The organism is Photorhabdus stackebrandtii (assembly GCF_011189495.1).
Classification (GTDB): domain Bacteria; phylum Pseudomonadota; class Gammaproteobacteria; order Enterobacterales; family Enterobacteriaceae; genus Photorhabdus; species Photorhabdus khanii.
Genome location: NZ_PUJV01000025.1, coordinates 1 through 57,671, shown reverse-complemented (window position 1 = coordinate 57,671; position 57,671 = coordinate 1). Strand labels below are relative to the sequence as shown.

Here is a 57,671-nt window from a genome sequence, read left to right as displayed (position 1 = left end):
TATCGAATGGCATTCGGCTGCGCCGATACCTGCCGGATATGAACCCAATGAGGGGCGCTCATTCCGTGCGGCAGATTACCCTGAGCTGGCCAAAATTTTTCCCGATCTGAAATTACCTGATGACAGAGGCTTATTTAAGCGTGGTCTGGATAGAGGACGCGGTTTAGATTCCGGTCGTTCGTTAGGGAGTGTTCAGGGGGACGCGATCAGAAATATCACGGGATCATTAGGTAATCCCACTATTGAGAGCGGGAGCAACGCGTCTGGGGCATTCAGCTACCGGTATAAGGCAGGCGGTCGCGCAGCCGGTGCCGGTGGTGGGGTGGTTTCATGGACATTTGACGCGTCCAGAGTGGTTCCGACCGCAAATGAAAACCGACCGGTTAACAAATCAGTGATTTATATTACGAGGGTAAAGTAGTGGCTAAATACAGTGCAGATATTCAAATGGCTCGGTTTGATGATGATGGGTTAGCCATTGTTAGCGGATGGGTGGCGGTTTATCGTTGTCATCCTGAAACACGGGAATATATTGGGGCCGATATGGATCACGTGCCACGGGGTTTTTCTGTTGCCGCTAATGCGTATCTGGATGCGCCTGAATTACCTGGTACGCATGACGTTGCGATTTGTCGTAGTGGAGATGAAAAATCCTGGCGACATGTGCCTGACTATCGGAGTAAAACAGCGTATACAACCGATACAGGCCGGCCGATCAATATTACCGCCATCGGCGCGTTGCCAGATAATCTCACCCTGCAATCACCCCAAACCCCCTTTGATAAGTGGGAGAATAAGCAATGGGTCACAGATAAATCAGCCCTAAAATCTCATCAAATTGAACAGGCTGAGCAGCAAAAAATCTCTCTACAGCAGCAGGCAGATGCGGCAATTAAGCCTTTACAGGATGCCATTGATCTGGATATCGCCACTGATACCGAAAAATCAGCGCTCGTAGAATGGAAAAAATATCGTGTGCGGGTGAACCGAGTAGACCTTTCAACTGCCCCCGATATCAACTGGCCTGAGCAACCTGCGTGATGCATTGGCAACGGAAAATGATGCGCATCTCCCCGAATATGGCGGGGATGTATTGCTCGATAGTGTCCGTTCATCCGTTCGTATACGGCATCGGACATAAAGCGGACAGCGGTCACTATCTGAGTCCGGCAAACGCCATCAATTATCTGGCAAATAAAATCCGGGGAACGGGAAATATGAGCGCCGTGGTACTCATGATCTGCGCGAAGACGCATAATGAATTTATCCAGCATTTAACCCAATTTTCAGCAGTGTTGCCGTTGCCGGTATTTTCTCAGGTTACCCGTATGGCAAAGACAGCGGAATGTCTGGCGATCACCAAAATGCAATTGCCTGGGAGATCGGGGGGCGGTTTGCCTCTGCCTCAACCGTTTTCAACATCGACCAGCCGCCTGGCCGTGAATGCGCAATTGGTTGCGCAGGCGAAGGCACAGGCCAGTGTGAGCAAGAGTATTGCGGGATTGAAATCGCAATTAACACACTTCACCACGGCAAGACAGAATGCCTTACAACAAGTCACTGCCGCCCTGAATGGCGTCAGAGACAAATCGGCGGGTGTCTGGGTATTCTCAGAGAAAGGGAATGGCGCATTTCTGGCCGAAAAATTGCGTCAGGATATCCCTGAACAGGACGCCGTTTACACGCTGGCGACACTATTTACCGGGGACGATATTAGCGCATTAGAAAGGATGCTACACAATGAGCCAAATTATCACACTCGCCCTTGATGGCGAGGCCATACCATTAAAAAGTCTGACTGTAACCCCATCGGTGGTATTTCAGGACACAGACCAAAGCGGCCAGTCATCCAGTACCGCCGTGGCAGAGCAAGGCATTAAGCCTAAAGAGTTGCGCATTACGGGGATCATCCCCTTTCCCGAACAAAAAACGCTGTCACGCTTATTTGCCTTGGCAGAAGCGAAAGACGGCGGCAGCCTAAAACGCTACCGTGTCGCCAACCTTACCGCGCAGGCCATCAATTTTCGTATCGGGACATTCACCCATACTATTGATGCCAGCAAAATCGACGGTAAACAGGCCTGGCAGGTCACATTTACTTTACGTGAACACTTCTCTGTTGCTGAAAAACGGGACGCCCGCACTGCCGATAATATTCAGGCCAAAAAGCAAACAGGGCAGGGCGCAGCCGCAGCAAAAGAAGCGCCGGAAAAATTAAGCTGGTTTGAAAGAAAAGTATTGAAATCGATTAATGACAAAATAGGCCCCGCCAAATAATGACACCGATTAACCGGCTCTATCTTTCCGGTGATGAAATTCATCTGGTTGACGCCAATATTATGCTGGAACTGTCATCCTGTGGCCGGGGTTTTATCACGGCGGAAACGACAACCGATTACACTGGAAAATTGGCGCGGCTGGATGTGGGTTACACGGATTTGGTATTGCGCTGGTTCACGGGCTATGTGGCACGCTCACAGCCAGCCCAAAACGGTTACCAGCGTTTGTTTGTGCGTGAGCTGGTCGGGGTGTTTGATCGATTGTGGCCGTGTTCATTTCAGCATCCAACACTGAGCCAGATTGTGGACTGGTTGCAGGAGCACAGCGGACTCACCTTCACATTGCCGGTTGCCCCTTATACGGAGACACCTATCCCGCATTTTACCCATCATGGTACCGGCTATCAGTTGCTGGCTAATCTTGGTCAGGTCTTTTCGATTGAGGATTATATCTGGTATCAGTTACCGGATGGCTCGGTTTATGTCGGCAGTGGGGGGCATTCGATGTTTGCGGGGAAACATGTGGAAATCCCCAATGAGTTTAGCCAGCGCCAGACGGCGGGTAATGCCATGACCATTCCCATGATCCCATCGTTGCGCCCAGGTGTGGTAGTCAATCAGCACCGGCTGAACAAAGTTAATCTGAACAATGAAAGCATGGTGATTACATGGGAAGCCATCAACGAATTGACCGGTCAGTCTCAGACCAGAACGCCCATGCAGCGCCAGATTGATGCCGCCTACCCCGAATTGTCGGCAGGGTTGCACTTACCCAAATTTGCCCGCATTGAGGCACACACTGAAAGCACGGTTAGCGGTGATATTTCTGACCCATTCCGGCCACGCTATGCGGTTGATGTTCAATTGCTAGATAATGATGGTCAGGATGCCGCTGTCCCTGTTTACCACGCTGTCCCGCTGCCTTTGCCGATGGCGGGCAGTGAATCCGGTCTGTTTCAATATCCGCCAGTCGGAACGGTGGTTGAAATTGCTTTTGAGGCAGGCAGGCCGGATAAGCCCTTTATCCGGCAGACATTAAGCCAGGGCAATACCTTGCCCGATATCAAGCCAGGCGAACAATTGCAGCAGCAGCGGGCGGAAGTCTCGCAGAGGGTAACTCAGGAAGGGAACTGGATTCGTCAGACTGACCAGACCATTAATGAATCGTCCATGCACCGTGAAGTCAGGGCAGACACGGAAACTCGCACGGGAAACCACGATACAGGCCACGGATAAAACCACGGTTTTGGGCACGTCTACGCTGTTGGCGGGTGCTGTCCAGCAAATCGCAGACGGTGACTATAGTATGGCGACCTCATCAAATTTCATTGCCAGTGTGGGGAAAGAGGCCAATATCGAAATCGGGCAAAAGCTGATAGAGAAAATTGGCTTGCTTAAGCAGAGCATCGCCGGAGCCCGGCAAGAAATCGTCGCGCCAGTGGTTTGGGTGGGCAGCCAGCAAATCAATGTCATGACCTTGATGTTAGAGACGCTGGATGTGGTTAAGGAATTAGCGGAACTGACCGCCGCGCATACGCACCACAACACAGGTATGCCGGAGAACGCCAGCGCAATAAGGAATACGGCCTATAAATCGGATGGATTGAGACAGAAGTATTCTCCTGTGATTGGGTGACTTTTAATCTGTCTGTGTTGTTTGTTTTATAGTCATGTTATCGGTTGATATTTCCGGTTCTAAGCATTAAAATTCTCATGTTAGTTGAAGTGGATCGCGCTAAGCTTGGGGTTACCAACCTGTTTAAGAGCGCAAAAACAAAAAAACCAACCTCACCAGTTGGTTTTTTTGTTTTTACCTATCTATTAATCCATTGAATCGTATCCAAATAAACTTATAATCAACGGCTGTTAGTTGAGGAGCGTTTTAGCCTGTGTATCTCTTACGCAAGTTTTCGTCAGTCCTGGCTGAATACAGGTGGTGCTGATTCAGAGCCTTGGCCGGAGCGCGATCCACTTCAACTAACATTGATGAGAACCAGCCGGACAGGCAATGTAAAGGCAACGGCTGGGTAAATCGTGCTCCTCAACTGGAGCAAACGGATGAAAGCATTCAAAGCCTTTATTGATACTGCTATCATCGTTCTTAAAGCGTTAATCGCGCTTTTAGAGCTGATCCGTGCATTTCTGAAATAGATAACGGAAACGTAGCTAAGGCCATCGGGGTAACCTCCCGATGGCCTTTAACATTTACCGCTTTTGATCAAGCTACTGTGTTTTATAATCTTTACCTCTCACAAAACGCAACCAGATGCATGCAGCATCATGCACTCATCAACCTACTAAGCCACTCTTGTTTAAGTGGTCTAATATACTGATCTGGCAGCTTAAATTTGGCAATCCCGGCTGGACTTGAACCCGTGCTCAAGCGATTATTGCTCCAGTAGTATGGGAGGGTAGTCAACAGATTAGTATAATGGAGTTAATGAGTTAATCGATTGATATGGTTAAATAATTTTCAGTTTACCGCGAGTCATACACATAATAACACAGGGACGCCTTTAAACGCGGTATCAATCAGCGTGGCGGATTCATGTTTTGATGGTCTGAAATACAATTATCTCGCCCGCAACATGCGGGCTTTTTTTACACCTTCATAGAGCTTGAATACAATTCTGATATTAAAGAATGGGCAATGAGTGTAATAAAAAACTGATAATTCAGAGTACTGTATTAGTTTAATGGTTTAAACGTTGTCGTTACTTTTTCGGATATAGAAATAACTTATGTGATATCAGAATTGTTTGGTAAATCATGTCGAACGGTTCGTTTGATAGGTTGCTCATTTTCATCAAAATACCGACTGGGCCATATCTCAGCAGGGGTTACACCAATTTCCTGAGCGATCAACAATTCCCCTTTAGGCCAGGGCCGCGTTAAAGCATTGGCTAATGTTGAAGAGTTTAAACCGTGCTCTCTGGACAATGATGCCAGCGTCTTATTCTTCTTACGTATCGCAGCGATAATATCGGCGGTATGCCAGTCTTTTTTCATATTCCTGCTTACCTCTTTGGTGGTGGCGATTCAAACAGGGTTTGCAGACCGGCGTTCATTTCCGGCGAGGTGTTAACCTCCCCTGCCTGAACCGCCATAGAGGGGCGATAGCAGGCGCACTGGTAAAAACTTCTTACCAGCGTCCATGAACGCAAGGCTGCAAAACCTTGGTCACTGGATTTTGCCAATGACAACACTACTTTAACCGATTGTATTATCTGACTCAAGAATCAAATAAATACCTTAGTGACGGTTTGTCTCACTGCGCTTATGACGAAATAAATGGGCTTATGGCGAAAACGGCACTACACCGCACCCGCCTGCACGTTTTGGATCAAAAAATTTTTTCAGTTTTAAAATCCTACAAGTCAAACTGCCAAACCGCGCCAGAACTGGCGGTGTGAGAGAAATCACAAACTGAAAGGTTTGAAAAGATTTTCAGGAAATTTCAGTTTTTGGATCAAAAAAAGACAACGAGGGAAATTACAATGCAATGATATTAAAGGAAAAATTATATTTTACGTGAAAAATAAGATCATGACGGAAAGCTGTGCTTTGTCATAGAAATCAGATAAGGCACGGCTTTACAGGATATACAGAACTGAAATTGTTTTCTCCGTTTGCGTTATGACAGGGGAGAAAGTGAAAGTATTAATTAAAGTACTCTTAATTCATTAATAAGCTCAGGGTTACGTTCAAGTATCTTAAGTAGTTTCAGTGGTGAACCAGAAGGAATGCGGAGGTGCAGGTAGTGTCAATTGATGCCCATAAAAATAAAATGGGTGGACGTAAAGTGGACATAGACAAAGAAAAAGGGGCTACGCTCTCACGTAACCCCTTGATTTATTTGGTGGAGCTGGCGGGAGTTGAACCCGCGTCCGAAATTCCTACATCCTCGGTACTACATGCTTAGTCTAATCTTTACATTCGCTTGCCAGCTGCGGATAGACACGCCACTAACAAACTAGCCTGATTAGATTTAACGCTTCAACCCTAGGCAAGGCATCCACGCGATCTCTTTTGGGTTTGACCTCTCTTGATCCCCGTCCTAAGAGCGGAGGCTAGGGAGAGAGGGCTCTACGCAGGTTATTAAGCTGCTAGTGCGTATTTTTCGTCGTTTGCGACTATTTTTTTGCGGCTTTTTACGAGGCCAACCGCCCCTCGGCATGCACCTTGGGTTTCGCGAATCCCGTCGAATCCAGAATCAGCCCCAAGTGTCTTAAAAGCAAGTATATCAGAATATTAAACTATAATGCCAGAATTTATCGCCCAGCATTCTTCATAATACGTGCTTTGTCTAATTTCCATTCACGTTCTTTAATGTCCGAACGTTTGTCGTGTGCCTTTTTGCCTTTTGCTACGCCAATTTTGACTTTACACCAGGCGTTTTTCCAATAGAGAGATAAGGCAACAACGGTGTAACCTTCACGATTGACTCGGCCATATAATGAGTCAAGTTCGCGCTGGTTGAGTAAGAGTTTGCGTGAACGCATAGGATCACAGACGACATGGGAAGAAGCTACATTTAACGGAGTGATGGTGGCACCAAAAAGATAAGCGTCGCCATCTTTGAGTAAAACGTAACTGTCGCTGATATTTGCTTTACCAGCGCGCAGTGATTTGACTTCCCATCCTTGTAACGAGAGGCCAGCCTCAAATTCTTCTTCAATGAAGTATTCGTGACGGGCTCGTCTATTCATGGCAATGGTTGCCGAACCGGGTTTGTGTGCTTTTTTCTTTGTCATAGTGTATGCATTATACTGAATGCTTTGATGAAAGAAATCTTTTCCCGCAGCATATTTGCTGATTAATGAGTATTTATTGCATTATACGCTGACAGGTTTTTCTTTAATCACGTATAGGTGATATTATTTGCCACAATTGAGCCTTACAGGAAATGATATGCCACAGATTAGTCGCTCTGCGTTAGTACCGTACAGCGTGGAACAAATGTACAAATTGGTCAATGATGTGAGTTCTTATCCGGATTTTCTACCGGGATGTGTCGGCAGCCGTGTGTTGAGCATCAGCCGTCATGAAATGACTGCGTCAGTCGATGTTTCCAAAGCGGGTATAAGCAAGACTTTTGTTACCCGGAATATCCTTGCTGATAACCAAAGCATTAATATGCAACTGGTGGAGGGGCCTTTTCGTAAGTTGATGGGAGGTTGGCAGTTTATACCTCTGAGTGAAGATGCCTGTAAAGTTGAGCTTCACCTTGATTTTGAATTTACTAATAAGCTGATTGAATTAGCTTTCGGTAAGATTTTTAAGGAGTTGGCTGGAAGTATGATACAGGCTTTCACTCTGCGTGCACGTGAGGTTTATAGTGCCTGATATCAATATCGAAGTTGTTTATGCATTGCCTGAGCGCCAATATCTGCGTACTGTGAAATTGTCCCAAGGGGCGACTGTAGAGCAGGCGATAATTGCGTCAGGTCTGCTGACTTTGCGTAATGATATTGATCTGCAAAAAAATAAAGTTGGAATTTATAGCCGTCCCGCTAAGCTGACGGATATTTTGGAAGAGGGTGATAGGGTGGAAATTTATCGCCCATTGTTAGCCGATCCAAAAGAAATGCGTCGTAAGCGTGCTGAACGGGCTAAAAATAATGCTCAATAATTTATCAATAGACAGCTAGTCATCTGTTTTTATGACTAGCTGTCTATATCTATTTGATTATTGAGGATTCTCAGTAAGTGAGTTTTCGTTTTTAATGTCAGTCAGTACACCACTACTGTCAAACGTCAGTGTTAGGGTTTGCTGAGTCACTTTTTCATGCCCAGGTTGCTGACGAAACACATAAAACCATGTTTGAGTACCAAACGGGTCCTGTAACATGGGTGTTCCTAATGTATAGGCTACCTGTTGCTGGGTCATCCCCTTGTGGATTTTTGATACATTAGCAGATGTCAGATAGTTCCCCTGATTAATGTCAGGGCGATAAACAACCCGTTCCAACGTAGAGCAACCCGCGGTCAGCATAACGAATGATACAGCAGCGGTAGTCAACATTTTACAGCGCATGGTAATTACATTCCTTTAGGAGTCAGGGTGTTGATAATAATAGACCTTGACGAGATTGAAAACCTCTACAAGTTTTAGCTATGACCCCAAATATCAGTAAAAGTTGTGTCATATTATGCTGCCAACAGCTCTTTTGCGTTCGCTAGGGTATTTTTTGTGACTTCACTGCCTGCAAGAAGCCGCGCCAGTTCTTGTAATCTGGCTTTTTTGTCCAGTAATTGCATTTGCGTTTCAGTTTCTTCACCATCGGTCTGTTTACTGACATAAAAATGCTGATGACCGCAACCAGCTACCTGGGGTAGGTGAGTGACGCACATGACTTGGGTAGACTCGCCTAATTCACGTAACAGACGACCGACAATTGCGGCTGTTGGGCCACTGATACCCACGTCCACTTCGTCGAATATCAGGGCTGAGGTTTCCATTTTCTTAGCCGTTATAACCTGAATTGCCAGTGCAATACGGGAAAGCTCACCACCTGAGGCGACTTTTGCCAGTGATTGGTGTGGCTGACCAGGGTTAGTGGTGACATTAAATTCAACTTTATCTGCGCCATCAGCATTTAAGTGTTCAGGCGCAAAAGAGACATCAACGGTCAAGCGACCATGAGGCATGGAAAGCTGATGCATACTGTTAGTAATTAGCTCACTTAACTCTTTAGCGTATTGCTGGCGAACCAGATGTAGCCTTTCTGCTACTCTTAATGCTTGTTTATGGTGTCTGTTAACCTGCTCGCAGAGATGAGCACAATCATCTTCTTGTTGTGCCAGCAGTTGCTGTTCTTCCTGTAATTGTTGATGTAGTGAGGGAAGCTCTTCCGGTACAACATGGTGTTTACGGGCTACTCTGATTTGCTGCGAAATTTTCTGCTCCAGTTCAAACAGGCGATTTGGATCCATATCCAGTTGATCACCATAGTGGCGGAGTTCGTCGCTGACTTCATTAATTTGGATGGATGCTTCTTCCAGCATAGTCAGCAGGTTACCGAATTTATCATCCATTGTGATGAGTTCTGCCAGTTCGTGTTTAGCGTAATTCAACAGACTGATAATATTTTGCTCATCATTATCACTCAGTAGCTGGAGGGCATTCTGACTAACCGATAGGAGCTGACCACGGTTTGCCAGCCGTTTGTATTCATTATCTTGCTCTTGATATTCACCTGGCTGTGGGGCTAATTCATTTAGCTCTTTCAGGTGATATTCCAGTAATTGTTGACGAGATTGGCGCTCAAGAGCCTGTTGCTGGAATTGTGCCAGATCCTGACAGCTTTGGTGCCATTTCTGATAGGCCTGTTTCATCTCATTTTGCAGATTGAACTGATTAGCGTAAGTATCGAGCAGGCGTTTTTGGTGACCACTCTCCAAGAGTAATTGGTGGGCGTGCTGGCCGTGAATCTGAATAAGGTGAGCACCCAGTTCACGTAATTGCGAAAGTGGTACCGCTGTACCATTGATAAAGCCTCTTGAGCGGCCATCTAAAGTTATGGTACGGCGCAATAAGCATTCATTACTGTCATCAAGTTGATGTTCTTCCAGCCATTGACGGGCAGAAGGTGCATCAGAAAGAGAAAAATGGGCGCAAATATCAGCACGGGAAGCGCCGTTACGTACCATATTGGTCTCACCGCGATTGCCCAGACATAAGCCTAATGCATCAATTGCGATGGATTTGCCGGCGCCGGTTTCACCCGTGATGGCTGTCATACCTGACCGGAAATCAATTTCAAGCTCACGAACAATGGCAAAGTTGCTAATAGTTAACTGGGTGAGCATCATGCCTCTCCTGTGTATAAAAACACCTCTGTATTTTCATACAGTATAAACTGGTTTTTTATACAGTAAAGTAGTGAGACCTGTTTTTTTAGAACATTTTTTTAGACCAGCTTAGTTTTGTGCTTAATGTATTGAAGTAATTATAATCTTTAGGGTGAATGAGATTGAGCTTCTGTTTGCTGCGGCTAATAATAACATCCTCGCCATCCTGTATAGGCAGAACTATTTGGCTATCGCAACTGACTTCATAATCGTTGCTGTTTTGGGAAAATTTCAGTCTGATGCTGCTTTCGCTGCTGATGACCAATGGACGGGCAGATAATGTATGTGGGAACATCGGCACCAGGACGATAGCATCTAGGTTAGGTGTCAGAATTGGCCCCCCTGCGGAGAGTGAGTAAGCAGTTGAACCCGTTGGTGTTGCGATAATCAATCCGTCAGAGCGTTGGGAAAAAGCAAAACGTTCATCAATATAAACTTCGAATTCAATCATGTGAGCCACTTTCCCAGGATGGAGAACGACTTCGTTGATTGCGGTACTGATACGGGGTTTCTGGCCGTTTCTTTTGACCTGTGCTTCCAGCAAGAAACGTTGTTCATTCCGGTATTCGCCATCCAGTACTTCAGAAAGTTGTTGCAGGGCATTATCAGGATCTAAGTCTGTTAGAAAACCCAGATTACCTCTGTTAATTCCAATGACTTTAATGTCATAACGGGAAAGAACCCGGGCAGCCCCAAGCATATTGCCGTCGCCACCAACAACGACGGCTAAATCAGCTTGTTTACCAATTTCAGTCAGTCCGCCGGTCTGTGCATCTTTTAAACCAATATCTTTGGCTACCTGGCGATCAACAATGACGCAGTAACCTTTGGACTTTAACCAATGATAAAGCACCTCATGAGTAGCGAGTGCTTCTGGGTGACGAGGATGGCCAACAATACCAATGCATTTGAATTTTTTATTCATCGTTGTAATTTCCTTCAGCAAGAGGTTTTGCCCTCACAATATGACGGGTTCCCTTGAATCCCCAGTTTAGATCCCCATAATAAGCTAAGTAGCGAGATTAATGCCAAATACGCGGAGATATTCATGAGTAGTAAAGAACAAAAAATGCCTGACGAGCAAGTCTCGGAAGATATGGAAGTTGTATCTGAACAGCAAAACAGTGCGGATAAAGCAGAAGCATCAGAGACTGAAAGCGTTGTTGAGCCGCGTGTCGCAGAGCTGGAAGAACAGCTCAGGCAGGCACAACAGCGTGAACGTGATGCTATTTTGCGTGCTAAAGCTGAGGTTGAAAATATCCGTCGTCGTACTGAGCAAGATATAGAAAAAGCCCATAAATTCGCGCTGGAAAGATTTGCTAATGAACTGTTGCCGGTGATTGACAATCTTGAGCGTGCTCTGGAGGCAGCAGATCGCACCAATACCGAAATAGCGCCAATGATTGAAGGTATTGAACTGACGTTGAAATCCTTCCTGGGGGCTGTTGGTAAATTTGGTATTGAAGTTGTCGGCGACACTGATATTCCTTTTAATCCTGAAGTTCATCAGGCTATGACCATGATGGAATCCGATCAGCATGAGCCGAATCATGTCATGATGGTCATGCAGAAAGGGTATGCCTTAAATGGCCGTTTATTGCGTCCGGCAATGGTAGCCGTATCAAAGTAATTTTAGCTCAGTGTAGATAATCAATGCCGCTCCAACCGGGGCGGCATTTTTTCACTGTGGCAACTCAGGTGTCCAGTTAATTGGCACCATTCCTTGTTTTTCCAGCAATTCATTGGCTTTTGAAAAGTGTTTACAGCCAAAGAATCCTCTGTGGGCAGATAGCGGAGATGGATGAGGTGCTTTGAGAACGTGGTGTTTATTGGCATCAATAAAGTTGCCTTTTTTCTGGGCGTGAGATCCCCAAAGAAGAAAAACTACGCCTGAACGGTGCTCGTTAATCGCGGCAATGACTTTATCAGTGAAAGTTTCCCAGCCCAAATTTGCGTGAGAGTGAGCGTTACCACGTTCTACGGTTAATACGGTATTGAGCAGGAGTACCCCTTGTTTGGCCCAACTAATGAGGCAGCCATGATTTGGGTATTGGAAGCCGGGTATATCGGATACCAGCTCTTTGTACATATTGACCAGTGAAGGTGGCGCAGGAATACCAGGTTGAACTGAGAAAGAGAGGCCATGTGCCTGATTAGGGCCGTGGTAAGGGTCTTGCCCAAGTATCACAACCTTAATGTCAGCCAATTCGGTATAGCGGAATGCATTAAATACATCCTGTTGCGGCGGATAAATGGTTTTACCTGCCTGACGTTCTTTTGCGACATAAGCCAGTGTGTCGAGAAAGTAAGGTTGTTTTTTCTCGTTACCGATCACGTCGTGCCATGTGAGAGATGCGGACATAGCAAATCCTTTTTATATAATTACCAGATGGACGTTAGCTTACCGATTCCAAAATCAGAGGGAAACCTTTAATGAACACTAAAACGAAATTTTTGATAAATATTTCAATGTCGTAACGTGTTTTTGAAAATTTATTAAAATAATTTCTCTGTAATTGGCTATAAATATTTATTTAAACCATAAGGTTACAATATATTTATAGTAACTATATGAAATTAACTGGGTTGAATCAATAGGTATCCTCATTCGTGTTGGTATACAAGCATCAGAGATATTGGTTTGACCAAATAACCAGGATGATGTTCTTGATGATTTGGTTTATTGCATGAATGTGGAGATAGAAATGATGATTGGTATCCAAGTTGCTGGTAAATACTAGGTAGAAATTGCGCTGATATCAGAGATAGAAATCACAATTCATCATTTTTATTAACAAAATTTAAACATTTATTTAACCTTATGTTGTTTCCTGCCGATAGATTAATTGCACCAATTAAATAGCTAATTATTTTCAACTATCGTTAGGGAATTTTATGAGTTTATCAATTGGTATCAATCTATCAATAGGTTCAGATTTTCCTGTTTTAAATAATCTTCAGCTTGTTACATCACCTTCTGTTCCAACCGAGAATATTAAGAAAGCGGCTACTGAAGTCTCTTCTCTCTCAGAAACGACTAAAAATAACAATAGAATTTATCAATCATTAGTTAATGCACAGAGTATTAACATCAATTTAAAATCAATGACAGGAATTAAAGCGGAACAGATTAATGGTAAACAATCTCATGAAATTGATTATATGTTGGCTTTGATTTCTGATGATGTCTATATAAGAACCACTATGGGAATTGGTGATTATGTCCGTCTTTCTGATAGCGAGTTATTAAATGCAGGAATAGAACCGGCAAATTTGAGAAATGAAACAACGGGTTTTCAGGCAGGTATTTATCGTAATGGTGATCTCCATATCGTTGCTTTTGCGGGTACTAACGATTTGAAAGATATATTGACTAACTTACGGCAAGGTTTTGGGTTTGATGAAGCGCAATACCATCAGGCTGTTGATTTAGCCCGTACTGCCAGAATGGCGTTTGGGGAAAATATGTTATTTACTGGGCATTCTTTGGGGGGAGGATTAGCGGCAACAGCGGCATTATCAGTTGGAAAGCCTGCGGTGATATTTAATTCAGCCGGTGTTTCCGACAGTATGATGAAAAATCTGGGGCTTTCACCACAAGAGGGCAGAAATAGAGCTGAGAATGGATTGATACGGCATTATGTTGTGGAATATGACGTGCTTGATTCATTACAACAGAAACTGCCAGTGTCTCAGCCGATAGGACATAAAATTTTACTGAAATATAATGGTGATTGGGGCGAATCGAACAAATGGTTTCCTTCTCTGATGCGTGGATTCAATGCACATTCTCTTAAGAAGGTGTTGGAATTATTAACGATATATAAACCTTGGATATCTTTAAATAATGAACGGCAAGAAGAGTCTTTGGTGATGCTTAACGAATCAAATATAATCGTTTCTGCATGATTGCAAAGGGATATTATGAAAATCTGTGAAGTCGTTGAGCTTGAATCTGAACTGAATTTTCAGCAGGATGAAGAAAATATAAATCCGTTGCAATGGGCGATATTCAATCAGCGAATGAATGATATTAATACTTTGCTGAAAGAGGGCGCTGATCCTGCTCAACCGGGTTTACAACAAGAAAGTGCTTTACATACGGCTGTAAAAATCAGCAATCCTGATTATCTCAAATCTTTATTATCATTCTCGCCTGATGTGAATATTATTCATCCTGTCACTTTAGCAACACCTTTACATGTTGCGGTTCAGGTAGGGAGAAAGATTCAGGTTAAATTACTGCTGATAGCAGGAGCTAACCCCAACTTGGTTAATCGGGTTGGGGATACTCCGTTACATATTGCAGCTAAAATTAACTCACCGGAACTGGCGTTGATATTGTTGAAGTCAGGCGCTGATCCCACATTACAGAATAAGCAGCAGTCAACGTTCCAGATCTATTTCAATCTCACACCACTGAAAGTACGTAGCCGTGAGATGCAGGCTGAATATGATAAAGTCAATAATTGGCTGAAAGCGCAGCAAGTCAGCCGATATTATTTAAAGTAAGATAAAAACGGGCTATTTGGCCTAATGCCAGTCAGTTAAGCTGACTGGCCTCTCTTTTTACCGGGTATTTTTGCGGTTTACGCCTCACTATTCTCGGATATTTTCTGTCAGGAAGCTTCGCTGGTAATTCAAACATGCTTAATGTTTCCAATAAGTAAGCATAGCGCTTAGGTAAATTACCTGCGCTAGGATATTTTTGCTGAGAAGAGCGAATCATCATGATGAGGTTACCTTGTCAGGAACGGCATTGTTTATATTTTATTCAATTTCGAGATCAAGGGAAGTATTTAGAGGTTCTCGTAAGTTGTTTGGCGTAGAATGTTAAATTATTTATTTTTTCGAGAAAATGTTTCTTTATTTATAACTAATAGGGAAAAAATCAAATTAATTTACTGATGTAGCATGTTTTTGTGAAAAATAAATAATAGAACTCGTAATTAACATTAAATAATATTCACTTATTTAAATTATCTTTGATCTTTATCTCAAAAAACAGTTCATATTTATTTGAGTTTGACTTTAATTTAAATTAAAGGTAAAAAAATAAACTTGTGATAAGTGTTATATTTATATTGCATTCACGCATATAAATTGGCGGTAGCGTGGTTGTTTTGAAAGTAATTTTTTTCTAAATAACTGTTAGCTGTGAAGCGGAGTTTATGGTCTCTTTAAGATTGCTCATTTATTACAGATGATCAAAAATTGGCGTGATTGCCAAAATAAACTTACTAAAATTTAAGGAATTCATTATGGACAAATCTGATCTGAAATAATCTGAAAGAAATTCTAAAACTGGAAAGAGGTATGAGTGAACCTGGTGACATAAATAGCTTTCCATAATACCGATACACCTATGCCTTTTGTTTTCTTTTTAAGCAATGTTGGTTCTGTAGCCTATCTCACTGATTTTACGGACTGCTTGGATGAAAAGACTGTATGTCTTAGTACACAAGGGCTGGTTGGAGATGGAGCATAATTATGAAAACTTATTTATTCCTTTGAGGTTATTATATTAATACTTGCTGTTTTTTAAAGAAACCATGTTCATCCATAAGTGAATAAAAATTGGAGCTAAAGTAGTGAACCAAGTAGTCAGGGTGAGATCACGAACGTTATTTAATCAAAATTAATCCATTTGACCCACGAATTCAGTTGTGATCTTATACTCCTTTTTTCGGGAGTACCCTAATGGAACTCGATGCTTTTTCTCAGTATTTCGGTGAAATCAACGATCCTCGCCAGTCTGCCAAAATCAGCTATCCCCTGTTTGATGTGCTTTTTCTGACAATGTGTGCCGTCTTGACGGGCGCTGAAGGTTGGGAAGATATCGAAGACTTTGGGCATATGCGCATCAACTGGCTTCAGGAAAAGGGATTTTTTCAAACCGGCTTACCTGTACATGACACAATAGCGCGTATCATTTCCCGCCTTGACCCTGTCCAGTTTCAACACGGCTTTATTCGCTGGACTCAGGCGGTAAGCAAACGTACCGAGGGTGAAATCATCGCGATTGATGGCAAGGCCTTACGGGGAACCGGGCATTGGCATAAACGATTATCGGCTATCCATATGGTGAGCGCATTTGCTACGACCAATGGCGTTGTCATGGGTCAGTTAAAAACTGAAAAAAATATAATTAAATCAAGGCGATCCCGAAGTTAATTGATTTACTGGACATCAAAAGTTGTTTGGTCACCCTCGATGCGATGGGATGCCAGACTAAAATGGCTAAAAAAATTATCGCCCAGGGCGGTGATTATCTGCTGGGCGTATGCAGGAATTGTGAATTACCCAGAAATTGCGGAAAAACTAGCTGAGATTATTCAAAACAGAGATGGGAATATTTATTATCAACAGCAGGTGTGTTCAATTCATGAATATACCGACTACGTTGAAATACAAACCTTACATGCGAGTTATAAGGCCAAACAGATTGTGAACTGTGCTGGATTGCATAGCGATAGAATTGCTAGGTTAGCGGGGTATGAAACAAGAATGAAAATTGTACCATTCCGTGGTGAGTATTACGTTCTGGATAGTAGTAAAAATTATTTGGTCAATCATCTGATATATCCTGTTCCTAATCCTGATTTTCCATTCCTTGGTGTGCATTTCACACGAATGTTCAATGGCAAACGGGATGTTGGTCCAAACGCGGTATTAGCTTTTAAACGAGAGGGATATTGCAAAACTGATTTTTGTCTGCAAGACATGATGGAGATACTCACTTATAAAGGTTTTTGGAAGATTGCTACACGTTATTTCAGTGAAGGTATAGCAGAAATTCGACGTTCGTTTTCGCTCCAACTTTTTACCGAAAATGCTCGTCAGCTTATTCCTGATTTGCAATCAGAGGACATCTCTTTGGGGGCAGCAGGAGTTCGTGCCCAAACATTGACAATTGATGGAAAATTGGTAGATGATTTTCATTTTGTAGTTGGTCATCGTTCATTACATGTTTGCAATGCACCTTCACCAGCTGCAACGGCATCAATAGAAATTGGACGAGAGATTGTAAGAAGATATTTTCCAATTTTTTGAATATAGTAGAACGGTAAAAGTAATCATCAATCATTCCCCCAGACGTCTGTTTTTTAACCTTATACTTTGATTATCACTTTAACAGGGCGATAATCAAAACATAAAGTTGGTAGATTTTGAAAAATATCACCGGACATTCCTGAATTGGGTGCGGAATGTCGAATTTAAAAAAACATTTGCTCGGAGCCTATTTACTCACAGAATAATCTGACTATGAGAAACTGCATATTATAATTAACGGGCCAATTGGCCCGTTTAAAGATTTACGCATCGCTACTGGTTGGTACTTCTGGTTTTGAATGACCAGAAGGTTTACGGCGCTTACCGATATTTTTGCTATCTCGATGGCGTATTTTGACTTTTTGCTTCGATTCTTCCGCTTTCTTTTTCTCTTTGCGTTTAGCCAATACTTTTTTCGATGGCTTATTGCTGGTTTTCTCACTTGGTGCTTTGGTTGTTGGGCGAAGTTCATCAACAATCCGTGATTTCAGTGGTTCGTTCAGATAGCGGCTTATTTTACCCAATAAAGCATTATCATGTGCTTCTACTAAGGTAATTGCGGTACCTTTGCGACCAGCGCGAGCCGTCCGGCCGATACGATGCAGGTAAACATCGGCGGTGCGTGGTAAATCGAAGTTAAAAACATGACTGATATCATCAATATCCAATCCGCGGGAAGCCACATCAGTGGCAACCAGAACATTGACGCTGCCATCATTCAAACGCTTAACAGCTTCTGTTCTTTTAGCCTGTACCATTTCCCCTTCGAGGAGCCAGGCTTTGATACCGGCTTGACGCAGTCCATCTACAAGCTCATGTACACGTTCACGTTTGCGAACAAAAATGATGGATTTAGTGACATCAGATTGTTTCAGTAAATGGCAAAGCAGGGCTGTTTTGTGTTCCAGATTGTCTGCGCGGTAGTAGAATTGCTGAATTTTTTTGCGTTCACGACGTGACGGCTCTGCATCAATTTCAACCGGATCTTCCAGCAAGCGTTCTGCAAAATCACGGATGGCTTCCCCTTCTAAAGTCGCAGAGAACAGCATGGTCTGTTTGCGCCAACGGGTTTCGCCCGCTATGGTTTCAATATCATTGGCAAACCCCATATCCAGCATACGATCTGCTTCATCAAGGATGAGTGTTTCAACTGCCCGGCAATCAAAGTTTTCTTCTTTGATATATTGCAGCAGACGACCGGTGGTGGCGACGACAATATCCTGATTCTCGCTGAAAACTTCTGCGTGGTTCATATAGGCCACACCGCCGGTAATCGTAGCAACATCCAGATTAGTATGCGCAGCCAGTTCTTTTGTTTGGTCTGCCACTTGCATTGCCAGTTCACGGGTTGGTGTCAGGATCAAAATGCGTGGCGGGCCAGATTTTTTGCGTGGAAAATCGAGTAAGTGTTGCAGAATTGGCAGCAGGTAAGCTGCGGTTTTACCTGTTCCAGTAGGCGAGGAACCCAGAACATCACGTCCATCCATTGCTGCCGGAATAGCAGCAGCCTGAATTGCTGTTGGGCGGGAGTAACCTTTATCATTTAGAGCATCAAGCAGGCGTTCATCAAGATCGAGCTCAGAAAAATTTGTTGCAGTCATTATATACCTCTGTGTAGGCCGCCGATTATAAACAGGTTGGACGTATTGTTCATCTATTAAAGCTGTCAATAAGGCAGATAGCTTTTATCGGAACATAATAACCCTTATCCTATGGCGAAATTTTTTTATGTTGAAAGATGCAGGTTATTAATTTGAAACAGAAACAACCTCTGCGCCGGGGAGGATTCACGTTTAAGCAATTTTTTGTCGGCCATGATCGATGTGCGATGAAAGTCGGGACCGATGGTGTACTATTGGGCGCGTGGGCTCCGGTTAGTGGCAAAAAAGCAATTTTGGATATCGGTTGTGGCAGCGGGTTAATTGCTTTGATGTTGGCACAGCGTACAGATGAAAATACCAAAATTGACGCAGTGGAACTGGATATCGATGCTGCATTGCAGGCTCAAGAGAATATAGAGCAATCTCCGTGGCAGAGAAAAATGGATATTTATCAGCAGAATATCGGTGATTTCGCTGATCGGTATTCACAATGTTATGACTTGATTGTCAGTAATCCACCCTATTTTGAACCGGCTGTTGCCTGCCGGAATGAGGCTAGGGAACAGGCGCGTTATACCGGTTCTCTAACTCATCAGCGGTTATTGCAATATGTCGAGAGGTTGATTACACCTGATGGTCTGTTTTGTGTGGTATTGCCGTATGCCATTGGTGAAGTATTTGCAGCAATGGCATGTAAGATGGGGTGGTTTTCTCACCATCGGGTCAATATCCGCGACAGGCAAGGTAAGCCATTACACCGGGTGTTATTGGCATTTTCCCGTCAGGAAGAGACAGGCTTAATCAGTGAATTGACCATTCGTCAGCCAGATGGTATTTATACGCGGGAATTTCAGCAATTAGTCACGGATTTTTATCTCTATTATTGAAGGCATCTTATTATTGAAAGAACCACGCTGGAGCGTGGTTATACCGGTAAAAATCAGGGGGTTAAAATTGTTGGTTTTGATTCTGACAGTAAATCGGGATAATCCAGCGTGAAATGCAGACCCCGGCTCTCTTTCCTTTCCAGTGCACAACGTACGATTAATTCAGCGACTTGCACCAGATTGCGTAATTCCAGCAAATTGTTAGAGATTCTGAAATTGGAATAATAATCGTGAATCTCCTGTTGCAGCATATTAATACGGCGCAATGCGCGTTCCAGGCGTTTGGTTGTACGCACAATGCCAACGTAATCCCACATAAATAGACGTAATTCGTACCAGTTGTGTTGAATGACGACTTGTTCATCTGAATTGTCAACACGGCTCTCATCCCAGAAAGGGAGTTCTGGCACTTCTTCGATTTTTTCAATTTGTTGTTGGATGTTTTCCGCCGCAGACCAGCCATAAACTAAACACTCCAACAGAGAATTGGATGCCATACGGTTTGCACCATGCAAGCCAGTATAGCTGACTTCACCGATAGCATATAAGTTGTTAAGGTCAGTGCGGCCCTGATGATCGACGACTATGCCACCACAGGTGTAATGCGCGGCAGGAACGATTGGAATCGGTTCTTTTGTCAGATCAAAGCCCAGCGTCAATAGTTTTTCATAGATCATCGGAAAATGCTGGATAATGAAATCGGTTGGCTTATGGCTGATATCCAGAAACATGCAGTCAGCACCAAGGCGTTTCATTTCATGGTCAATCGCCCGTGCGACGATATCGCGGGGCGCCAGTTCAGCACGCTCATCAAAATCAGGCATAAAACGGCTGCCATCCGGTCGTTTCAGATAAGCGCCTTCACCTCGCAGAGCCTCTGTCAGCAGGAAATTACGTGCCTGTGGGTGAAAAAGACAGGTTGGGTGAAACTGGTTAAATTCCAGATTGGCGATACGGCAGCCCGCACGCCATGCCATTGCTATGCCATCACCGGATGAGATATCGGGATTTGTCGTATATTGATAGACCTTAGCTGCACCACCGGTTGCCAGTACAACAACCTTAGCGCGATAAGTTTCTACCTGTTCCTGTCGGCGGTTCCAGATATAAGCACCAACTACCCGGTTATTACCATCGAACCGGGCTTTACTTGAAGTAATTAAATCAACTGCGTTGCAACGCTCTCTCACTGTGATGTTCGGATGAGACATGGTTTTTTCAACCAGTGTGGTTTCGACTTCTTTGCCGGTTGCATCAGCATGATGCAAAATACGCCGATGGCTGTGTCCACCTTCACGGGTCAGATGATATTGTGTTTCGCCATCTTCGCGGGTTTCTGTATCAAATAAAACACCCTGATCAATCAGCCATTGCACACAATGACGAGCGTTGCTGGTGATAAACTCAACGGCGCTTCTATCGCAAAGCCCTGCTCCGGCGATAAGGGTATCTTCAACATGAGATGCGATACTGTCTGTTTTATCGAATACCGCAGCGATGCCCCCCTGTGCATAATAGGATGCGCCTTCGCTCAGAATACTCTTACTTAATATAGTGACTTTATATTGTGGGGCCAGCCGTAAAGCCAGAGACAGGCCGGCTACACCGCTGCCTATGATAAGTACATCGCTGTAATGTTGCGGGAATAATGATTGCATAATTGATGATGTATGAAGAAGATGAGTAAAATCATGTTAGCCTATCAGATAGGATAAAGGCTATGATTGCAACAAAATGATGGCAGAAATTGAACTTCGCAGAATTTTATTACTCAAAGCCATGCTTGCTTAGAAAAATGGGACATCATGGTTGGTTCAATAAATATAAATGTGGGGCTTTGCTTCGGGAGATTTAACCTCGGATGAGCGAGCAGTTAACGGATCAAATGCTGGTTGAGCGAGTGCAGAAAGGTGACCAAAAAGCGTTTAACCTACTGGTAATCAGATATCAGCATAAAGTGGCGAGCCTTGTATCCCGCTATATTCCGCAGGGTGATGTTCCTGACGTTGCGCAGGAGGCATTTATTAAAGCATATCGGGCATTGGCTTCATTTCGTGGCGAAAGTGCTTTTTACACTTGGTTGTATCGTATAGCAGTTAACACTGCTAAGAACTATTTGATTTCTCAAGGGCGGCGTCCGCCATCCAGTGATTTGGATGTCAATGACGTAGAAAATTATGAAGCTTCAAATGCACTAAAAGAAATTTCGAACCCTGAGAATTTAATGTTGTCAGAAGAATTAAGGCAGGTGGTTTTCCGAACCATTGAGTCTCTTCCCGAAGATTTGCGAATGGCAATAACGCTAAGGGAATTAGATGGGTTAAGCTATGAGGAAATAGCTGCTGTTATGGATTGCCCGGTAGGTACTGTTCGTTCCCGTATCTTTCGTGCAAGGGAAGCTATTGATGATAAAATTCAACCACTGATTTAAAATTAAAATATAGTGGAACAATACTGAAGGGTACTTTGGCATGCAAAGAGAAAAACTTTCCGCACTGATGGATGGCGAAACTCTTGATAGTGAAGTCGTTAGTATTTTATCTAAAGATTCTGCCATGCAGAAACACTGGGAAAATTACCACTTGATACGTGACGCATTGCGTGGTGATGTGACCGAAGTATTGCATATGGATATTGCGAGCCGGGTCGCATTAGCGCTTGAAAAAGAGCCTGTGCATTTTAACCTTGGGGCTGTTCTTGAATCCCAGCCTCAGCCTGAGAGCTGGCAGAAAATGCCGCTCTGGCAAAAACTTCGCCCTTGGGCGAGTCAAATTACTCAAGTGAGTGTTGCAGCTTGTGTTTCGCTGGCAGTATTGATAGGTGTACAACAGTACAATAGTCATGATGATGTGGATCTTGAATATCAATCTGATACGCCGGCATTTAACACATTGCCAATGATGGGATCTGCTTCTCCGGTGAGTTTGGGAGTACCTTCCGGTGATGATATGTTTGGCGATGATCAGCGTATTCAGGTGCAGGAGCGTAATAAACGCATTAATATTATGTTGCAACAATATGAGTTCGACCGCCGTGTGCATTTTGAACAAAATGATAGACGGAGAATTCCATTACCGGTTGCTATTCCGGTTCCCGGAACGCAATCTTTAGGAACGCAACAGCAGTAATGAAGCATATCTGGTTCTCCGTTTCTTTGCTGGCGGGCAGCCTGTTTACTCCTTTACAAGTCTCGGCGCAGTTCAGCAGCGCTGAGGCTTTGTTGCAGGAGATGGGTAATGCCACTCAGTCCCTGACTTACGAGCTTGCTTTTATTAATCTCAGTCAGCAGGCTATTGTCTCAGTTCGTTATCGTCACGCCATTATCAATGGTATTCCAATTGCTCAAATCATGCAGATGGATGGCTCCCGCAGGGAGATTGTCCAGCGTGGTAATGAGATCAGTTATTTTGAACCTGGATTGGATGCTTTCAGTCTTAATGGCGATCATATTATTGATTATTTGCCTGCCGTTATTTTTGCTGACTTCACTCAGTTGAAAAAATACTACAATTTCATCGACGTTGGCCGTACTCATATAGGCGACAGACCTTGTCGGGTTGTACGCATCACTTCCAAAGATGAAGTGCGTTATAATTATATTTTACTGATCGATGAAAAAACGCATTTGCCATTACGTATCGATTTACTTGATCGTGATAGTGAAACACTTGAGCAATTTCGGGTTGTTTCCTCCATAATAGGTGGCGATATCGATAATGCAATGCGTGTTATTACCCGCCTGAATATGCCACCAATGCTGGTAATTCCATCGTTAGAGAAGGTGGTATTCAACTGGAAAGTAGGGAAATTGCCGGATGGTTTCACCGAGGTTTCACGTAACCGGCGTAAACTCTCAAATGCTGACTCGCTTGAGTCCATCATGTTCAGCGATGGTCTATTCAGTTTTTCAGTGAATGTGACTAACGCTGATAAAACCGGTAAGTTGGAACATCCTCTCCGTCGCGGTCATCGAACAATCTATAGTGTAATACGTGGAGCGAATGAGGTGACAATTATTGGTGAATTACCACTGGCAACTGCCAAGCGTGTCGCTGCGGGTGTCGCGTTTATAGGAGCTAACTGATGGTTAAAGAATGGGCGACAGTAATCCGCTGGCAACAGGGGAGGGCATTATTACGTTATGGTTCCTCTTCTGGTTGTGGCAGTTGTCAGGCACGCGTGACGTGTGGTTCTTATTTACTGAATAAATTGGGGTCTGATGGTATACATCAGCTCGAACTTGAGATTTTACAGCCGTTGCAGCCAGGGCAGAAAGTGGAAGTCGGGATCCCAGAAGGGAGCTTATTGCGTTCGGCGTTGCTGGTTTATTTGACACCACTTATCGGGTTATTCCTGGGGGGCGTACTTTTTCAGTTATGGGTAACCAATCAATTATGGGTGTTTTGTGGTGGTGTTTTGGGAGGTGCGTTAGGGTTCTTCCTTGCCCGCAAAATTGCTACTTATTGGGATAATCAGCAGGAATATCAACCTGTCGTTTTACAAATAGGCTTGCCTCCTGATGCAATTCATATTCAGCATCAGGAATAAATCTGTTTTAATCATCCAGAACTTTTAATGCCTCATATTTAAAGCCACAGGCATGACTAGGTTTTCGTAGATTTGGCATGTAGAATACAGCCTTTCCGGCCGGTGGCCGGCCTATAAACCGTCGCTTTATGTCCCTCTGTGTGTCCATTAGGCGAATGATTCAGAAATATCAAGGCAGAAAAATATTTATAATGAAGCAAATACGAAATTTCTCCATTATTGCTCACATTGACCACGGTAAGTCGACGTTATCTGACCGTATTATTCAAATTTGTGGTGGTTTAACAGATCGTGAGATGGCAGAGCAAGTGCTGGATTCTATGGATCTTGAGCGTGAGCGTGGTATCACCATTAAAGCACAAAGTGTCACTCTGGATTACAAGGCGAATGATGGTCAACTCTATCAATTGAACTTTATCGACACTCCGGGGCACGTAGACTTCTCTTATGAAGTTTCTCGCTCGCTGGCTGCTTGTGAAGGGGCGTTGCTGGTGGTTGATGCTGGACAGGGCGTGGAAGCCCAGACGCTGGCTAATTGTTATACAGCGCTGGATATGGATCTGGAAGTTGTCCCTGTTTTGAACAAAATCGATTTACCGGCGGCTGAACCTGAGCGTGTAGCGGAAGAAATCGAAGATATCGTCGGTATTGATGCTACCGATGCAGTGCGTTGTTCTGCCAAAACGGGCGTGGGCGTACAAGACGTCATTGAACGCTTAGTTAAAGAGGTTCCGGCACCGGAAGGTGATTCTGAAGCGCCATTACAGGCGCTTATTATCGACTCATGGTTTGATAACTACCTTGGTGTTGTCTCCCTGGTTCGGATTAAAAACGGTACCCTGCGTAAGGGTGACAAAATCAAGGTAATGAGTACTGGTCAGGTGTACAACGCTGATCGTCTCGGAATTTTCACACCCAAGCGTGTTGACCGTGATGTACTGGGTTGTGGTGAAGTGGGTTGGCTAGTGTGTGCGATTAAAGACATTCTTGGTGCACCCGTGGGGGATACATTGACGCTGGCCCGGCAACCAGCGGAAAAACCACTCCCAGGCTTTAAGAAAGTCAAGCCACAGGTTTATGCCGGGCTGTTCCCTGTCAGCTCTGATGATTATGAGGGATTCCGTGACGCATTGGGTAAGCTGAGTCTGAATGACGCATCTCTATTCTATGAACCGGAAAGCTCTACTGCACTGGGTTTTGGTTTCCGTTGTGGTTTCCTTGGTCTACTGCATATGGAGATCATTCAGGAACGTCTGGAACGTGAATATGATCTTGATCTCATTACCACTGCGCCAACGGTTGTTTATGAAGTTGAAACGACCAGCCACGATATTCTCTATGTGGACAGCCCATCTAAACTGCCACCACTGAATAATATTGAAGAGTTGCGTGAGCCGATTGCTGAGTGTCATATGTTGTTACCCCAGGAATATTTGGGGAATGTCATTACGTTATGTATTGAGAAACGTGGGGTGCAAACTAACATGGTTTATCACGGTAAACAGGTTGCACTGACTTACGAAATACCGATGGCTGAAGTGGTTTTGGATTTCTTCGACCGATTGAAATCCACATCCCGCGGTTATGCTTCACTGGATTATAATTTCACTCGCTTCCAGGCATCTGATATGGTTCGTGTGGATGTGTTGATTAACAGTGAGCGGGTTGATGCATTAGCGTTGATTACTCACCGTGACAATGCGCAGTACCGCGGCCGGGAACTGGTGGAGAAGATGAAGGAACTCATTCCTCGTCAGCAGTTTGATATCGCCATTCAGGCTGCGATTGGTAATCACATTATTGCTCGTTCAACAGTGAAGCAATTGCGTAAAAACGTCTTAGCGAAGTGTTATGGTGGTGACGTCAGCCGTAAGAAAAAGCTATTGCAGAAACAGAAAGAAGGTAAGAAACGCATGAAACAAGTGGGTAACGTTGAATTGCCACAAGAAGCTTTCTTAGCCATTCTTCATGTTGGTAAAGACCATTAATAAGCTTGTAAGGAGTCTAAATGGCTAACACTTTTGCCCTGATCCTAACGCTGGCAACGTTAGTCACCGGCATTATTTGGTGTATTGATCGTTTCAAATGGGCCCCGGCGCGTAAGAAAAAACTGATCAGATTGCAGGAGCTGACTGAAGGCACAATGGATCAGGAGCATCTGGCTGAGACTATTAACAAGCCAACATGGGTAGATACTTGTTCATCTATTTTCCCTGTGCTAGTCGTGGTTCTGATTCTGCGCTCTTTTGTTTATGAGCCATTTCAGATCCCATCGGGTTCCATGATGCCAACTTTATTGATTGGTGATTTCATTTTGGTAGAGAAGTATGCATACGGATTGAAAGATCCTATTACGCAAACAACATTGATTAAGACCGGTGAACCAAGGCGTGGAGATATCGCAGTATTTAAATATCCGTTGGATCCAAGTGTTGACTACATCAAACGGGTGATTGGCTTACCGGGCGATAAAATTATTTATGATCCGGTAAAGAAAGAGCTGCATGTTTTCTCGGGTTGTGACAAAACAGAGAGTTGTAAGGAAGAATTACCGGTTTCTTACGGTTCACTGTTCCCAAGTGAGTGGACAATGCAGCAGTATGGCGTTAATTCCAATGGTGAAAGCCTGAAAAAGATAGGTGTTTTCCAGATACCGGTTGAAGAAACGTTACCACCTTACAGTCGGCGGCAAGGTGAAAGAATTGAGAATTTGGGAACGGCGACACACCATATTCTGGAGATTCCAGGTTTATTGCAGATGCCTAATTTTCGTCAACCTGGTTTGCCAGAGGGAATGTGGATTGTACCCGAAGGCCACTATTTTATGATGGGTGACAACCGTGATAATAGCGCGGATAGCCGTGAGTGGGGCTTTGTTCCTGAGAAAAATCTGGTTGGCCGCGCTTCAGCGATTTGGATGAGTTTTGAAAAACAGGAAGGGGAATGGCCTACCGGAGTTCGCTTTAGCCGCATTGGTGGAATTAATTAATATTTCTATATTAGCGAAGCATTAATTTTACTCACAGTGTAGAATATCCTTTCAAACTTAATGACTGGCTCCCTTAAGGAGCCAGTGCAAACGCAACAGTTTTGTCAGAATTTCCTGTAACAGGTCTGTTGCGTGTGCGTTTTTATTTGACGAATTCTGACCTATATTGGTAGCACATGAATCCCATCGTAATTAACAGATTGCAAAGTAAGCTGGGGTACACTTTTGATCAGCATGATCTGCTGGTACAAGCGTTAACTCATCGTAGTGCCAGCAGTAAACATAACGAGCGGCTGGAATTTCTTGGTGACTCAATTCTGAGCTTTGTCATTGCCAATGCACTGTATCATCGCTTTCCTCATGTAGATGAGGGGGATATGAGCCGGATGCGCGCCACATTGGTGCGTGGTAATACTTTGGCTGAATTGGCAAGGGAGTTTGAATTAGGTGAATGTCTGCGTTTAGGGCCGGGTGAATTGAAAAGCGGCGGTTTCCGTCGTGAATCTATACTGGCTGATACGGTTGAAGCGCTGATTGGTGCTATTTTCCTTGATAGCGATATTCAGGCCATTGAAAGAATTATTCTCAGTTGGTATGAAACCCGCTTGAATGAAATCAGCCCTGGCGACAAACAGAAAGACCCGAAAACCCGTTTACAGGAATATCTGCAAGGGCATCATCTGCCCCTGCCATCATATCTGGTTGTTATGGTTCGTGGAGAAGCCCATGACCAGGAATTTACTATTCACTGTCAAGTGAGTGGTATTGAACAGCCGGTTAAAGGAACAGGCTCCAGCCGCCGCAAAGCGGAACAGGCGGCGGCCGAGCAAGCATTAAAACAACTGGAGCTTGAATGAGCGAACAAGAAACCTATTGCGGATTTGTTGCAATAGTCGGACGGCCTAATGTGGGTAAATCCACATTGCTGAATCAGCTTTTAGGTCAGAAAGTATCTATCACTTCCCGCAAACCGCAGACTACCCGTCACCGTATTATGGGTATTCACACTGAGGGTGCTTATCAGACCATTTATGTGGATACTCCCGGATTGCATATTGAAGAGAAACGGGCGATTAACCGGTTGATGAACCGTGCGGCCAGTAGTTCTATCGGTGATGTGGAGCTGGTCATTTTTGTTGTTGAAGGGACTCACTGGACCGCCGATGACGAAATGGTTGTGAATAAACTACGTAGCTTGCATTGCCCGGTTTTACTGGCTATCAATAAAGTAGATAACGTGACGGATAAAGCCACCTTGTTGCCACATATTGGTTTCCTTAGCAAACAGATGAACTTCCTTGATGTTGTACCGATGAGCGCTGAAAAAGGTATGAACGTAGATACGATCGCAAAAATTGTGCGTGGACATATACCGAAAGCAACTCATCATTTCCCGGAAGATTATGTTACTGATCGCTCCCAGCGTTTTATGGCGTCTGAAATTATCCGTGAAAAACTCATGCGTTTTCTCGGTGATGAATTGCCCTATTCTGTCACTGTTGAAATTGAGCAGTTCGTGGTGAATGAGCGTGGTGATTACAAGATTCACGGTTTAATTCTGGTTGAGCGTGAAAGCCAGAAGAAAATGGTTATCGGTAATAAAGGCAGTAAAATTAAAACGATTGGTATTGAAGCCCGTCAGGACATGGAAAGATTGTTTGGTGTTAAAGTCCATTTGGAACTGTGGGTTAAAGTTAAAGCGGGTTGGGCTGATGACGAGCGGGCACTGCGTAGCTTGGGTTACGTCGATGATTTGAAATAAGGTCTCACCTGTGGACGGTTGGCAGCGTGTTTTTGTTCTTCATGGGCGTCCTTACAGTGAGACCAGCCTGTTGCTGGATCTGTTTACTGAAAATGAAGGGCGGATCAGCGTGTTGGCAAAAGGTGCGCGCAGCCGTCGTTCCAATCTTAAAGGTTGCTTACAGCCATTTACTCCGTTACTGGTACGTTGGAGTGGGCGGGGGGCAATCAAAACGCTGCGTGATGCAGATCCTATCTCTCTAGCTCTTCCTCTTACCGGCAATGTGTTGTACAGCGGTTTATATATCAATGAATTATTGTCGAGAGTGCTTGAACAGGGAACGGCTTATCCTGCGTTATTCTTTGATTATCTCCAGTGTTTGCAGATTCTTGCTGCCAGTGAATATACACCGGAACATGCATTACGCCGGTTTGAATTGGCGTTGCTGGCAAATCTTGGTTATGGCGTTGATTATCTTCATTGTGCAGGAAGCGGCGAACCCGTGGACGATACGATGACCTACCGTTATAGAGAAGAAAAAGGATTTATCGCCAGTCTGGTTGTTGATCATTACAGTTTTACCGGGCATGAATTAAAATCACTGGCAGCCCGTGAATTTCCTGATTCGGCGACATTAAAAGCAGCAAAGCGTTTCACCCGTATGGCTTTAAAACCTTATCTTGGTGGCAAACCTCTGAAAAGTCGTGAGTTATTTCGGCAGTTTGTATGTAAAAAGCTTGAAGAGAAAGAAAACTAATGAATTTGTTTCTCTTCATAATGGAAAGTGTAAACTTGTTACCATTCAATATGACTACAGGAGATAAATATGGCTGAGGTATTATTAGGTATTAACATCGATCACATTGCGACAGTGCGCAATGCCCGTGGCACAGTTTATCCGGACCCTATTCAGGCTGCTTTTATTGCAGAGCAGGCTGGTGCGGATGGTATTACTATTCATTTACGTGAAGATCGCCGTCATATTACTGATCGGGATGTTGAATTGCTGAATGAAACTATCCAAACCCGGATGAATCTTGAAATGGCCGTGACGGATGAAATGCTGGACATCGCCTGTCACTTTAAACCTAAATTTTGCTGTCTGGTGCCTGAAAAACGTCGGGAAATAACAACAGAAGGGGGTTTAGATGTTATTGGTCAAAAAGATAAAGTGGTTGAGGCGATTAAGCGTTTATCTGACGCGGGTATTCTTGTTTCGTTATTTATCGATGCGGATCACCAGCAGATTGATGCTGCTAGTGAGGTTGGTGCACCGTTTATTGAGATTCACACAGGTGCTTATGCTGATGCAGAAGGTGAAATAGAACAGGAAAAAGAGTTCCAGCGTATTAAAGAAGCTGCTACTTATGCTGCTGGCAAGGGACTGAAAGTTAATGCGGGTCATGGACTAACGTATCATAACGTACAACGTATTGCGGCTCTGCCGGAAATTTATGAACTGAATATTGGTCATGCAATAATCGGGCGTGCGGTATTCAGCGGCTTGGCTGCTGCTGTAGCAGATATGAAAACTGAGATACGGAAAGCTCGCCGTTAATGGCTATTATTGGGTTAGGTACAGATATTGTTGAAATCGCCCGTATTGAGGGTGTTGTCGGACGCTCAGGTGAGCGTCTGGCAAAACGCATTCTCAGTGCATCAGAATGGCAGCAATATCAGCAACATGAAAAACCGGTTCGTTTTCTGGCTAAACGTTTTGCGGTAAAAGAAGCCGCGGCAAAAGCGTTGGGAACCGGTATCCGTAATGGGCTGGCATTTAACCAGTTTGAAGTGCTTAACGATGATTTGGGAAAACCCATTTTGCGGCTCTATGGTGTAGCCGCAGAATTAGCACAGAAACTGGGGGTAACCTCTTTGCATGTCACATTGGCTGATGAGCGTCGTTACGCCTGCGCGACAGTCATTCTGGAAAGCTAATTTCAGATTTTATCGGCATGATGCAATAGCACAAATTTATCCCACAATTGTTCTTCTGTTTCCTGGCGGTCTGGATCGGTAATAATCGTATTGTTTATCGGACAGACTGATTGACAGGTTGGAGCATCATAATGACCAATGCATTCGGTGCAACGGTTAGAATCAATTTCATAAATTTCATCTCCCATTGATATAGCCTGATTGGGACATTCGGGTTCACACATATCACAATTGATACAGCTTTTTTTGATTAATAACGACATTTTAATAACTTAGTTTATTTTTCATTTTATACCAGTGTGTTATCGTCAGTTTTAATTTCTTACTATTACACACTTATTGTATTTTTATACGGTATAAATTACATTGAAAAACCAAATCTGGCAACCCAAAACCATAACACATGAGATTTTTTCTACCTTAGAAAACCTTTATGTATGAGCTTTATTATCTGGTTAGCTATATAAGGAATTTCAATAACGTGCAAGGTCACCAATATCTCATGGGTTAACAAGTCGTGGGGGAGAATAGTTCTAATTATAACAAAATATTTACTGATGTAGTATTAGCAATAATAAAATAATTAAGACCGGGCGCTATCCTAATCCCGGCCTTTTTGTTAATTACGATAATGGCAGAATTGACCAATCAAATGCCGATGCTTTATCGAGATAATTCTAAAGTCTGGGATAGATAACAACTATGAATGTTGAAAGTTAATTATCTGATATCCCTACTACAAATATGCGTACAGGCGGAAAGGTTGTATTGCGATACTGCCAATGTGATATTATTACTAGATTTTCTTTATTGATTTTTAATATATCAGCTCCTTCACCATAGTTGCCGCCACTGATATATCCACCCATACTTGAAAGTATAGCATGAGGTTCATAAGAGTATGCAATTGGGTATGTGATAGTGAATTGCCCCTCGTTAACTAAATGTGGAGCCTTTACATATACAGACTGGAATAAGAGATATTTTCTCTTTAATCCATTCAAAAATGGAATTTTAAAAGTCATGAAATTATCCCCTTGTGTAAACAGAGGAGTACCTGCGAATAATAATTCCAATAAACCGAGATTTTTCACAAACTCATTTTTATTGGGAATATCTGCACCATTTTGGTTTTTGGCCAATCTGCCGTTAGCATTATCATTTACATCGGAAACAAGCTTCTGAGTTGCTGTGAGTGTATTGCTATTGCCAATCACATCTGTAAGCTGAATAATACCTTTCTGTGTTAATGAGGCATCGGGAACTTTTATTGTAGTTTTTTGTTCCAACGCTCTATTCAATTGGGCTGTGAGTTTGTCTATATTTCCATCATCGAGAACATCATTGCCAGATTGTGTTGCGATAAAGTTAGCGACTACAGATGATATGGTTGATGACTGACGTAATGCTTTATTTAACACATGAGTAGTAATACTCTCTGGTGGAAATCCAGTATTTAAAATTTCGTTCTCTTCATATCTTTCTTGGCCCACAACATTAGCATTATCGCTAATAGAAAAAGCCTTAAAATCATTTTTTGGACTCATGTTCTTTCCTAAAATTAAATAGTGTATTCTATAATTAACATATTGAATTGTTATAAATATAACTTTCAGAAATTCATAGTCTAGTTCGGGAAAAGAATAATTAAATATTTTTATACCTTAGGCGATTAACTATTTATGTGTAGTTTATAATAATAAATTACAAAACATTTTCAATCTAAAATATATCGCAGTCATTTATAAATAACGGTTCATAATTCTGCTACACATATCCCTCTTCAACCCATGGTTATATATGAAATTATTCCTCATTATACAATATTTCAATATGCCTATTATTCTTGTTAATATTTTCATTAAGTAATCATGAATCAAACTATGGACTATGAATCCTTAGCTCTTTGTTATACTCAGATGGAAAGTTATTTCCTATATATCTAGTACTACAGCCTTAGAAGCCAGTAATTTGCATTTTTCCTGATGCTTACGAATCTGAGAAATTGCATGAATTCTTCCCCACAAATATTTCTATCAAATAGAGTCATAAATTATTTCATAAAAAAATAAAATAAAAAAATGGCTGCTATGCAGCCCATAATTCTAATCCGTCAGAAATATAAATTTCTGTAATATTGGGCCAATCCCCTTCACTTATAGATAACTTTGATCTTCCATCTGACGAATGTACAACGATCCATCTTTCATATTAATATCCTACCGCTCTATAATATGCTCTTACAGGACTTGGTAAATCTGTAATACTGCTAAAGCATTCGAATTTAGTATTATCGACTATCATTACTGAAAATATCCCGGCATGTTGAGGGGCGGTACCAAGGTGAGTTAACGTTACATTGAAACATTTATTCGGGAACGGAATTGGAAACTTGTTGAAAGTGCCTGGTAGGGAAATACCATTACCTTTAACTAATGCTGTTCCCCACATTTCAATTAGACCTGAAGGTAATTTTTGCCAGCCGGTTTCATTTAAGTCTGCGGTGAAAGATGACATATTTGGAATCTGATTAATTCTATTATTTATATCGGAGACAAGCTTCTGAGTTGCAGCAAGTGTGTTACTATTGCCAACTACATTTGTAAGCTGAACAACACCTTTCTGTATTAAGGAGGAATCGGGAACTTGTGTTGTAATTTTTTGTTCTAACGCTTTATTTAATTGGGTAGTGAGTTTAACGGTATCGCCATCATCCAGAACATCATTGCCAGATTGTGTCGCGATAAAATTAGCTACAACAGAGGCTATGGTTGATGACTGACGTAATGCTTTATTTAACAAGTGAGTGGGAACATTATTTGGTGGAAACCCAGTATACAAGCTCTGACTTTCTTCATATCTTTCTTGACTTACGACATTCGCATTATTGTTAATAGAAAAAGCTTTAAAATCATTTTTTTGTGGCATATATACTCCTTAAGTAATGTATTTTACAAGTAATATATTGAATTATTTTAAAAGCAATTTTACATCATTTATGTCAGTCATAGTCTAGCTCCCAAAAAGAGTAATGAAATATTTTTATAGCTTAGAAGATTAACTCTTTATGTGTAATTGATGAAAAATAGTTTGATTTTTCAATCAGATAACCTGATGCTGATTCTGGTAAATAGGGTAGTGAAAAATGAGTAATATATATTTAAACCATAAAAGCCAGTCAGGGTGAGCAGGAGGAGTAATAATGTGTTATTATTTGTCTGGAAAGTATGTGGCATTACTGGATTGGATTGATATTTCAATGGTTATTGATATTGAGTAGCAAGAATACCAGAATGAATAAAGTAATAAAGACCGGGCGCTATCCTGCGCCCGGTCTTTTATTAGTTACAATAATGGCGAAATTGGCCAGTCAATTTCTGGTGCTTTTGAAGTATCAACCCGATTAAGTGTCACTCGATATTTTTTCCATGCTTTAAGTAATAGTGCTTCTTCATCTGTTGCCATATCAAGTTCTACCGCATCAGAAAGCGGTGTTATTTTCTCATTTGCAACAGATATAAATTGCGCTCTTTGGATTTCCGCAATAGATATCAATTCCTCTTTCGTTGGTGATGGAATATCTTCCCAACAAGGAAGGCCATCTTCGCCAGAGGAAAGTATTTTCCCAGTGGGAGGTATTCCCGAGAACTTATTGAATATGTCATCAGTTACAGATATGGGGTCGTTAGGCCATGAACCTGCTTCAATATAATCCTGCTGTAATGATAGCGAATAAAATGCTTTATTTAATGCGCTAAATACATAGTTTTTGTTATTCATAATTCTTTTCCAATTTTCATTAAATAATCATAATAATTTTTTAATTAATGTCCTATTGCCATAAAAAATGTGAAAGTAGTGAGTTTATGGTAATTAAGATTTTTATAACACCGAAATTGATGCTGATTTTCTATCGTTGCTGAGAATATACCTGCTGCTTGAGGGTCATTACCACGGTGAGTTAACGTGATACTAAAACATGCGTTTGGGAATGGTATTGGAAATTTATTTAAATACCCAGATTGAGGATCGCTATGGTTATACACTTGTGCTAATCCCCACATTAAAATTAAACCCGAAGGCAATTTTTGCCAGCCATTCTTAACCAAGTTTGCGGTGAAAAATGACATATCTGGAACTTGATTAGTTCCATTTCCCACTTTCAGGTTTGCAGCTTTATCTAAACCTAAATTTTTCACAAACTCATTTTTATTAGGAATATCTGCGCCGTTTTGCGTTTTTTCTAGTCTGTTATTGGCATTATTGTTTATATCGGAGACAAGCTTCTGTGTTGCAGCCAGTGTATTACTATTGCCAATGACATCTGTGAGTTGAACAACACCTTTTTGTGTTAATAAGGCATCGGGAACTTTTTTTGTAATTTTTTGTTCTAGCGCTTTATTTAATTGTGCAGTGAGTTTGACTATATTGCCATCATCCAAAACATCACTGCCAGATTCTGTCGCAATAAAATCAGCTACAACAGATGATATTGTTGATGATTGACGTAATGCCTTATTTAATACATGCGTGGTAAGACCTATTGGAGGAAATCCAGTCTGCAATTCTTGAGTGCCTTCATATAAATTTTGAGCCACCACATTAGCACCATCTCTAATAGAAAACGCTTTAAAATCATTTTTGGGACTCATATATATTCTCCTAAAATTCAATAGTGGGTTCTATAGGTGATTTTTTGATTTATTGTAAGGATAATTTTCCATCTCTCATAGTTTAGAGATGAAAAATAATAATTAAACATTTTTATAGGTTATGGGGTTAATTATTTTCGTATATTTTGAGTAATAAACAATCCGATATGTTTAAATTGAAAGAACATCTGAGTAATTAATGCTTTTTTATAGAGGGTATATTAAATAATTTTCATGTTGAAAGATTTATTCTGGAAAATAAATTTCGATGACGTACAAGATCACTAATATCGTATGAACTAAAAAATCTTGGTGGAGAATAGTTTTTATGATGACGGAATATTAACCATTGTAATATTAGCAATAATAAAATAATTAAGGCCGAGATTCTACCTGAATCCCGGCATTTTTATTAATTACAATAATGGCACAATTGGCCAGTCAATTTCTGGGGCTTTTGACGTATCAACCCGGTTAAGCATGACTCGGTATTTTTTCCATTCTTTGAGTAATAGTATTTCTTCGTCTGTTGCTATATCAAGTTCCATAGCATCGGAAAGTGGGATTATTTTTTCATTTGCAATAGATATAAATTGCGTTCTTTGGCTTTCCGCTATGGATATTAATTCCTCTTTTGTTGGTGGTGGAGTGTCTTCCCAACAAGGAAGACTATCTTCGCCACAGGAAAGTATTTTTCCGGTGGGAGGTATTCCCGAGAACTTATTGAATGTGCCATCAGTTACAGATATGGGATCGTTTGGCCATGAGCCTGCTTCAATATAATCCTGCTGTAATGATAATGGATAAAATGCTTTATTTGATGCGCTAAATACATAGTTTTTATCGTTCATATTAATACCCTATTGCTCTATAAAATGCTGCTACAGGAATTTGTAAATTTGGAATACTGCTAAAACATTGGAATTGGGCATTATTGACCATCATTATTGAAAATGTGCCAGCATGTTGAGGGGCGTTACCAACGTGAGTTAACGTGATGTTGAGACATTTATTCGGGAATGGGATTGGTAAATTATTTAAAGCACCAGGTTCGGCGTAAGCATTGCCTTTAACTGATGCTATTCCCCACATTTCAATTAAGCCCGAAGGTAATTTTTGCCATCCAACCTGATTCAGGTTAGCGGTGAAAAATGACATATCAGGTACCTGATTTTCACCATTCCCTATTGTTATATTTGTTGAATCTGATAAACCAAGGTTCTTTATAAACTCAGCTTTATCAGGAATGTCTGCGCCGTTTTGGTCTTTTGCCAGTCGATTATTAGCATTATCATTTACATCAGAAACAAGCTTCTGAGTTGAAGCGAGTGTATTACTGGTGCCTATTTGGTCTGTGAGCTGAATAATTCCTTTTTCTGTTAATGAGGCATCGCGAATTTCTGTTGTGTTTTTTTGCTCTAAGGCTTTCTTGAATTGGGCAGTGAGTTTGTCTATATCCCCATTATCCAGAACATCATCGCCAGATTGTGTTGCGATAAAATTAGCGACGACAGTGGATATGGTTGACGATTGACGTAATGCCTTATTTAATAGTTCAGCGGTAATATTTCCTGTTGGAAACCCAGTTTGCAAATTTTGCTCTTTTTCATATATTTCTTGCTTCACTATATTTGCATTTTCACTAATAGAAAAAGCCTTAAAATCATTCTTTTGACTCATATATTTTTCTCCAATTAAGTACTGCACTTTACAAGCAATATAGTGAATTTTTATAAAAATAATTTCTCCCTATTCACGCCAGCTATAGTTTAGTTAGAAAAAAGAATAATGGAATATTCTTATAACTTATAGGGTTAACTATTTTTATATAATTGGCAGTAATAAGTATTTTAATATTTTGTAATCTGAAAATACATCTAAACTATTTGCATTTATTATTCGAATCTGCCTCTTGTAATTGGAAATATACTCAAGTCATTAATGTTTTCCTTTTGTAAATTATCTTCAATAGTTTCCATGCTAAAAAATCCATCCTGAAGACTGATTTTATACTCGAAATTATATTGTTGTTAATGTGGATGACTATTGCCTTAAATTATTTTATTGGGTTGAATATGTTCACTATATGAAGGTGAGTAATATTTTATTATTTCTGATGTGGGGTCGATTTATTTTATATATGACTGATTGTGTTATCATTAATAAAACCAAAATCAATGAAATGATCTGAGTATTTCCCTAAATAAAGTCATTTGTATTTATAGGTGGCAATTGATTGCATTAAACTATAATAATATTCTATTGTATTCTCTTTAATGACATCATTATTAAAATCAGTTTATTGATTGTTTATATGCTTATGTTAGCTTTGTATTTGGAAATTTTCATGTGAATAGACTTTTCGTAAATAATATCCGTTATTTTTCTGTGGGGATGATAAATGAGTAATAAGAATGATTTTAAAGCTTTTTCTACCAGTAATAATGCTAATGTCGTGAGTCAAGAAAGATATGAAGAATATCCTAATTTGCAAACTGGATTTCCACCAGGGGAGATGACCACTCATGTATTAAATAAGGCATTACGTCAGTCGTCCACAATAGCATCTGTTGTGGCTAATTTTATGTCCACACAATGTGGGAAAGATGTTCTGGATAATGGCGATCTAGAAACGCTTAATAAGACGTTTACTGATTCGTTGCAGTGTTACATGAAAGAACAATCTCCTGGTCAGCTATCACATAACGGTTATCAACAATTACCTGGGGGATTAATATTTCAATGGGGAAGACATAATTTTACTCCATTAACTATGAACAAGGTAATTTTACCAGTACCTTTTAAACGTGGTTGTCTGAAAGTTTTTATAACACCGGTTGGTGATTGGGTATTTCCGATGTCGGCAGCACCTAACGGAACATTGAATAGTTTTGTTGCTTGGGTTGCTGCGCGAACTATTAATGCTTATGGAACTGAAATCAAGTTGTCTGCTAGTGATACTTATGTATATGGAGACTATTTTGCAATCGGTTATTAATTAATATATGGAGATAAATAATAAGCCGGATTTATTCCGGCTTTGTTTTTTTATTCTTAAATATATTAATGTGAATTAAATGCTGTTTAGAAATAATATAAAATATAGCTATGGAGAATATATCAAATAGTCTCGAATATATGTTACCCGTGTAATGATAAGTAAATATATCTGGAAAATAGGTAAAATAAATCGTTATAATTGCCTCTGATATAATGAAATGAGATACCGCAGTGATTGAAATATATAGTGATGAATATTGGATGCGGAAGGCAATGGAACAGGCAATGAAAGCGTGGGAGCAGGGGGAAATACCTGTCGGTGCTGTATTGGTCACTGATAATAAAATCGTTGCTGAAGGCTGGAATCAGTCCATTATTAAGCATGATCCCACTGCTCATGCTGAAATTATTGCGTTACGAAAAGGGGGAGAGCAGTTTCAAAATTATCGTCTGCTGAATACCACGTTATATGTCACTCTTGAACCTTGCTCTATGTGTGCCGGCTCTATGGTGCATAGCCGTATACAGCGACTGGTTTATGGTGCCAACGATTTGAAAACCGGTGCAGTCGGTTCTTTGATTGATATATTGCGTCATCCTGGTATGAATCATCAGATTGAAATTACAGGCGGCGTACTTGCTAAAGAATGCTCCACGATGTTGAGTGCTTTTTTTAAACAACGTCGCGAGCAACATAAGGCATTAAAAGCCGCCAGAAAACAGCAGGAAGAAAGCTAATACGCCGTTTCTGCTTACTGTGGCTTGAGTCAGATTTAAGCCTCGTCCAGTCAGGATGGGGTGTCATTACAGCCAACTAATTGCTTACTCTGCTTTCGATTTTTCTGTTTGGGAAATTAATTTCTTCCGGTTTTCTTTGGCTTGTAAATAGCCAACTAGACTAAGCTGATAACGGCGGATATTCTCGACATAGCGATAAGCTTCATGTCCACGGGCATAGCCATAGGTGGTATTTGTATAATATTTTTTCTGGCTTAATAGTGGAATCCGTTTTTTGACATCAAGCCAACTATCGGGATTTCCTTTCTGTGATGCTGTCAGTTTGCGGGCATCTAGCATATGTCCATAACCCATATTGTAAGCTGCCAGTGCAAACCAGATGCGCTCATCTTTAGGGATATTTTCAGGTAGTCGTTTCATCAGATTTTGCAAATAGATTGCGCCTCCCTTAATACTTTCTTCTGGATCAAGACGATCAACAACACCTAATCCTTTAGCCGTTGGGCTGGTTAACATCATCAGGCCACGCACACCCGTGGGAGAGGTTGCCAGCGGGTCCCAGTGAGATTCCTGCCAGGCAATTGCAGCCAGTAGTTGCCAACTGATATCACCGGAGTATTTTTCAAATAGTGGTTGATAAATAGGCAGAACATGTTCAATGGCACTGAGAAAAGAGAGTGTATCGAAATAATCAAATGAGCCGACATGACCAAAATATTTCTCTTCCAGCCGCGGCATCACATCTTCTTCCGTCATCTGGCTGAAAAAATCCAGCATGGCGGCATAAAGGCTGTAATCATCGATACGTTTTAAGTACCACGTCAGGGGATTATCTTCACTGATATCAAAAGCGATGGCCAGATTAGGGTGAGTACGCTGTTGCAATGCGACATTGATAGAGTCGCCCAAGGTGTAGTCCAGTTTGCCCTCTGATACCAGCTCCAGTAATTCCCGGGTGTTGTATTGCTGTGTCTCATCCCATTCAAGTTCTGGATAAGACTCTTCTTTCATCTTTTTCAGTGTGCTGACATGAGCTGAACCGGAAGTGACCAGCAATTTGCCTTTTAAATCCTTAAAAGAGCGGGGACGTGGGGTCCCTTTGCGGTAAATCAGTTGTTGAGAAACAGAATAGTAAGCTGGGCCAGTGCGGGTTTGCTCCAGTCTCTCCTCATTATAGGTAAGACCGGCAGCCAAAAAATCAGCATCACCCTTTTCCAGATCATCAAATAATTGGTTGAAATTGGTTCTGAATTTAATTTCCAATTTAACGCCAAGATAATCGGCAAAGCGTTTCGCCAGTTCGTAATCAAACCCATTTGGTTCTTTTTTACTTGTAAGATGGATCAGAGGTGAGCTGATTGTGCTGATCCGTAGCTCTCCTCTGGTCATGATCCTGTTAATCTGCTCCTGCTGTTTATTCGGCCAACTGATGTTCAGACTGATAATTGCGGCAGAAAAAAGAGCGATAACAATGATAACGAAATAATTTATTTTTATATTATTCAAACGGTTATCTCTGTGTAACGCGGTATGGTGTGGTGCAAAAACGCGTTATATTATCATGGCTAAATTTCCAGTGATTGAGCATTTTGCGGAACAAAAACTTGCGGCGCAACTTAATTGATACCATTTGCATAACCTGGAAATAAGATAATTAGCATTTATAATCGTCACGCAAACGGTTTCGTCGCTGACCGCAATCCTCTATAATGTGCTCGTTTCCCCCTGAGGCATCAGTCAGGCTTTGCTTCTAAGATGAGAGAATGTATTACTATGGAAATTCTGCGTGGCTCACCCGCTTTATCGGCATTTCGTATCACCAAGCTCCTTTCTGTGTGTCAGGAACAGCAACTTCCGGTCAATGATATTTATGCGGAATATGTTCATTTCGCTGAAATTAAAGCACCTTTGAGTGATGCTGATTCAGCAAAATTACAACGATTATTAAAATATGGACCTTCTCTGGCTGAACACGAACCACAAGGTGCGTTACTGTTAATTACTCCCCGTCCGGGGACCATTTCCCCGTGGTCTTCGAAAGCAACCAATATTGCTCATAATTGTGGCCTGTCTCAGGTTGTGCGTTTGGAGCGTGGTCTGGCTTACTACGTTCAGTGTGATGAAATGAGTGATGCACAATGGCAAACGCTGTCGGCGTTGTTGCATGACCGGATGATGGAAACGGTTTTTACTCAATTGGAACAGGCGGAGAAATTATTTTCTCATCAGCACCCCGCTCCGTTAAAACGTATTGATATTCTGCAAGCGGGGCGTAGTGCGTTAGAGAAAGCCAATATTGAACTTGGATTGGCGTTGGCCCCGGATGAGATTGATTATCTGATGGGCGCTTTCCAGAAACTGGAACGTAATCCAACTGATGTTGAACTTTATATGTTTGCTCAGGCTAATTCAGAGCATTGTCGCCATAAAATATTTAATGCTGACTGGATTATTGATGGTCAGGAACAGCCAAAGTCACTGTTCAAAATGATTAAAAATACCTATGAGCAGACACCTGATTATGTTCTGTCAGCTTATAAAGATAACGCCGCTGTGATGGAGGGATCTGCTGTTGGCCGTTTCTTTGCCGGTGCGCAAGACGGTTCATATGATTATCATCAGGAGCAGGCCCATATCCTGATGAAAGTTGAAACGCATAATCATCCAACCGCAATTTCCCCGTGGCCGGGGGCATCGACAGGTTCTGGTGGAGAAATCCGCGATGAAGGCGCGACGGGTCGAGGTGCCAAGCCAAAAGCCGGGCTGGTGGGATTTTCGGTATCCAATTTGCGGATACCGGGTTTTGAACAGCCGTGGGAAGAGGATTTCGGTAAACCGGATCGGATCGTCAGCGCCTTGGATATCATGACTGAAGGTCCTCTGGGCGGTGCGGCATTTAATAACGAATTTGGTCGTCCGGCGCTGCTGGGTTATTTTCGTACCTATGAAGAAAAAGTAAACAGCCATAACGGCAGTGAATTACGTGGCTACCACAAACCCATCATGCTGGCGGGTGGGATGGGTAATATCCGTGATGAGCATGTCAAAAAGGGTGAAATTTCTGTTGGCGCCAAATTAATTGTGCTTGGCGGACCGTCTATGAACATTGGTTTGGGCGGTGGTGCGGCATCTTCTATGGCATCTGGTCAATCTGATGCTGATCTGGATTTTGCTTCTGTTCAACGTGATAACCCGGAAATGGAACGCCGTTGTCAGGAGGTGATTGATCGCTGTTGGCAATTGGGTGAAAACAACCCGATTCTGTTCATTCATGATGTCGGTGCTGGTGGGTTGTCCAATGCCATGCCCGAGCTGGTGAGTGATGGGGGGTGCGGTGGGCGGTTTGAATTACGTAAAATTCTTAATGATGAGCCGGGAATGAGTCCACTGGAAGTTTGGTGTAATGAATCTCAGGAGCGTTATGTATTGGCTGTTGCGCCGGAACAGCTTCCTCTGTTTGAAGAGATTTGCCAGCGTGAGCGGGCGCCTTATGCCGTTGTCGGTGAGGCGACAGAAGAGCGTCATTTGCTGCTGAATGATGAACACTTTGATAACCAGCCAATCGATATGCCGCTGGATGTGCTGCTGGGTAAAACGCCAAAAATGTTGCGTAATGTCAGTACATTAAAAGCCGATGGTGAAAGCCTGGAGCGCCGGGATATCAATCTGGCAGAGGCTGTTAAGCGCATTATGCACTTGCCGGCTGTGGCGGAAAAAACATTCCTGATAACGATAGGCGATCGCACTGTGACTGGCATGGTTTCCCGAGATCAGATGGTGGGGCCGTGGCAGATCCCGGTAGCAGATTGTGCTGTGACTACCGCCAGCCTTGATAGCTACTATGGTGAAGCGATGTCTATAGGTGAACGTGCGCCAGTCGCTCTGCTGGATTTTGCCGCTTCCGCCCGTATGGCTGTCGGTGAAGCTTTAACTAACATCGCTTCCGCTTATATCCAGGATTTAAAACGTATCAAGCTTTCAGCTAACTGGATGTCTGCTGCGGGTCATCCTGGGGAGGATGCCGGTTTGTATGCGGCTGTTAAAGCTGTGGGTGAAGAGTTGTGTCCTGCTCTGGGGCTGACTATTCCTGTGGGTAAAGATTCCATGTCGATGAAAACCCGTTGGAATGACCAAGGTGAAGAGCGTGAAATGATTTCACCTTTATCGCTGGTTATTACGGCCTTTGCCCGGGTGGAAGATGTGCGTCGTACAGTAACGCCTGAGCTTTCCACTGATGACGATAATGCGTTGCTGTTAATCGATTTGGGGCAAGGGAAGAACACATTGGGCGGTACCGCGTTGGCACAGGTTTACCGCCAGCTTGGCAACAAAACTGCTGATGTACGTAGTGCTGAACAATTGGCTGGGTTTTTCAATGCGATTCAGCAATTGATTGCAGAACAGAAATTGCTGGCCTATCACGACCGTTCTGACGGTGGTTTGCTGGTAACGCTGGCTGAAATGGCTTTTGCCGGTCATTGTGGCATTGAAGCTGATATCAGTGTGTTTGATGAAGACATTCTGGCTGCGCTGTTTACGGAAGAGTTGGGTGCTGTGGTTCAGATTCGTGCATCTGATAAAGCGTTTGTTGAAAAACTTCTGGCAGGACATGGGCTAGCTGATTGTGTGCATTATCTGGGTAAGGCCAAAGCAGGTGATGATTTTGTTATCTTCAGCGGCAATACCGAAGCATATCGTCAGAATCGCAGTACTCTGCGTCTATGGTGGGCCGAAACCACATGGCAAATGCAGCGTTTGCGTGATAATCCAGAGTGTGCAGATCAGGAGCATCAGGCCAAACGGGATAATCAAGATCCTGGACTGAATGTAAAACTGACTTTTGACATTTCAGAAGATATTGCAGCGCCTTACATTTTGCAGCAAGTAAGGCCGAAAGTGGCTGTCCTGCGTGAGCAGGGTGTTAACTCTCATGTAGAAATGGCCGCCGCATTCCACCGGGCAGGTTTTGAAGCTATTGATGTGCACATGAGTGATTTGTTGTCTGGACGTACTGGATTAGATCAGTTTCAGACACTGGTTGCTTGTGGTGGCTTCTCTTACGGTGACGTGCTGGGTGCAGGTGAAGGTTGGGCGAAATCAATTTTGTTCAATGAACGTGTTCGTGATGAATTTGCGGCTTTCTTTATACGGCCTGATACGCTGTCGCTCGGTGTTTGTAATGGTTGCCAGATGCTGTCTAACCTGCGGGAATTGATCCCAGGTGCGGAACATTGGCCACGTTTTGTCCGTAACCGCTCAGAACGTTTTGAAGCTCGTTTCAGTTTGGTGGAAATTACTGACAGCCCGTCACTCTTCCTGAGAGATATGATGGGTTCACGTATGCCGATTGCTGTTTCTCATGGTGAAGGGCAAGTGGAATTCCGCGATAGCCAGCATCTTAAGATGCTTGAAAGCAACCAGTTAGTGGCTCTGCGTTACGTGAACAACTATGGTCAGATCACGGAAAACTACCCGGCTAACCCCAATGGTTCAGTGAATGGTATCACCGCAGTCACCAGCCTTGATGGGCGGGCAACCGTGATGATGCCCCATCCTGAAAGGGTATCCCGCACTGTGAATAACTCTTGGCATCCAGAGGAGTGGAATGAAGATGGCCCGTGGATGCGGATTTTCCGTAATGCTCGTAAGCAGTTAGGGTAGTACTGTAACGTAAGTAAATAGGGTTTTAAGCCACAGCAGTTGAAGGATATTCTCAACTGATACGAAAAGGGTGAATAGAAATTGCTCGCCCTTTTTGTTAATGAAATTTCAGAAGGTCAGTCCCTAAGTAGGCAATATTGGATCAGTGCTTGGGGTAAGCTCTGCCGTGTATTTAGTATGATACTAGTGCTAATTATTCAAATGTAAAATCTTGTATCGGAAATTCTTGGGAATTCAGGCCCTGTTTTTCTATTGTCTCAATTACCCGACAAACACCATTATGAATGTCTCAAAAAGGAGACATTTAATTATTTGATTTATATCTATTTTTGTTTTCATGATTTTAGGTGTCTGTAATTGGCGACAGAAAACAAATTTTATTTATGCCAAAAACAAGGTATTTGGTAGCTGAAACGTTAAGTTTTTTATTTTTTATAATAAAAACAATTTATTATGATTTTAATTTTAACATTGGCACGTAACATGCATTAAGTTAGCACAGTTGCTCATTCAACTTCTTATGTCGGTCCACAGTAGGGTGGAGATATACCACATAAACTATCGAATGATGCCAGAGTAAGGTGCCTACCGTCCAACTTAGTGATATCGCTTTCAGGCCTTATCAAACATCGGGCGACACGTGGAGTGAGGCACCAACCTATGTTTGACTGTAGATAAAAACAGCAGGCATGCGTTATCCTCACTGGCGGGGTAGTAGCAAAAACTATTATCCCGCCATCATAATTCCAGGTTTCTGCCTGCGCCATTGTTGATTGTTCGCGTCCTGACTATATTTTTCAGTAACAGGTAAAATTTATCAGCCGACAGGTTTTTCTATCTGCCCTTCTGTCGGTTAGCATTAGTGTACTGACAGGCTACGAGATGATTTCCTTGAAAAAATGGCGTTTGTTTCCGCGCTCATTGCGCCAATTAGTTGTCATGGCTTTCTGGCTGGTGTTATTGCCGTTATTGGTTTTGGCTTATCAAGCTTATCAAAGTCTTGATCAGCTCAGTGAGAAAGCGGCTGATATAAACCGTACCACATTGGCTGATGCCCGCCGCAGTGAGGCGATGACGGGTATTGCGCTGGAGATGGAACGCAGTTACCGCCAATATTGTGTGTTGGGGGATAAAACGCTGGAAAACCTCTACCAAAAGCAATATCGGCAATACGCTAAAATGCTGAAAGATCAGATGGCGATACTTGATGATCAGCAGTACATCAAGACGCTTGACAACTTATTGTTGCAACTAACCAAAATCACTTGTTTCAATAGTGAACCCACCGAGCCCGCCGCTCAATTACTTGAGCAATTCTCTGATGCCAATAGTCAGATGGTACAGGCCACCCGTGATGTTATTTTCAGCCGGGGAGAACAGCTACAGAGAGATATTGCTGATAAAGGTCAATTTTTTGGCTGGCAGAGTCTTATTTTGTTTCTACTTAGCGCATTACTGGTCGCGTTATTTACCCGTATGATTATCGGGCCGGTCAAAGGTATTGAACGAATGATTAACCGATTGGGAGAAGGGCGATCATTGGGGGTTCGTATAGATTCTTTTCCGGGGCCAAGAGAACTTCGTTCCCTGGCTCAGCGGATTGTCTGGCTCAGTGAACGGTTGGCCTGGCTGGAATCACAGCGCCATGAGTTTTTGCGTCATATCTCTCATGAACTGAAAACACCGCTGGCAAGTATGCGGGAAGGGACAGAATTGTTGGCCGATGAAGTTGCTGGCCCATTAACCGCTGATCAGCAAGAAGTCGTTGCGATTCTTGATAATAGTAGTAAACATTTACAGCAATTGATCGAGCAATTATTGGATTATAACCGTAAACTGGCAGATAGTCCGACGGAACAACAGCAGGTTTCTTTACGGGAAATTGTTGATGAAGTGGCTTTATCACATAGTTTACCGGCGAGATCAAAGAATATTCAGACAGAAATTCAGCTTAATACTGATATTTGTTGGGCAGAACCGACACTATTAATGCGGGTTATTGATAATCTCTACTCCAATGCGGTGCACTATGGCGCTGAATCCGGTAACATCTGGGTTTCAAGTCGTCAGATCGGCAAATGTGTTCAAATTGATGTTGCCAATACAGGTACACCAATTCCTGAATCAGAACGTAGCATGATTTTTGAACCGTTCTACCAAGGAACGCTCCAGCGTAAAGGCGCAGTAAAAGGCAGCGGTCTTGGGCTCAGTATTGCACAGGATTGTATTAAGCGTATGGGGGGGGAACTGTTACTAATTCAGAGCGAATTTGCTGACGTCTGTTTTCGTATTGAATTGCCATTAACTGCTGAGAATGAATAAATAATGTATAACAGGTCTACTTACCGTTTTGTACAAAAGACGGATCGGCAGAATATTGCAGTGCAGCCTGGGAAAAACGCTTTTGTCACCAGACTCTTGTTACCACGAGTTTCAGTTTGGGGTTTCAGAATGATTCCGCTGATCTTTGCCCCTTTTTTATTGACGGGTTGCGCCAAGGCTCCGGTTAATCATGATTTAACTACCGTTGCCCAGATGGTAATACCAGAACAGCGAGTGACAGATTATCGTGTCGTTGATTGTGATTTGATGTGGGATATAGAGACGCCGCAGTCGGTTGAGAACGCGTTTTATTGGCTGAGACTGATAGATTGTTCAGATCTCCTGACGTCAGCCAAAGCCCGTAATATAGCGAAACACATCATTCCGGTGACTTGGGATCAGGCTTTTAGGCAAAGTATTTTACTTAACAGCGCTGGGCCAACGTTGGCTGAGCGTCGGAAAATGGTTGAAAATCTTAATAAATACCGACTGAAATTCCCAGAACCATTGCGACCATTATTAAAATTGTGGCGCGAACAGCAGATTCAGCAAATTGCAGTTGCGGAGGAGCGGGCAAAATTCCAAAAATTACAGGCGGATACAGATAATAAAATTGATCGTCTGCGCGAAAGCCGTTCACGGCTGGAATTTGAACTACAGGAAACGTCCCGTAAACTGGAAAACCTGACGGATATTGAGCGTCAGCTCTCTTCCCGTAAGCAAAATCAGGGGAGTGCTGGTTCAGGCAGCTCAAATGAACATACTGAGATGCCGGCAACAGCATCACCCAGCGAAAACAGCGAACCAGGTAGCCCATCTGAATCGGATAAAGGAGCAGCACAATGACAGCGCGTAAACCAGCCCATCTTCTTCTGGTTGATGACGATCCGGGTTTGTTGAAATTACTGGGAATGCGTCTTACCAGCGAAGGTTTTCGTGTCACAACAGCAGAAAGTGGCTGTGAAGCGCTGAAACTGTTAGCAAAAGAAAAGATCGATTTGGTGATCAGCGACTTGCGCATGGATGAAATGGATGGCATGGCGCTGTTTGCTGAAATCCAGAAGCAGCAGCCTGGTATGCCGGTCATTATTTTGACTGCTCATGGCTCCATTCCGGACGCCGTAGCGGCAACTCAGCAAGGCGTCTTTAGTTTTCTGACCAAACCTGTTGACCGGGATGCGCTTTATAAAGCGATTGATGGCGCATTGGCGTTATCCACCCCCGCTGGTGATGAACAATGGCGGGAGCAGATAGTCACCCGCAGCCCTGTTATGTTGCGCTTGTTGGAACAAGCACGAATGGTCGCTCAATCCGATGTGAGTGTGTTGATAAATGGCCAGAGTGGTACGGGAAAGGAAGTGTTAGCCCAGGCCATTCACCGCGCCAGTCCACGGGCGAAAAAGCCATTTATTGCGATTAACTGTGGCGCTTTGCCGGAACAACTGCTTGAGTCAGAACTGTTTGGGCATGCCAAAGGGGCATTTACCGGTGCGGTCAGCAGTCGTGAAGGGTTATTTCTTGCTGCACAGGGGGGGACGCTGTTTCTCGATGAAATTGGTGATATGCCGCTGGCTTTGCAGGTGAAACTATTGCGGGTATTGCAGGAGCGTAAAATACGCCCGTTAGGAAGTAACCGTGATCTGGATATTGATGTGCGGATTATCTCAGCGACTCACCGTGATTTACCGAAAGCAATGGCAAAAAATGAATTCCGTGAAGATCTTTACTACCGCCTGAATGTCGTTAACTTAAAAATTCCTGCTTTGAATGGCCGGGTTGAAGATATTCCTTTACTGGCGAATCATCTGTTGCGTGAATCAGCGAAACGCCATAAACCTTTTGTCCGCAGCTTCTCTGCCGATGCAATGAAATGTTTGATGGCGGCAAGTTGGCCGGGAAATGTGCGCCAGCTTGTGAATGTAATTGAACAATGTGTGGCGCTGACTACTGCACCGGTTATTAGTGAAGCGCTGGTTACACAGGCGCTGGAAGGGGAAAACACGGCGTTACCCACTTTTGCTGAGGCCAGAAATCAGTTTGAGCTGAATTACCTGCGTAAGTTACTGCAAATGACCAAAGGTAATGTGACTCATGCTGCGCGTATGGCGGGGCGTAACCGGACTGAATTCTACAAATTACTGGCGCGTCATGAATTAGATGCGAATGATTTTAAAGAATAACTTTTCTGCTACTCAGGAAGTTTTTACACTGAAAACTGATATATAGATAGATTGATGGCCCGGGAGAGCCAAATTGTATGAGCCGTACTCTTAATATTACCCTCGCACAGCTTAATTGGGTGATTGGTGACATTGAAGGCAACTGCGAACGTATGTTGCAAACAGTGCAGGAACAGCAGCAACAAGACGCTGATTTGGTGATGTTTTCTGAACTGGCGCTATCCGGTTATTCTCCAGAAGATCTATTATTCCGCGCTGATTTTCATCAGCGTTGCTGCGAGCAGCTGACACGTTTACAGGCTGCCAGTTGCCAAACCGCTATTCTGGTTGGTCATCCCTGGGAGCAGGATGGGGAAATTTACAATGCACTGTCCTTATTCTGGCAAGGGGAAATCCTGGCCCGTTATTTTAAACAGCGGTTGCCGAATTATGGTGTTTTTGATGAAAAACGCTATTTCAAAGCGGGCGATCAACGCTGCGTTGTGCCATTCAAGGGATATAATCTTGGTCTGTTAATTTGTGAAGATTTATGGTTTAACGAACCGGTTGATACTTTGAAACAGGCCGGTGCGGATTTAATTCTTTCTATCAATGCTTCTCCATATAATCGTGAAAAGCCTTATATCCGTTATGAATTAATTAAAGAACATTGCCAGCGTACAGATTTACCGATGATTTACCTTAATCAGATTGGTGGTCAGGATGAACTGATTTTCGATGGCTGTTCTAAAGTCTTTAATGCCAGTGGTGAAATAACTCACCGGTTGGCCGCATTTAATGAACAAATCCAGCAGTGCCGTTTTAATGAATTAAATATCGAACCTATGGTTAATCCGGCACCTCAATTACCGCCATTGCAGCAGATATATCAGGCGTTAGTGCTTTCAGTGCATGATTATGTACGTAAGAATGGTTTTAAAGGTGTTCTGTTAGGTTTATCTGGTGGTATTGATTCTGGCCTGACGCTGGCAATTGCTGTTGATGCCTTGGGTAAAGAGTATGTTCAGGCGGTAATGATGCCGTTCCGCTATACATCTGAAATGAGTATAGAAGATGCTAAAGAGCAGGCCGATATGCTGGGTGTCGAGTTTAATGTGGTATCGATCGAACCGGTGTTTGATGCGTTTATGACGCAATTTGAACCTCTGTTTTCCGGTACTGCCAAAGATACCACAGAAGAGAACTTACAGGCGCGTTGCCGTGCCGTTATTCTGATGGCGATGTCCAATAAACGCCATCGTTTGGTGCTGACGACCAGTAATAAGAGTGAATCAGCTGTGGGATATTCCACATTATATGGTGATATGGCGGGTGGTTTTAATGCGCTGAAAGATGTACCGAAAACATTGGTATTTGAATTGGCAAAATACCGTAATACCGTTTCTCCGGCGATACCTCAAAGGGTGATTGATCGTCCGCCATCGGCAGAATTGGCACCGGGGCAGCTTGATCAGGACAGTTTACCGCCATATGACATTCTGGATGATATTCTGGAGGGGTATGTGGAACAGGATAAATCAGTTGAGGAACTGGTGGCAGCGGGTTTTGATGAACAAGTTGTACGTAAAGTGATTCGTCTGGTTGATATCAACGAATATAAACGTCGGCAGGCACCGGTTGGCCCGCGTATTACCCCACGCAATTTTGGTAAAGACAGACGCTACCCGATCACCTCTGGTTTTGGCCGTAAAAACTGGTAACAACAGGAAAACTTCATGAAAAAGATTGATGCGATTATCAAACCCTTCAAGCTGGATGATGTACGTGAAGCGCTGGCAGAAGTGGGTATCACCGGAATGACGGTAACAGAAGTGAAAGGTTTTGGACGTCAGAAAGGGCATACAGAACTGTATCGTGGTGCAGAGTATATGGTGGATTTTCTGCCAAAAGTAAAAATCGAAATTATTGTGGCTGATGATATTGTCGATACCTGTGTTGAAACCATTATGCAGACCGCGCAAACCGGAAAAATCGGTGATGGTAAAATCTTTGTATTCGATGTTGCTCGTGTTGTGCGTATTCGTACCGGTGAACAGGACGAAGAGGCGATTTAGCTAATTTAACTTTGGGGGTGGTGACAGGCAGAGCAAAGGCCACCCTCTATAAAATCAAAGTATTGCCTGATATAAAGGATATTTAAAATAGAGTAAAAAATCTGATGATATAATATAAAAATTAAATAAATATATTAACCAGCGATAATGAATGATATGGATAATTAAATGATTATTTAGAAATACAATCATATAAATCAATTACTTTCTGATTGGTTATATACAGTTTCGATAAAGAAATTTATCTTTTAAAATTAAACTTCTAGACGATATTCATCATTATTTTATTTCCCAAAGTATACCAATGTATAGCTCATAATTAACTTGACTAATTTTAATAATGAGATTTAATGTATTCTAGGGAATATTCTACCTACTAATCATTTAATACTGATATGACCATGAGGTTATCTTATTATTTTTACATCACTGATAAAGTTCAATATTTAACTGTTCGGCGTAAATGCTAATTTAAATTTTACCGATAAAGTCATCTGCTATATAGACAGTCAAATAACCGTAATAATAAGGAAACAATAAAATGGCACGAGTATATATAAACCCTAATCAGACTCTTGATATTTATAAGAATGGCAGTATATTAGTTCCTGCTCATCAATCTCATATAACTATAAAAAACGTTAGCTTAGCGTTAGTTAAAGTGAGTGGCTACTGGGCATCCTTAGTTGGAGATTATACTCTGTATAATTCTATAAAGATCTACCCCGGAAGAAGTGAAATACTTGTACCGCCTCCTAACCTTATTTACTACTATAAAGTTACAGCCACCAATCTCGCCAGTTATTTAAACGCAGAAATTGAAGTGGAGGTTGGGTCGAATAATAATCCTCTCTTTTAACCTGAGCCCACTCTGGGAAAATGTCCAAGGCTGGTCAATATCAGTGATACACCTCTGATCAGCACTACAGTGGCATTAATCAGAGCATTCTGTCGATATTTGTGGAATAGCGCTAAGGCATAGGGGAAAAAGTTCTGACATACATTACGAATAGGCATAGAGGTGATCTCATTGAATTGATTGCGTAATCGGTGGATTACAAACACGCTATGCCTGTTTCACGTTCTGGTGATTTCTCAGCGTTTTGGTGGGTTTTTTTATGGTAGAGAATTCAGTTAAGCCCCTATACGGGGCTTGTTGAAGATTAGATATGTTTTGCCGGTTTTATAAGGATTTCAGCTGGAATACCAAACATACTGTTCAACTTTCGTATCATCGGCAGTGTTAGACTGCGCTTTCCGTTAAGAATTTCGTAAACCCGATTTGTTTTGCCAATTGCAGGTTCTAAATCTTTGACCGTCAATCCAGATTGTTCCATTCTGAATTTGCTAGCTTCAATTGGATCTGGCGGGTCGATAGGGTAGTGTTCTGCTTCATAGGCTTCAATCAGCAGAACCATAACTTCCATATGATCAAATTCAGGTGTGCCGATTTCAGGTTGATTATCAAACAGTGAGGCAATAGCTTTTAATGCTTCTTGATAGTCTTGTTTTGTTCTAATGGGCTTAATGTTCATTGTTCACTCCAGCTCTACGGTGTTGGTATCTATAGCGTCGTATTGTTTATGTGTACCGATAAATTTCACGTAGACCCAGCCTGCGGGGTAAAAGATGGAAACGACCAGACGGTAATCGTTTCCTTTAATGTTAAATACCACGCGATTATTTTTCAGGATGCTCGCATTGCGGTATTAAGACTTAATATCTGCGGGGGTTTTCAATGATGCAACGGATATTATTTTCATGGCAGTCATCTTAGTCCCGTAATGGGACTGTGGCAAATATTATATCGCTTAACTGCGGTTGTTTTATGGGTGAAATATGTCAACTGTAACATCGCCAGCACTCTCATTTACCGGTACGTTTTTAGAACTGGCAACTTAAGTATATCGATAATAACAATGAGCGTGTCTTTTACAAAGATGGGGAATTCTGTGATATTCCTGAACATTGCCGCTTAGATATTCTTGTCCAAATGCCAGAATATTCAGTTTAGGATTTAAAACAGAAAAAGTGACAGGATGAAATAGAAATAATAGGAGAAAAATAATTTCCGTATGTTAAATATAAATTGTGGATATATTTTAGACGCCAAAATGTTGAACTACTTATTTCTGCTAATGATACAAAAACGGTTAACCTTATAATTAATAAGAACACAGTATTATTTTTTTCCTGGACTAGACTTTGATTGGCATGAATTGCAGGAGACTATTTCTACAATAATTCAATATGTTGATTATAAAATAACATTATTTAATTTAAGGAAAGTATATGAGTCACAAGAATGATTTTAAGGCTTTTTCTATTAGTAATAATGCAAATGTCATTAGCCAAGAAAAATATGAACAAAACCAGGGTTTGCAGACAGGATTCTCTCCGGAGAATGTTCCCACACACTTGTTAAATAAGGTGTTACGTCAATCGTCAACCATATCATCTGTCGTCGCTGATTTTATCGCGACAGGATCTGGCAATGATGTTCTGGATGATGGAAATGTAGCCAAACTTACCGATCAATTAAATAAAGCGATAGGACAAAAAATTACAGCAGATATTCCCAGTGCTTCATTAACACAAAAGGGGGTTGTTCAGCTTACAAATGTGATTGGCAATAGCGACACATTGGCGGCTACACAAAAGCTTGTTCAGGAAGTAATAAATTCATTACGTGAAGAAATTAATATACCTGTGGGTTCTCCTATTCCCTGGCCGTTACCCCATCCACCTTTCGGTTATTTCATTTGTAATGGCTCACCTTTTAATAAATTACAGTATCCGAAGTTGGCGGAAGCTTATCCTGGCGGTAGATTACCTGATTTAAGAGGAGAATTTATCCGCGGATGGGATGATGGTCGTGGAGCTGACCAAGGGAGAGCACTATTAACTTGGCAAGAAAGCACTTTATTGGCGCAATTCATTGGCAATTGGGCATCAGAAGGAGGAGCACAAGAGATATTAAATAACGACGGCATTTCAACTAGTAAAGCAGGATACTTAAGGCACAACGTATCATCACCATCAAAATCTGGGGTTAATTATTTACGATTTCGGCCCCGCAACGTAGCATTTAACTACATCGTAAGGGCAGCATAATTCTAGTGGCTGTAGCCGTTTGCAGTAAGAATAAAGCCGGTTAGTCCGGCTTTATTGAGGCTGACGGAAAACCGGGACAAAACCTCCCTAGCGCACAGCACCATAGGTATCGTAAATAAATTGATTTTTTAATTCACCCAAACTGTATTGTTTCTTCTATTCGATATCCGATTGTTTATATTGAGTCCTTTGATTGAAAAATAGCATTATTGCTTCTTTTGTAATCATTTCGTCTGGGGTATATTGCGGGTTGACAATTCAATTATAGGTAATAATTGCTTATGGCTAATGATTTTGATGTGGAACGAACCGGACTGGTTTTTACTCTCGCAGCCGGTAATCTTCCTATGAAAACTTTTGCTGTGGTCGGATTTACACTGAATGAAGCCCTGTCAACGCTATTCAGTTTGCAAGCCACACTAACCTGCGCCAATCCAGACATTGATTTCGCGGATGTTCTGGATAAATACGCGACATTGACCGTAGTGCTGACATGTCAGCTGCCGTTGCTAAAGAACCACTCAAAGAAATTTGTCTCAGTTGCTTGACGAAAGCTGAGCTTGAAGAAGTAATAACCGTTATCTGGGGGCAGTCATGACACCTGAATTAAGCGAAAAACTGGCTAATTATCAGAAAGAACATCCCGGCATTCGGCTTTATGCGCTGGTGAATGGCTTGCAATATGAGCGCTGTTTTGGTGAGGAAATTAACTATATCGCGGGTGTCAACAACCCACTGTTCCGGCACTATCCAGATTCAAAAATTGCGTTTGCAGGCCCGTGGTTGTTTGATATGGAATACGCTCATCAGTGGCAGGATAAATTGTCAACACTTGAAGAAACGTATCCGGCAGTATCTTGGCTGCTAACCTCTCTGTCATTAGATAAGCTGACCTGTCATCTTGTGCCATATTTGAATATTTCATTGCCGGCAAAACAGACGGCGCTTCTGCGTTTTTATGACCCGCGTATTTTACATCGCATCCGTGACATTTTTAGCCATGAGCAGCTGTCTGCATTTATGTGTTGTGTTGATAAATGGGTTTATCAACACCATGCCACTTATTATTCAGTGTCAGGAACCCCATTATGATTAAATTGACTCAGGAGCAGCTTGATATTATCGCCAAACTGGAAAAGCAGACAGTTATTGATCGTATACAGGCCGAACTTCTAACCAGACACGCGGATTTAATTCCTTCCCTGTCTTCTCTGAACGAACGGCTAATGGCGGCTTATGACTATTTGCTGATATTAAACTTTCAGGATAAATACTTAATTCAATCCTATTTATCTCTGGTTGCGTTTAATCCTGATTTTCAGCATGCCTCACCAATTAAGTCTGCCTTGGAATCCCCTGATCAGAAACCCGAACAGCAGTTTCAAGACATTCTTTGTATTGCAAAAAATAAGATAAACAGGAGACGTTAATATGCCCATACCCTTATTGGCCCCTGTCGCAGTGGGTGCGGCTGAATATGTTGCAAGCGCCTGTGCCGGGGTATTCATTGCTGTCGGCATCATGGAAGCCGGTAAGGATAAACCGGTTGAAGACGATGAACACATTCACCGTAAGAAAATGGATTTTGTAATAAGCCCTGAAATCACGGATGCAGACAGAAATATCGTCTGGAGTGCCGAAGCCCATGCGGATTTTTGGGAGGATGATGATTTAGGGGAAGGATCTGTTGATACCAGTGCGGTTCAGGTTAAGGCCCAGTCTAAGGCGGAAGAATGTGAAAAAACGGGGACTAAAAAAGAGTGCAAGGCTTGTCTGGCTATTCCGGTGACAGGTGAAAAGTATCGTAAGGTTAGCCGTTGGAGCGCCATCACGATTAACTATCAGCGATTTATTGCTAAAACTAAATATGACCCGGCTACACAAATGATCCAGGAATTTCAGTGCCTGAAAGTGACCTTTGATGGCTGGCGACCAGCGTATTGCCTGTTTCTGGAAGCCAAGGCGCGGTATGACCAGTTTTTTAAGGATAATAAACCTAAAAGATGGTGGACAGGCCGTTATTCAGCTAGATATCAAGCAGAAAGGCATCAAACGGTTTGTGATGCACTAGAAGGGACACCTCACGTAGAATGGCACTTTTTACAGCCCATCAGCTATGGATATTTTAAGGTGCTGTTTAGTAAATATAAAAATATCAGTGTCCACTATACCCCCTGTGACAGTTTAGTTTAATCAGAGGTCAACATGGCGATAATCCGTTTAGAAATCAATGTATATTATCAACAGCAGGAAACCATTACCGCTAATACGGCGTTAATGGACTTGTTTAATATCACACGGCAAATTGATATCTTTTTTGGGCAGAAAAAAAACTGGTATTTAACTGGTTACTCCCGAAAGCAGGCTCTGCAACATGTCGCGTTTGATGAGCAAGGGCCAACTGAAGCTGCTATAAAAAGTTTCGAAAAGGATTACAAGAAAAACTTTCCGGCGCTTATTACTGGGATATGGGATGGTGAAAAGGATGAATTATCTAGCGGCATAGATTATAGCAAAATGCCAAGTGTTCGTCCTAATTGGGTTTGGCTGCAATTGAATCTAGATATTGACAGTCATCAGCTTGATGTATTGCGGTTAATTAATTTGGTTAGCTATTTGGCCTTGAGCCGTAATTCACCCAATATTCAGGTAGAGTCGAATGAATATACCGTAAAAGGCAGGCAGGTTTTCCCTGATCGTCTCAGTGTTGGCTGGATGCTTTACCAGCCCCGTATTATTGATAAATCCTATCTGCCTATGGCGGAAGGTGTGCTTCCTGTGTATCAAAATAATGAACAAACCGGCACCTTGATTATTACCAAAAAAGGTATTTTTGATGGAAGAAATCAGGACGATATTGATAAATCCAATGATGTTGAAATTCAGTTGGTGAACCTGGGATTATTGCCATTAATTACCGAAGTTTAATGGGGAATGATGTTATTTACCAATCGAAAAACGATGGAGAACGTTAATGTCAAAAGCGGTTATTCTGCTGGGTGATACGACAGATCATGGCGGTAAGGTGATTACCGCTATTGATCAATATACTCACAATGG

Annotated in this window: 57 protein-coding genes, 1 other RNA gene and 3 pseudogenes (1 of these 61 running past the window's edge); 40 read left to right on the top strand and 21 right to left on the bottom strand. The window is 42.4% G+C overall.

What is annotated here, in order from left to right; all coding sequences use genetic code 11:
* The 6 genes and pseudogenes from C5470_RS17360 to dinQ form a co-directional block, all read left to right on the top strand.
* Positions 1–421, top strand: partial view of a phage tail-collar fiber domain-containing protein gene (locus C5470_RS17360; RefSeq protein WP_166290932.1) — the end only. 1,388 nt of this gene lie to the left of the window's left edge; 421 of the gene's 1,809 nt are visible here — the last part of the coding sequence; its start codon lies beyond the left edge, outside the window; its stop codon occupies positions 419–421.
* Positions 421–1,041, top strand: a complete 621-nt coding sequence (locus C5470_RS17355) for a tail fiber assembly protein (RefSeq protein WP_339916876.1) — start codon at positions 421–423, stop codon at positions 1,039–1,041. Before C5470_RS17360 ends, C5470_RS17355 begins: the two co-directional genes overlap by 1 nt.
* A 17-nt stretch (positions 1,042–1,058) precedes the next feature.
* Positions 1,059–1,769, top strand: coding sequence for a hypothetical protein (locus C5470_RS17350; protein ID WP_339916874.1), 711 nt, complete (start codon positions 1,059–1,061; stop codon positions 1,767–1,769).
* On the top strand, positions 1,741–2,277 hold the full coding sequence (locus C5470_RS17345; protein ID WP_166290928.1) for a baseplate complex protein: 537 nt from the start codon (positions 1,741–1,743) through the stop codon (positions 2,275–2,277). Before C5470_RS17350 ends, C5470_RS17345 begins: the two co-directional genes overlap by 29 nt.
* Positions 2,277–3,915 (top strand): annotated as a pseudogene (locus tag C5470_RS17340) (hypothetical protein). The gene C5470_RS17345 and the pseudogene C5470_RS17340 overlap by 1 nt, the downstream one beginning before the upstream one ends.
* Positions 3,916–4,337: 422 nt before the next feature.
* A complete protein-coding gene (gene dinQ / locus C5470_RS23280; RefSeq protein ID WP_274521077.1) occupies positions 4,338–4,430 on the top strand; it encodes a damage-inducible type I toxin DinQ in 93 nt (30 codons plus the stop codon).
* 588 nt (positions 4,431–5,018) lie between these two features.
* Here the strand turns inward: dinQ and C5470_RS17335 are convergent.
* The 4 genes from C5470_RS17335 to smpB all read right to left on the bottom strand — a co-directional run bounded on the left by C5470_RS17335 (position 5,019) and on the right by smpB (position 7,033).
* Entirely contained in the window at positions 5,019–5,288 is a 270-nt protein-coding gene (locus C5470_RS17335; protein ID WP_166290926.1) for a helix-turn-helix domain-containing protein, read from the bottom strand.
* Between the two features lie 8 nt (positions 5,289–5,296).
* The gene (locus C5470_RS17330; RefSeq protein WP_146748122.1) at positions 5,297–5,515 is read right to left on the bottom strand and encodes a hypothetical protein; all 219 of its coding nucleotides are present in this window, start codon (positions 5,513–5,515) and stop codon (positions 5,297–5,299) included.
* A 621-nt stretch (positions 5,516–6,136) separates the two neighbouring features.
* Positions 6,137–6,500, bottom strand: a transfer-messenger RNA (tmRNA) gene (ssrA, locus tag C5470_RS17320).
* Between the two features lie 50 nt (positions 6,501–6,550).
* The gene (gene smpB, locus C5470_RS17315) at positions 6,551–7,033 is read right to left on the bottom strand and encodes an SsrA-binding protein SmpB (RefSeq protein WP_015833415.1); all 483 of its coding nucleotides are present in this window, start codon (positions 7,031–7,033) and stop codon (positions 6,551–6,553) included.
* A 157-nt stretch (positions 7,034–7,190) separates the two neighbouring features.
* On the opposite strand from smpB, the gene C5470_RS17310 reads away from it, so the two are divergent.
* Together C5470_RS17310 and C5470_RS17305 are read left to right on the top strand one after the other, a co-directional pair.
* Positions 7,191–7,625, top strand: coding sequence for a type II toxin-antitoxin system RatA family toxin (locus C5470_RS17310; protein ID WP_166290924.1), 435 nt, complete (start codon positions 7,191–7,193; stop codon positions 7,623–7,625).
* Positions 7,618–7,911, top strand: coding sequence for an RnfH family protein (locus C5470_RS17305; protein ID WP_166290922.1), 294 nt, complete (start codon positions 7,618–7,620; stop codon positions 7,909–7,911). The genes C5470_RS17310 and C5470_RS17305 overlap by 8 nt, the downstream gene beginning before the upstream one ends.
* A 57-nt stretch (positions 7,912–7,968) precedes the next feature.
* Here C5470_RS17305 and bamE read toward each other — a convergent pair whose 3' ends face one another.
* The 3 genes from bamE to nadK all read right to left on the bottom strand — a co-directional run bounded on the left by bamE (position 7,969) and on the right by nadK (position 11,058).
* Complete coding sequence (gene bamE, locus C5470_RS17300) at positions 7,969–8,316, bottom strand: outer membrane protein assembly factor BamE (protein ID WP_166290920.1); 348 nt, start codon at positions 8,314–8,316, stop codon at positions 7,969–7,971.
* A 113-nt stretch (positions 8,317–8,429) separates the two neighbouring features.
* Complete coding sequence (recN, locus tag C5470_RS17295; RefSeq protein WP_166290937.1) at positions 8,430–10,091, bottom strand: DNA repair protein RecN; 1,662 nt, start codon at positions 10,089–10,091, stop codon at positions 8,430–8,432.
* An 88-nt stretch (positions 10,092–10,179) separates the two neighbouring features.
* The gene (gene nadK, locus C5470_RS17290) at positions 10,180–11,058 is read right to left on the bottom strand and encodes an NAD(+) kinase (RefSeq protein ID WP_166290918.1); all 879 of its coding nucleotides are present in this window, start codon (positions 11,056–11,058) and stop codon (positions 10,180–10,182) included.
* Between the two features lie 123 nt (positions 11,059–11,181).
* Between nadK and grpE the strand changes: the two genes are divergently transcribed.
* Positions 11,182–11,763, top strand: a complete 582-nt coding sequence (gene grpE / locus C5470_RS17285; RefSeq protein WP_166290916.1) for a nucleotide exchange factor GrpE — start codon at positions 11,182–11,184, stop codon at positions 11,761–11,763.
* A gap of 51 nt (positions 11,764–11,814) precedes the next feature.
* Here grpE and ung read toward each other — a convergent pair whose 3' ends face one another.
* Positions 11,815–12,495 carry a uracil-DNA glycosylase gene (ung, locus tag C5470_RS17280; protein WP_166290914.1) on the bottom strand — a complete coding sequence of 227 codons (681 nt, stop codon included), beginning with the start codon at positions 12,493–12,495 and terminating at the stop codon, positions 11,815–11,817.
* 533 nt (positions 12,496–13,028) lie between these two features.
* Here ung and C5470_RS17275 point away from each other — a divergent pair.
* A complete protein-coding gene (locus C5470_RS17275) occupies positions 13,029–14,042 on the top strand; it encodes a Tle-like phospholipase domain-containing protein (protein WP_166290912.1) in 1,014 nt (337 codons plus the stop codon).
* Positions 14,043–14,057: 15 nt separating this feature from the next.
* Positions 14,058–14,645 (top strand): ankyrin repeat domain-containing protein, encoded by a 588-nt coding sequence (locus tag C5470_RS17270; protein ID WP_166290910.1) that lies wholly within the window; start codon positions 14,058–14,060, stop codon positions 14,643–14,645.
* A 31-nt stretch (positions 14,646–14,676) separates the two neighbouring features.
* On the opposite strand, the gene C5470_RS17265 is transcribed toward C5470_RS17270, so the two are convergent.
* Positions 14,677–14,865, bottom strand: a complete 189-nt coding sequence (locus tag C5470_RS17265; RefSeq protein WP_166290908.1) for a hypothetical protein — start codon at positions 14,863–14,865, stop codon at positions 14,677–14,679.
* A gap of 968 nt (positions 14,866–15,833) precedes the next feature.
* On the opposite strand from C5470_RS17265, the pseudogene C5470_RS17260 reads away from it, so the two are divergent.
* Together C5470_RS17260 and lhgO are read left to right on the top strand one after the other, a co-directional pair.
* Positions 15,834–16,426, top strand: a pseudogene (locus C5470_RS17260) (ISAs1 family transposase); the annotation flags it as partial.
* Positions 16,347–17,186: an L-2-hydroxyglutarate oxidase gene (gene lhgO / locus C5470_RS17255; RefSeq protein ID WP_166290906.1), complete on the top strand. Its 840-nt coding sequence runs from the start codon at positions 16,347–16,349 to the stop codon at positions 17,184–17,186. The pseudogene C5470_RS17260 and the gene lhgO, both read left to right, overlap by 80 nt.
* Before the next feature lie 263 nt (positions 17,187–17,449).
* Here the strand turns inward: lhgO and srmB are convergent, their stop codons facing one another.
* Positions 17,450–18,787 (bottom strand): ATP-dependent RNA helicase SrmB, encoded by a 1,338-nt coding sequence (gene srmB / locus C5470_RS17250; protein ID WP_166290904.1) that lies wholly within the window; start codon positions 18,785–18,787, stop codon positions 17,450–17,452.
* A 137-nt stretch (positions 18,788–18,924) separates the two neighbouring features.
* Here srmB and trmN point away from each other — a divergent pair, with 137 nt between their 5' ends.
* Complete coding sequence (gene trmN, locus C5470_RS17245) at positions 18,925–19,674, top strand: tRNA(1)(Val) (adenine(37)-N(6))-methyltransferase TrmN (RefSeq protein WP_166290902.1); 750 nt, start codon at positions 18,925–18,927, stop codon at positions 19,672–19,674.
* A 53-nt stretch (positions 19,675–19,727) separates the two neighbouring features.
* On the opposite strand, the gene nadB is transcribed toward trmN, so the two are convergent.
* Complete coding sequence (gene nadB / locus C5470_RS17240; protein ID WP_166290901.1) at positions 19,728–21,332, bottom strand: L-aspartate oxidase; 1,605 nt, start codon at positions 21,330–21,332, stop codon at positions 19,728–19,730.
* A gap of 203 nt (positions 21,333–21,535) precedes the next feature.
* On the opposite strand from nadB, the gene rpoE reads away from it, so the two are divergent.
* From rpoE to acpS, 11 genes are all read left to right on the top strand, one after another.
* Positions 21,536–22,105: an RNA polymerase sigma factor RpoE gene (rpoE, locus tag C5470_RS17235; RefSeq protein WP_166290900.1), complete on the top strand. Its 570-nt coding sequence runs from the start codon at positions 21,536–21,538 to the stop codon at positions 22,103–22,105.
* A gap of 40 nt (positions 22,106–22,145) precedes the next feature.
* On the top strand, positions 22,146–22,802 hold the full coding sequence (rseA, locus tag C5470_RS17230) for an anti-sigma-E factor RseA (protein ID WP_166290899.1): 657 nt from the start codon (positions 22,146–22,148) through the stop codon (positions 22,800–22,802).
* Positions 22,802–23,758: a sigma-E factor regulatory protein RseB gene (gene rseB, locus C5470_RS17225; RefSeq protein ID WP_036843068.1), complete on the top strand. Its 957-nt coding sequence runs from the start codon at positions 22,802–22,804 to the stop codon at positions 23,756–23,758. Before rseA ends, rseB begins: the two co-directional genes overlap by 1 nt.
* Complete coding sequence (gene rseC / locus C5470_RS17220; protein WP_036843070.1) at positions 23,758–24,222, top strand: SoxR-reducing system protein RseC; 465 nt, start codon at positions 23,758–23,760, stop codon at positions 24,220–24,222. The genes rseB and rseC overlap by 1 nt, the downstream gene beginning before the upstream one ends.
* Positions 24,223–24,413: 191 nt before the next feature.
* Positions 24,414–26,210, top strand: coding sequence for a translation elongation factor 4 (lepA, locus tag C5470_RS17215; RefSeq protein WP_166290898.1), 1,797 nt, complete (start codon positions 24,414–24,416; stop codon positions 26,208–26,210).
* A gap of 20 nt (positions 26,211–26,230) precedes the next feature.
* Positions 26,231–27,211, top strand: coding sequence for a signal peptidase I (lepB, locus tag C5470_RS17210; protein ID WP_166290897.1), 981 nt, complete (start codon positions 26,231–26,233; stop codon positions 27,209–27,211).
* Positions 27,212–27,387: 176 nt separating this feature from the next.
* Entirely contained in the window at positions 27,388–28,068 is a 681-nt protein-coding gene (gene rnc / locus C5470_RS17205) for a ribonuclease III (protein ID WP_166290896.1), read from the top strand.
* Positions 28,065–28,973, top strand: coding sequence for a GTPase Era (era, locus tag C5470_RS17200; protein WP_166290895.1), 909 nt, complete (start codon positions 28,065–28,067; stop codon positions 28,971–28,973). The genes rnc and era overlap by 4 nt, the downstream gene beginning before the upstream one ends.
* 10 nt (positions 28,974–28,983) lie before the next feature.
* On the top strand, positions 28,984–29,709 hold the full coding sequence (gene recO, locus C5470_RS17195) for a DNA repair protein RecO (protein WP_166290894.1): 726 nt from the start codon (positions 28,984–28,986) through the stop codon (positions 29,707–29,709).
* Positions 29,710–29,778: 69 nt separating this feature from the next.
* Positions 29,779–30,510: a pyridoxine 5'-phosphate synthase gene (pdxJ, locus tag C5470_RS17190; RefSeq protein ID WP_036843079.1), complete on the top strand. Its 732-nt coding sequence runs from the start codon at positions 29,779–29,781 to the stop codon at positions 30,508–30,510.
* Positions 30,510–30,890 (top strand): holo-ACP synthase, encoded by a 381-nt coding sequence (gene acpS, locus C5470_RS17185; RefSeq protein WP_166290893.1) that lies wholly within the window; start codon positions 30,510–30,512, stop codon positions 30,888–30,890. The genes pdxJ and acpS overlap by 1 nt, the downstream gene beginning before the upstream one ends.
* 2 nt (positions 30,891–30,892) lie before the next feature.
* On the opposite strand, the gene C5470_RS17180 is transcribed toward acpS, so the two are convergent.
* The 7 genes from C5470_RS17180 to C5470_RS17150 all read right to left on the bottom strand — a co-directional run bounded on the left by C5470_RS17180 (position 30,893) and on the right by C5470_RS17150 (position 37,222).
* Positions 30,893–31,153 (bottom strand): YfhL family 4Fe-4S dicluster ferredoxin, encoded by a 261-nt coding sequence (locus C5470_RS17180; RefSeq protein ID WP_031280498.1) that lies wholly within the window; start codon positions 31,151–31,153, stop codon positions 30,893–30,895.
* 453 nt (positions 31,154–31,606) lie between these two features.
* A complete protein-coding gene (locus tag C5470_RS22925) occupies positions 31,607–32,437 on the bottom strand; it encodes a phage tail protein (protein ID WP_242688070.1) in 831 nt (276 codons plus the stop codon).
* Between the two features lie 664 nt (positions 32,438–33,101).
* The gene (locus C5470_RS17170; protein WP_166290892.1) at positions 33,102–33,818 is read right to left on the bottom strand and encodes a phage tail protein; all 717 of its coding nucleotides are present in this window, start codon (positions 33,816–33,818) and stop codon (positions 33,102–33,104) included.
* A gap of 417 nt (positions 33,819–34,235) precedes the next feature.
* Positions 34,236–34,670: a tail fiber assembly protein gene (locus tag C5470_RS17165; RefSeq protein ID WP_166290891.1), complete on the bottom strand. Its 435-nt coding sequence runs from the start codon at positions 34,668–34,670 to the stop codon at positions 34,236–34,238.
* 44 nt (positions 34,671–34,714) lie between these two features.
* Entirely contained in the window at positions 34,715–35,542 is an 828-nt protein-coding gene (locus tag C5470_RS17160) for a phage tail protein (protein ID WP_036843088.1), read from the bottom strand.
* A 416-nt stretch (positions 35,543–35,958) separates the two neighbouring features.
* Positions 35,959–36,393, bottom strand: coding sequence for a tail fiber assembly protein (locus tag C5470_RS17155; protein ID WP_036843089.1), 435 nt, complete (start codon positions 36,391–36,393; stop codon positions 35,959–35,961).
* Position 36,394: 1 nt separating this feature from the next.
* Positions 36,395–37,222, bottom strand: a complete 828-nt coding sequence (locus C5470_RS17150) for a phage tail protein (protein ID WP_036843092.1) — start codon at positions 37,220–37,222, stop codon at positions 36,395–36,397.
* 721 nt (positions 37,223–37,943) lie between these two features.
* On the opposite strand from C5470_RS17150, the gene C5470_RS22920 reads away from it, so the two are divergent.
* Together C5470_RS22920 and tadA are read left to right on the top strand one after the other, a co-directional pair.
* On the top strand, positions 37,944–38,540 hold the full coding sequence (locus C5470_RS22920) for a gp53-like domain-containing protein (RefSeq protein ID WP_051477111.1): 597 nt from the start codon (positions 37,944–37,946) through the stop codon (positions 38,538–38,540).
* 233 nt (positions 38,541–38,773) lie between these two features.
* A complete protein-coding gene (tadA, locus tag C5470_RS17140) occupies positions 38,774–39,280 on the top strand; it encodes a tRNA adenosine(34) deaminase TadA (RefSeq protein ID WP_166290890.1) in 507 nt (168 codons plus the stop codon).
* Between the two features lie 84 nt (positions 39,281–39,364).
* On the opposite strand, the gene mltF is transcribed toward tadA, so the two are convergent.
* Positions 39,365–40,786 carry a membrane-bound lytic murein transglycosylase MltF gene (mltF, locus tag C5470_RS17135; protein ID WP_166290889.1) on the bottom strand — a complete coding sequence of 474 codons (1,422 nt, stop codon included), beginning with the start codon at positions 40,784–40,786 and terminating at the stop codon, positions 39,365–39,367.
* 267 nt (positions 40,787–41,053) lie between these two features.
* Here mltF and purL point away from each other — a divergent pair, with 267 nt between their 5' ends.
* The 7 genes from purL (at position 41,054) to C5470_RS17100 (ending at position 52,356) form a co-directional block, all read left to right on the top strand.
* Positions 41,054–44,941 (top strand): phosphoribosylformylglycinamidine synthase, encoded by a 3,888-nt coding sequence (gene purL / locus C5470_RS17130; protein ID WP_166290936.1) that lies wholly within the window; start codon positions 41,054–41,056, stop codon positions 44,939–44,941.
* An 882-nt stretch (positions 44,942–45,823) separates the two neighbouring features.
* The gene (locus C5470_RS17125) at positions 45,824–47,263 is read left to right on the top strand and encodes a sensor histidine kinase (protein ID WP_166290888.1); all 1,440 of its coding nucleotides are present in this window, start codon (positions 45,824–45,826) and stop codon (positions 47,261–47,263) included.
* Between the two features lie 60 nt (positions 47,264–47,323).
* Entirely contained in the window at positions 47,324–48,109 is a 786-nt protein-coding gene (gene qseG, locus C5470_RS17120) for a two-component system QseEF-associated lipoprotein QseG (protein ID WP_423227273.1), read from the top strand.
* Entirely contained in the window at positions 48,106–49,443 is a 1,338-nt protein-coding gene (glrR, locus tag C5470_RS17115; protein WP_166290886.1) for a two-component system response regulator GlrR, read from the top strand. Before qseG ends, glrR begins: the two co-directional genes overlap by 4 nt.
* Before the next feature lie 77 nt (positions 49,444–49,520).
* A complete protein-coding gene (locus C5470_RS17110; protein ID WP_166290885.1) occupies positions 49,521–51,143 on the top strand; it encodes an NAD+ synthase in 1,623 nt (540 codons plus the stop codon).
* 15 nt (positions 51,144–51,158) lie between these two features.
* Positions 51,159–51,497 (top strand): nitrogen regulatory protein P-II, encoded by a 339-nt coding sequence (gene glnB / locus C5470_RS17105; protein WP_036843101.1) that lies wholly within the window; start codon positions 51,159–51,161, stop codon positions 51,495–51,497.
* Positions 51,498–52,038: 541 nt separating this feature from the next.
* Positions 52,039–52,356, top strand: coding sequence for a hypothetical protein (locus tag C5470_RS17100; protein WP_132353134.1), 318 nt, complete (start codon positions 52,039–52,041; stop codon positions 52,354–52,356).
* A gap of 304 nt (positions 52,357–52,660) precedes the next feature.
* On the opposite strand, the gene C5470_RS17095 is transcribed toward C5470_RS17100, so the two are convergent.
* Together C5470_RS17095 and C5470_RS17090 are read right to left on the bottom strand one after the other, a co-directional pair.
* Positions 52,661–53,032 (bottom strand): helix-turn-helix domain-containing protein, encoded by a 372-nt coding sequence (locus C5470_RS17095; RefSeq protein WP_166290884.1) that lies wholly within the window; start codon positions 53,030–53,032, stop codon positions 52,661–52,663.
* 3 nt (positions 53,033–53,035) lie between these two features.
* Positions 53,036–53,242 (bottom strand): annotated as a pseudogene (locus C5470_RS17090) (type II toxin-antitoxin system HigB family toxin); the annotation flags it as partial.
* A 547-nt stretch (positions 53,243–53,789) separates the two neighbouring features.
* On the opposite strand from C5470_RS17090, the gene C5470_RS17085 reads away from it, so the two are divergent.
* The 6 genes from C5470_RS17085 to C5470_RS17060 all read left to right on the top strand — a co-directional run bounded on the left by C5470_RS17085 (position 53,790) and on the right by C5470_RS17060 (position 57,539).
* Positions 53,790–54,611, top strand: coding sequence for a phage tail protein (locus C5470_RS17085; protein ID WP_166290883.1), 822 nt, complete (start codon positions 53,790–53,792; stop codon positions 54,609–54,611).
* Positions 54,612–54,892: 281 nt separating this feature from the next.
* On the top strand, positions 54,893–55,159 hold the full coding sequence (locus C5470_RS17080) for a hypothetical protein (RefSeq protein ID WP_036843109.1): 267 nt from the start codon (positions 54,893–54,895) through the stop codon (positions 55,157–55,159).
* A gap of 46 nt (positions 55,160–55,205) precedes the next feature.
* Positions 55,206–55,703 carry a DUF4123 domain-containing protein gene (locus C5470_RS17075; RefSeq protein ID WP_036843110.1) on the top strand — a complete coding sequence of 166 codons (498 nt, stop codon included), beginning with the start codon at positions 55,206–55,208 and terminating at the stop codon, positions 55,701–55,703.
* A complete protein-coding gene (locus tag C5470_RS17070; RefSeq protein ID WP_070974787.1) occupies positions 55,700–56,041 on the top strand; it encodes a hypothetical protein in 342 nt (113 codons plus the stop codon). Before C5470_RS17075 ends, C5470_RS17070 begins: the two co-directional genes overlap by 4 nt.
* A gap of 1 nt (position 56,042) precedes the next feature.
* Positions 56,043–56,804, top strand: a complete 762-nt coding sequence (locus C5470_RS17065; RefSeq protein WP_166290882.1) for a restriction endonuclease fold toxin 5 domain-containing protein — start codon at positions 56,043–56,045, stop codon at positions 56,802–56,804.
* A 12-nt stretch (positions 56,805–56,816) separates the two neighbouring features.
* The gene (locus C5470_RS17060) at positions 56,817–57,539 is read left to right on the top strand and encodes an Imm52 family immunity protein (protein WP_036843115.1); all 723 of its coding nucleotides are present in this window, start codon (positions 56,817–56,819) and stop codon (positions 57,537–57,539) included.
* Positions 57,540–57,671 lie beyond the last annotated feature (132 nt).

Excerpts from the sequence above, each read along its gene's own strand:
- C5470_RS17350 (WP_339916874.1), top strand. The coding sequence starts at position 1,059 with ATGATGCGCATCTCCCCGAATATGGCGGGGATGTATTGCTCGATAGTG.
- C5470_RS17345 (WP_166290928.1), top strand. The coding sequence starts at position 1,741 with ATGAGCCAAATTATCACACTCGCCCTTGATGGCGAGGCCATACCATTA.
- dinQ (WP_274521077.1), top strand. The coding sequence starts at position 4,338 with ATGAAAGCATTCAAAGCCTTTATTGATACTGCTATCATCGTTCTTAAA.
- C5470_RS17335 (WP_166290926.1), bottom strand. The coding sequence starts at position 5,288 with ATGAAAAAAGACTGGCATACCGCCGATATTATCGCTGCGATACGTAAG.
- smpB (WP_015833415.1), bottom strand. The coding sequence starts at position 7,033 with ATGACAAAGAAAAAAGCACACAAACCCGGTTCGGCAACCATTGCCATG.
- C5470_RS17310 (WP_166290924.1), top strand. The coding sequence starts at position 7,191 with ATGCCACAGATTAGTCGCTCTGCGTTAGTACCGTACAGCGTGGAACAA.
- bamE (WP_166290920.1), bottom strand. The coding sequence starts at position 8,316 with ATGCGCTGTAAAATGTTGACTACCGCTGCTGTATCATTCGTTATGCTG.
- recN (WP_166290937.1), bottom strand. The coding sequence starts at position 10,091 with ATGCTCACCCAGTTAACTATTAGCAACTTTGCCATTGTTCGTGAGCTT.
- nadK (WP_166290918.1), bottom strand. The coding sequence starts at position 11,058 with ATGAATAAAAAATTCAAATGCATTGGTATTGTTGGCCATCCTCGTCAC.
- grpE (WP_166290916.1), top strand. The coding sequence starts at position 11,182 with ATGAGTAGTAAAGAACAAAAAATGCCTGACGAGCAAGTCTCGGAAGAT.
- ung (WP_166290914.1), bottom strand. The coding sequence starts at position 12,495 with ATGTCCGCATCTCTCACATGGCACGACGTGATCGGTAACGAGAAAAAA.
- C5470_RS17275 (WP_166290912.1), top strand. The coding sequence starts at position 13,029 with ATGAGTTTATCAATTGGTATCAATCTATCAATAGGTTCAGATTTTCCT.
- C5470_RS17270 (WP_166290910.1), top strand. The coding sequence starts at position 14,058 with ATGAAAATCTGTGAAGTCGTTGAGCTTGAATCTGAACTGAATTTTCAG.
- C5470_RS17265 (WP_166290908.1), bottom strand. The coding sequence starts at position 14,865 with ATGATGATTCGCTCTTCTCAGCAAAAATATCCTAGCGCAGGTAATTTA.
- lhgO (WP_166290906.1), top strand. The coding sequence starts at position 16,347 with ATGCGATGGGATGCCAGACTAAAATGGCTAAAAAAATTATCGCCCAGG.
- srmB (WP_166290904.1), bottom strand. The coding sequence starts at position 18,787 with ATGACTGCAACAAATTTTTCTGAGCTCGATCTTGATGAACGCCTGCTT.
- trmN (WP_166290902.1), top strand. The coding sequence starts at position 18,925 with ATGCAGGTTATTAATTTGAAACAGAAACAACCTCTGCGCCGGGGAGGA.
- nadB (WP_166290901.1), bottom strand. The coding sequence starts at position 21,332 with ATGCAATCATTATTCCCGCAACATTACAGCGATGTACTTATCATAGGC.
- rpoE (WP_166290900.1), top strand. The coding sequence starts at position 21,536 with ATGAGCGAGCAGTTAACGGATCAAATGCTGGTTGAGCGAGTGCAGAAA.
- rseA (WP_166290899.1), top strand. The coding sequence starts at position 22,146 with ATGCAAAGAGAAAAACTTTCCGCACTGATGGATGGCGAAACTCTTGAT.
- rseB (WP_036843068.1), top strand. The coding sequence starts at position 22,802 with ATGAAGCATATCTGGTTCTCCGTTTCTTTGCTGGCGGGCAGCCTGTTT.
- rseC (WP_036843070.1), top strand. The coding sequence starts at position 23,758 with ATGGTTAAAGAATGGGCGACAGTAATCCGCTGGCAACAGGGGAGGGCA.
- lepA (WP_166290898.1), top strand. The coding sequence starts at position 24,414 with ATGAAGCAAATACGAAATTTCTCCATTATTGCTCACATTGACCACGGT.
- lepB (WP_166290897.1), top strand. The coding sequence starts at position 26,231 with ATGGCTAACACTTTTGCCCTGATCCTAACGCTGGCAACGTTAGTCACC.
- rnc (WP_166290896.1), top strand. The coding sequence starts at position 27,388 with ATGAATCCCATCGTAATTAACAGATTGCAAAGTAAGCTGGGGTACACT.
- era (WP_166290895.1), top strand. The coding sequence starts at position 28,065 with ATGAGCGAACAAGAAACCTATTGCGGATTTGTTGCAATAGTCGGACGG.
- pdxJ (WP_036843079.1), top strand. The coding sequence starts at position 29,779 with ATGGCTGAGGTATTATTAGGTATTAACATCGATCACATTGCGACAGTG.
- acpS (WP_166290893.1), top strand. The coding sequence starts at position 30,510 with ATGGCTATTATTGGGTTAGGTACAGATATTGTTGAAATCGCCCGTATT.
- C5470_RS17180 (WP_031280498.1), bottom strand. The coding sequence starts at position 31,153 with ATGTCGTTATTAATCAAAAAAAGCTGTATCAATTGTGATATGTGTGAA.
- C5470_RS22925 (WP_242688070.1), bottom strand. The coding sequence starts at position 32,437 with ATGAGTCCAAAAAATGATTTTAAGGCTTTTTCTATTAGCGATAATGCT.
- C5470_RS17170 (WP_166290892.1), bottom strand. The coding sequence starts at position 33,818 with ATGCCACAAAAAAATGATTTTAAAGCTTTTTCTATTAACAATAATGCG.
- C5470_RS17165 (WP_166290891.1), bottom strand. The coding sequence starts at position 34,670 with ATGAATAACAAAAACTATGTATTTAGCGCATTAAATAAAGCATTTTAT.
- C5470_RS17160 (WP_036843088.1), bottom strand. The coding sequence starts at position 35,542 with ATGAGTCCCAAAAATGATTTTAAAGCGTTTTCTATTAGAGATGGTGCT.
- C5470_RS17155 (WP_036843089.1), bottom strand. The coding sequence starts at position 36,393 with ATGAACGATAAAAACTATGTATTTAGCGCATCAAATAAAGCATTTTAT.
- C5470_RS17150 (WP_036843092.1), bottom strand. The coding sequence starts at position 37,222 with ATGAGTCAAAAGAATGATTTTAAGGCTTTTTCTATTAGTGAAAATGCA.
- C5470_RS22920 (WP_051477111.1), top strand. The coding sequence starts at position 37,944 with ATGAGTAATAAGAATGATTTTAAAGCTTTTTCTACCAGTAATAATGCT.
- purL (WP_166290936.1), top strand. The coding sequence starts at position 41,054 with ATGGAAATTCTGCGTGGCTCACCCGCTTTATCGGCATTTCGTATCACC.
- C5470_RS17125 (WP_166290888.1), top strand. The coding sequence starts at position 45,824 with ATGATTTCCTTGAAAAAATGGCGTTTGTTTCCGCGCTCATTGCGCCAA.
- glrR (WP_166290886.1), top strand. The coding sequence starts at position 48,106 with ATGACAGCGCGTAAACCAGCCCATCTTCTTCTGGTTGATGACGATCCG.
- C5470_RS17110 (WP_166290885.1), top strand. The coding sequence starts at position 49,521 with ATGAGCCGTACTCTTAATATTACCCTCGCACAGCTTAATTGGGTGATT.
- glnB (WP_036843101.1), top strand. The coding sequence starts at position 51,159 with ATGAAAAAGATTGATGCGATTATCAAACCCTTCAAGCTGGATGATGTA.
- C5470_RS17100 (WP_132353134.1), top strand. The coding sequence starts at position 52,039 with ATGGCACGAGTATATATAAACCCTAATCAGACTCTTGATATTTATAAG.
- C5470_RS17095 (WP_166290884.1), bottom strand. The coding sequence starts at position 53,032 with ATGAACATTAAGCCCATTAGAACAAAACAAGACTATCAAGAAGCATTA.
- C5470_RS17085 (WP_166290883.1), top strand. The coding sequence starts at position 53,790 with ATGAGTCACAAGAATGATTTTAAGGCTTTTTCTATTAGTAATAATGCA.
- C5470_RS17080 (WP_036843109.1), top strand. The coding sequence starts at position 54,893 with ATGGCTAATGATTTTGATGTGGAACGAACCGGACTGGTTTTTACTCTC.
- C5470_RS17075 (WP_036843110.1), top strand. The coding sequence starts at position 55,206 with ATGACACCTGAATTAAGCGAAAAACTGGCTAATTATCAGAAAGAACAT.
- C5470_RS17070 (WP_070974787.1), top strand. The coding sequence starts at position 55,700 with ATGATTAAATTGACTCAGGAGCAGCTTGATATTATCGCCAAACTGGAA.
- C5470_RS17065 (WP_166290882.1), top strand. The coding sequence starts at position 56,043 with ATGCCCATACCCTTATTGGCCCCTGTCGCAGTGGGTGCGGCTGAATAT.
- C5470_RS17060 (WP_036843115.1), top strand. The coding sequence starts at position 56,817 with ATGGCGATAATCCGTTTAGAAATCAATGTATATTATCAACAGCAGGAA.